The sequence below is a fragment of the Thiothrix subterranea genome, from assembly GCF_016772315.1.
GTDB classification, from domain to species: domain Bacteria; phylum Pseudomonadota; class Gammaproteobacteria; order Thiotrichales; family Thiotrichaceae; genus Thiothrix; species Thiothrix subterranea.
This window is the reverse complement of record NZ_CP053482.1, coordinates 229714-287187: the sequence shown is the minus strand read 5'-3', so window position 1 is coordinate 287187 and position 57474 is coordinate 229714. Positions and strand designations below refer to the sequence as shown.

58 protein-coding genes and 1 tRNA gene (2 of these 59 cut by a window edge) are annotated in these 57474 nt (G+C 51.5%); 32 read left to right on the top strand and 27 right to left on the bottom strand.

The annotated features are described in order from the left end of the window. On the bottom strand, positions 1-1014 hold the 5' portion of the coding sequence (locus HMY34_RS01335; protein WP_202717375.1) for an SEL1-like repeat protein. The gene continues 243 nt to the left of window position 1, outside the view; 1014 of the gene's 1257 nt are visible here — the first part of the coding sequence; its start codon is at positions 1012-1014; the stop codon falls past the left edge of the window. A gap of 232 nt (positions 1015-1246) precedes the next feature. On the opposite strand from HMY34_RS01335, the gene minC reads away from it, so the two are divergent. From minC to minE, 3 genes are all read left to right on the top strand, one after another. Continuing rightward, complete coding sequence (gene minC / locus HMY34_RS01330) at positions 1247-1975, top strand: septum site-determining protein MinC (RefSeq protein ID WP_228287949.1); 729 nt, start codon at positions 1247-1249, stop codon at positions 1973-1975. A 107-nt stretch (positions 1976-2082) separates the two neighbouring features. Next, positions 2083-2889 carry a septum site-determining protein MinD gene (gene minD, locus HMY34_RS01325; protein WP_202717374.1) on the top strand — a complete coding sequence of 269 codons (807 nt, stop codon included), beginning with the start codon at positions 2083-2085 and terminating at the stop codon, positions 2887-2889. Positions 2890-2892: 3 nt separating this feature from the next. Next, positions 2893-3153: a cell division topological specificity factor MinE gene (gene minE, locus HMY34_RS01320; RefSeq protein WP_202717373.1), complete on the top strand. Its 261-nt coding sequence runs from the start codon at positions 2893-2895 to the stop codon at positions 3151-3153. 44 nt (positions 3154-3197) lie between these two features. Here the strand turns inward: minE and HMY34_RS01315 are convergent, their stop codons facing one another. Continuing rightward, positions 3198-3710 (bottom strand): TlpA family protein disulfide reductase, encoded by a 513-nt coding sequence (locus HMY34_RS01315; RefSeq protein ID WP_202717372.1) that lies wholly within the window; start codon positions 3708-3710, stop codon positions 3198-3200. Between the two features lie 40 nt (positions 3711-3750). On the opposite strand from HMY34_RS01315, the gene gph reads away from it, so the two are divergent. Genes gph through HMY34_RS01295 form a run of 4 tightly spaced genes read left to right on the top strand, consistent with a single transcriptional unit; the run spans position 3751 to position 7563 of the window. Then, a complete protein-coding gene (gene gph, locus HMY34_RS01310) occupies positions 3751-4422 on the top strand; it encodes a phosphoglycolate phosphatase (RefSeq protein WP_202717371.1) in 672 nt (223 codons plus the stop codon). Continuing rightward, the gene (locus HMY34_RS01305; RefSeq protein WP_202719093.1) at positions 4422-5732 is read left to right on the top strand and encodes a DNA recombination protein RmuC; all 1311 of its coding nucleotides are present in this window, start codon (positions 4422-4424) and stop codon (positions 5730-5732) included. Before gph ends, HMY34_RS01305 begins: the two co-directional genes overlap by 1 nt. Further along, complete coding sequence (locus HMY34_RS01300; RefSeq protein WP_202717370.1) at positions 5716-6654, top strand: hypothetical protein; 939 nt, start codon at positions 5716-5718, stop codon at positions 6652-6654. Before HMY34_RS01305 ends, HMY34_RS01300 begins: the two co-directional genes overlap by 17 nt. Positions 6655-6657: 3 nt before the next feature. Next, entirely contained in the window at positions 6658-7563 is a 906-nt protein-coding gene (locus HMY34_RS01295; protein WP_202717369.1) for a hypothetical protein, read from the top strand. Position 7564: 1 nt separating this feature from the next. Here the strand turns inward: HMY34_RS01295 and rlmB are convergent, their stop codons facing one another. Together rlmB and rnr are read right to left on the bottom strand one after the other, a co-directional pair. Continuing rightward, positions 7565-8308 carry a 23S rRNA (guanosine(2251)-2'-O)-methyltransferase RlmB gene (rlmB, locus tag HMY34_RS01290; RefSeq protein WP_202717368.1) on the bottom strand — a complete coding sequence of 248 codons (744 nt, stop codon included), beginning with the start codon at positions 8306-8308 and terminating at the stop codon, positions 7565-7567. Beyond that, on the bottom strand, positions 8308-10644 hold the full coding sequence (gene rnr, locus HMY34_RS01285) for a ribonuclease R (protein WP_202717367.1): 2337 nt from the start codon (positions 10642-10644) through the stop codon (positions 8308-8310). Before rnr ends, rlmB begins: the two co-directional genes overlap by 1 nt. Positions 10645-10784: 140 nt before the next feature. Between rnr and HMY34_RS01280 the strand changes: the two genes are divergently transcribed. The 7 genes from HMY34_RS01280 (at position 10785) to HMY34_RS01250 (ending at position 15504) form a co-directional block, all read left to right on the top strand. After that, positions 10785-10871: transfer RNA gene (locus HMY34_RS01280), tRNA-Leu, on the top strand. 58 nt (positions 10872-10929) lie between these two features. After that, positions 10930-11586: a pseudouridine synthase gene (locus tag HMY34_RS01275; protein WP_202717366.1), complete on the top strand. Its 657-nt coding sequence runs from the start codon at positions 10930-10932 to the stop codon at positions 11584-11586. Positions 11587-11702: 116 nt separating this feature from the next. After that, positions 11703-12347 carry a YiaD family glycine zipper/OmpA-like lipoprotein gene (locus HMY34_RS01270; protein ID WP_202717365.1) on the top strand — a complete coding sequence of 215 codons (645 nt, stop codon included), beginning with the start codon at positions 11703-11705 and terminating at the stop codon, positions 12345-12347. A 98-nt stretch (positions 12348-12445) separates the two neighbouring features. After that, positions 12446-12988 (top strand): CDP-alcohol phosphatidyltransferase family protein, encoded by a 543-nt coding sequence (locus HMY34_RS01265; protein ID WP_202717364.1) that lies wholly within the window; start codon positions 12446-12448, stop codon positions 12986-12988. After that, positions 12973-14112: an AI-2E family transporter gene (locus tag HMY34_RS01260; protein ID WP_228287948.1), complete on the top strand. Its 1140-nt coding sequence runs from the start codon at positions 12973-12975 to the stop codon at positions 14110-14112. The genes HMY34_RS01265 and HMY34_RS01260 overlap by 16 nt, the downstream gene beginning before the upstream one ends. Beyond that, positions 14109-14825, top strand: coding sequence for a DnaA regulatory inactivator Hda (hda, locus tag HMY34_RS01255; protein ID WP_202717363.1), 717 nt, complete (start codon positions 14109-14111; stop codon positions 14823-14825). The genes HMY34_RS01260 and hda overlap by 4 nt, the downstream gene beginning before the upstream one ends. Before the next feature lie 10 nt (positions 14826-14835). After that, positions 14836-15504, top strand: a complete 669-nt coding sequence (locus HMY34_RS01250) for a tellurite resistance TerB family protein (protein WP_202717362.1) — start codon at positions 14836-14838, stop codon at positions 15502-15504. Here the strand turns inward: HMY34_RS01250 and HMY34_RS01245 are convergent. The 3 genes from HMY34_RS01245 to HMY34_RS01235 all read right to left on the bottom strand — a co-directional run bounded on the left by HMY34_RS01245 (position 15501) and on the right by HMY34_RS01235 (position 18715). Further along, positions 15501-15677 (bottom strand): PA3496 family putative envelope integrity protein, encoded by a 177-nt coding sequence (locus HMY34_RS01245; RefSeq protein ID WP_202717361.1) that lies wholly within the window; start codon positions 15675-15677, stop codon positions 15501-15503. The genes HMY34_RS01250 and HMY34_RS01245 overlap by 4 nt on opposite strands. Positions 15678-15766: 89 nt before the next feature. Beyond that, positions 15767-18022, bottom strand: a complete 2256-nt coding sequence (locus tag HMY34_RS01240) for a protein-disulfide reductase DsbD (RefSeq protein ID WP_228287947.1) — start codon at positions 18020-18022, stop codon at positions 15767-15769. Positions 18023-18385: 363 nt separating this feature from the next. Continuing rightward, on the bottom strand, positions 18386-18715 hold the full coding sequence (locus HMY34_RS01235; RefSeq protein ID WP_202717359.1) for an H-NS histone family protein: 330 nt from the start codon (positions 18713-18715) through the stop codon (positions 18386-18388). A gap of 361 nt (positions 18716-19076) precedes the next feature. On the opposite strand from HMY34_RS01235, the gene HMY34_RS01230 reads away from it, so the two are divergent. The 4 genes from HMY34_RS01230 to groL all read left to right on the top strand — a co-directional run bounded on the left by HMY34_RS01230 (position 19077) and on the right by groL (position 23565). Next, complete coding sequence (locus HMY34_RS01230; protein ID WP_202717358.1) at positions 19077-20966, top strand: putative bifunctional diguanylate cyclase/phosphodiesterase; 1890 nt, start codon at positions 19077-19079, stop codon at positions 20964-20966. A gap of 77 nt (positions 20967-21043) precedes the next feature. Beyond that, entirely contained in the window at positions 21044-21517 is a 474-nt protein-coding gene (locus HMY34_RS01225) for an FxsA family protein (protein ID WP_202717357.1), read from the top strand. A 98-nt stretch (positions 21518-21615) separates the two neighbouring features. Beyond that, entirely contained in the window at positions 21616-21906 is a 291-nt protein-coding gene (gene groES / locus HMY34_RS01220; protein ID WP_202717356.1) for a co-chaperone GroES, read from the top strand. A gap of 18 nt (positions 21907-21924) precedes the next feature. Next, the gene (gene groL, locus HMY34_RS01215) at positions 21925-23565 is read left to right on the top strand and encodes a chaperonin GroEL (protein WP_202717355.1); all 1641 of its coding nucleotides are present in this window, start codon (positions 21925-21927) and stop codon (positions 23563-23565) included. Positions 23566-23701: 136 nt separating this feature from the next. Here groL and HMY34_RS01210 read toward each other — a convergent pair whose 3' ends face one another. The 6 genes from HMY34_RS01210 to HMY34_RS01185 form a co-directional block, all read right to left on the bottom strand. Then, positions 23702-24187 carry a hypothetical protein gene (locus tag HMY34_RS01210; RefSeq protein WP_202717354.1) on the bottom strand — a complete coding sequence of 162 codons (486 nt, stop codon included), beginning with the start codon at positions 24185-24187 and terminating at the stop codon, positions 23702-23704. A 117-nt stretch (positions 24188-24304) separates the two neighbouring features. Continuing rightward, the gene (locus tag HMY34_RS01205) at positions 24305-25240 is read right to left on the bottom strand and encodes a 2OG-Fe(II) oxygenase (protein ID WP_202717353.1); all 936 of its coding nucleotides are present in this window, start codon (positions 25238-25240) and stop codon (positions 24305-24307) included. A 3-nt stretch (positions 25241-25243) separates the two neighbouring features. Beyond that, positions 25244-25942 (bottom strand): Dph6-related ATP pyrophosphatase, encoded by a 699-nt coding sequence (locus tag HMY34_RS01200; RefSeq protein WP_202717352.1) that lies wholly within the window; start codon positions 25940-25942, stop codon positions 25244-25246. After that, on the bottom strand, positions 25942-27069 hold the full coding sequence (locus tag HMY34_RS01195) for an NAD(P)/FAD-dependent oxidoreductase (RefSeq protein ID WP_202717351.1): 1128 nt from the start codon (positions 27067-27069) through the stop codon (positions 25942-25944). The genes HMY34_RS01200 and HMY34_RS01195 overlap by 1 nt, the downstream gene beginning before the upstream one ends. A 2-nt stretch (positions 27070-27071) precedes the next feature. Then, positions 27072-28457, bottom strand: coding sequence for a cysteine--tRNA ligase (cysS, locus tag HMY34_RS01190; protein ID WP_202717350.1), 1386 nt, complete (start codon positions 28455-28457; stop codon positions 27072-27074). Between the two features lie 17 nt (positions 28458-28474). Next, entirely contained in the window at positions 28475-28894 is a 420-nt protein-coding gene (locus HMY34_RS01185) for an OsmC family protein (RefSeq protein ID WP_202717349.1), read from the bottom strand. Between the two features lie 275 nt (positions 28895-29169). On the opposite strand from HMY34_RS01185, the gene HMY34_RS01180 reads away from it, so the two are divergent. The 6 genes from HMY34_RS01180 to HMY34_RS01155 all read left to right on the top strand — a co-directional run bounded on the left by HMY34_RS01180 (position 29170) and on the right by HMY34_RS01155 (position 35330). Then, on the top strand, positions 29170-29973 hold the full coding sequence (locus tag HMY34_RS01180; RefSeq protein ID WP_202717348.1) for a DUF4424 family protein: 804 nt from the start codon (positions 29170-29172) through the stop codon (positions 29971-29973). Between the two features lie 188 nt (positions 29974-30161). Further along, positions 30162-30434: a hypothetical protein gene (locus HMY34_RS01175; protein ID WP_202717347.1), complete on the top strand. Its 273-nt coding sequence runs from the start codon at positions 30162-30164 to the stop codon at positions 30432-30434. A 13-nt stretch (positions 30435-30447) separates the two neighbouring features. Further along, complete coding sequence (locus HMY34_RS01170; protein ID WP_202717346.1) at positions 30448-30828, top strand: type II toxin-antitoxin system VapC family toxin; 381 nt, start codon at positions 30448-30450, stop codon at positions 30826-30828. 92 nt (positions 30829-30920) lie between these two features. Continuing rightward, positions 30921-33011 (top strand): phosphate acetyltransferase, encoded by a 2091-nt coding sequence (gene pta / locus HMY34_RS01165; RefSeq protein ID WP_202717345.1) that lies wholly within the window; start codon positions 30921-30923, stop codon positions 33009-33011. Further along, the gene (locus HMY34_RS01160) at positions 33008-34150 is read left to right on the top strand and encodes an acetate/propionate family kinase (protein WP_202717344.1); all 1143 of its coding nucleotides are present in this window, start codon (positions 33008-33010) and stop codon (positions 34148-34150) included. Before pta ends, HMY34_RS01160 begins: the two co-directional genes overlap by 4 nt. Next, positions 34107-35330, top strand: a complete 1224-nt coding sequence (locus tag HMY34_RS01155) for an FGGY-family carbohydrate kinase (RefSeq protein WP_228287946.1) — start codon at positions 34107-34109, stop codon at positions 35328-35330. The genes HMY34_RS01160 and HMY34_RS01155 overlap by 44 nt, the downstream gene beginning before the upstream one ends. Here the strand turns inward: HMY34_RS01155 and HMY34_RS01150 are convergent. Together HMY34_RS01150 and HMY34_RS01145 are read right to left on the bottom strand one after the other, a co-directional pair. Continuing rightward, on the bottom strand, positions 35327-36709 hold the full coding sequence (locus HMY34_RS01150; RefSeq protein WP_202717342.1) for a DUF2201 family putative metallopeptidase: 1383 nt from the start codon (positions 36707-36709) through the stop codon (positions 35327-35329). The two genes, HMY34_RS01155 and HMY34_RS01150, sit on opposite strands and share 4 nt — an antisense overlap. 63 nt (positions 36710-36772) lie before the next feature. Beyond that, positions 36773-37975, bottom strand: coding sequence for a S8 family peptidase (locus HMY34_RS01145; protein WP_202717341.1), 1203 nt, complete (start codon positions 37973-37975; stop codon positions 36773-36775). 139 nt (positions 37976-38114) lie between these two features. Between HMY34_RS01145 and uvrC the strand changes: the two genes are divergently transcribed. Then, positions 38115-39947, top strand: a complete 1833-nt coding sequence (gene uvrC, locus HMY34_RS01140; protein WP_202717340.1) for an excinuclease ABC subunit UvrC — start codon at positions 38115-38117, stop codon at positions 39945-39947. Between the two features lies 1 nt (position 39948). Beyond that, on the top strand, positions 39949-40497 hold the full coding sequence (gene pgsA / locus HMY34_RS01135; RefSeq protein ID WP_202717339.1) for a CDP-diacylglycerol--glycerol-3-phosphate 3-phosphatidyltransferase: 549 nt from the start codon (positions 39949-39951) through the stop codon (positions 40495-40497). Here pgsA and HMY34_RS01130 read toward each other — a convergent pair. The 12 genes from HMY34_RS01130 to HMY34_RS01080 form a co-directional block, all read right to left on the bottom strand. Continuing rightward, positions 40492-41751 carry a helix-hairpin-helix domain-containing protein gene (locus HMY34_RS01130; RefSeq protein WP_202717338.1) on the bottom strand — a complete coding sequence of 420 codons (1260 nt, stop codon included), beginning with the start codon at positions 41749-41751 and terminating at the stop codon, positions 40492-40494. The genes pgsA and HMY34_RS01130 overlap by 6 nt on opposite strands. Before the next feature lie 95 nt (positions 41752-41846). Next, on the bottom strand, positions 41847-42470 hold the full coding sequence (locus HMY34_RS01125) for a helix-hairpin-helix domain-containing protein (RefSeq protein WP_202717337.1): 624 nt from the start codon (positions 42468-42470) through the stop codon (positions 41847-41849). Positions 42471-42473: 3 nt separating this feature from the next. Further along, a complete protein-coding gene (locus tag HMY34_RS20315; protein WP_255697746.1) occupies positions 42474-42605 on the bottom strand; it encodes a hypothetical protein in 132 nt (43 codons plus the stop codon). Positions 42606-42623: 18 nt separating this feature from the next. Continuing rightward, positions 42624-43730, bottom strand: coding sequence for an OmpA family protein (locus HMY34_RS01120; RefSeq protein WP_202717336.1), 1107 nt, complete (start codon positions 43728-43730; stop codon positions 42624-42626). Positions 43731-43874: 144 nt separating this feature from the next. Continuing rightward, a complete protein-coding gene (locus HMY34_RS01115) occupies positions 43875-44294 on the bottom strand; it encodes a rhodanese-like domain-containing protein (RefSeq protein ID WP_202717335.1) in 420 nt (139 codons plus the stop codon). A 3-nt stretch (positions 44295-44297) separates the two neighbouring features. Beyond that, positions 44298-44567, bottom strand: coding sequence for an FAD assembly factor SdhE (locus HMY34_RS01110; RefSeq protein ID WP_202717334.1), 270 nt, complete (start codon positions 44565-44567; stop codon positions 44298-44300). Then, on the bottom strand, positions 44560-44796 hold the full coding sequence (locus HMY34_RS01105; protein ID WP_202717333.1) for an FAD assembly factor SdhE: 237 nt from the start codon (positions 44794-44796) through the stop codon (positions 44560-44562). The genes HMY34_RS01110 and HMY34_RS01105 overlap by 8 nt, the downstream gene beginning before the upstream one ends. Positions 44797-44924: 128 nt before the next feature. Further along, a complete protein-coding gene (locus HMY34_RS01100; RefSeq protein ID WP_202717332.1) occupies positions 44925-45704 on the bottom strand; it encodes a succinate dehydrogenase iron-sulfur subunit in 780 nt (259 codons plus the stop codon). Between the two features lie 14 nt (positions 45705-45718). Beyond that, entirely contained in the window at positions 45719-47506 is a 1788-nt protein-coding gene (gene sdhA, locus HMY34_RS01095) for a succinate dehydrogenase flavoprotein subunit (RefSeq protein WP_202717331.1), read from the bottom strand. 22 nt (positions 47507-47528) lie between these two features. Beyond that, a complete protein-coding gene (gene sdhD / locus HMY34_RS01090) occupies positions 47529-47906 on the bottom strand; it encodes a succinate dehydrogenase, hydrophobic membrane anchor protein (RefSeq protein ID WP_202717330.1) in 378 nt (125 codons plus the stop codon). Positions 47907-47929: 23 nt separating this feature from the next. Next, entirely contained in the window at positions 47930-48307 is a 378-nt protein-coding gene (gene sdhC, locus HMY34_RS01085; protein WP_202717329.1) for a succinate dehydrogenase, cytochrome b556 subunit, read from the bottom strand. A 42-nt stretch (positions 48308-48349) separates the two neighbouring features. Further along, a complete protein-coding gene (locus tag HMY34_RS01080; RefSeq protein ID WP_202717328.1) occupies positions 48350-49039 on the bottom strand; it encodes a GntR family transcriptional regulator in 690 nt (229 codons plus the stop codon). A 262-nt stretch (positions 49040-49301) separates the two neighbouring features. Here HMY34_RS01080 and HMY34_RS01075 point away from each other — a divergent pair, with 262 nt between their 5' ends. From HMY34_RS01075 to HMY34_RS01050, 6 genes are all read left to right on the top strand, one after another. Further along, positions 49302-52148, top strand: a complete 2847-nt coding sequence (locus HMY34_RS01075; protein WP_202717327.1) for a 2-oxoglutarate dehydrogenase E1 component — start codon at positions 49302-49304, stop codon at positions 52146-52148. Further along, positions 52145-53275 (top strand): cell division protein ZapE, encoded by a 1131-nt coding sequence (gene zapE, locus HMY34_RS01070; protein WP_228287945.1) that lies wholly within the window; start codon positions 52145-52147, stop codon positions 53273-53275. The genes HMY34_RS01075 and zapE overlap by 4 nt, the downstream gene beginning before the upstream one ends. 58 nt (positions 53276-53333) lie before the next feature. Continuing rightward, positions 53334-53693 carry a hypothetical protein gene (locus HMY34_RS01065; protein WP_202717326.1) on the top strand — a complete coding sequence of 120 codons (360 nt, stop codon included), beginning with the start codon at positions 53334-53336 and terminating at the stop codon, positions 53691-53693. Positions 53694-53822: 129 nt separating this feature from the next. After that, positions 53823-56645: a monovalent cation/H+ antiporter subunit A gene (locus tag HMY34_RS01060; protein ID WP_202717325.1), complete on the top strand. Its 2823-nt coding sequence runs from the start codon at positions 53823-53825 to the stop codon at positions 56643-56645. Then, positions 56645-56980 (top strand): Na+/H+ antiporter subunit C, encoded by a 336-nt coding sequence (locus HMY34_RS01055; RefSeq protein ID WP_202717324.1) that lies wholly within the window; start codon positions 56645-56647, stop codon positions 56978-56980. The genes HMY34_RS01060 and HMY34_RS01055 overlap by 1 nt, the downstream gene beginning before the upstream one ends. Continuing rightward, positions 56977-57474: the beginning of a monovalent cation/H+ antiporter subunit D gene (locus HMY34_RS01050; RefSeq protein WP_202717323.1), read on the top strand. It continues 1038 nt past the right edge of the window; 498 of the gene's 1536 nt are visible here — the first part of the coding sequence; its start codon is at positions 56977-56979; its stop codon lies beyond the right edge, outside the window. Before HMY34_RS01055 ends, HMY34_RS01050 begins: the two co-directional genes overlap by 4 nt.

The following is a 57474-nucleotide window of genomic DNA, read 5'->3' as shown; positions in this document are numbered from 1 at the left end:
ACCGGCTTCGGCGGCTTTATTAAACCATTGGTGTGCTTCGGCTAAGTCGGTTTTGACGCCTTGGCCGTTGGCAAACATAATCGCTAAGCCGAGTTGTGCATCGGTGTAGCCTTGCGCGGCGGCTTGGCGATACCAATGCAGCGCCATATCGGTGTCTTTGGGGAGGTCTGAACCATACATAAACCCTAGGGTGTATTGCGCTGCCGGATTGCCCCCGTGGGCGGCTTTGCGTATCCAATCAATGCCGGTGTCACGATTTTGGGTGATACCTTGTCCGGTCAAGTATTTGATGCCGAGGTTATATTGTGCGCCTGCTTCACCTTGTGTTGCGGCTTTGCGATACCAGTGAATGGCATCGCTGAGGCTCTGGGTTAAGCCTTTGCCTTCTTCGTACATTAGCCCCAGATTAAACGCAGCGGCGGCATCACCTTGTTCGGCGGCTTTGCGAAACCAATGTGCCGCTTGTGTAAAGTTTCGTGGTAACGCCGTGCCTTGCAGGTAACGTACCCCCAAATCGAATTGGGCATTGGTATGTTGATTTTGCGCGGCTTTTTGATACCAGAAAGTTGCCTCTGCTGGGTCAGCGTGTTCGCTTGTGGTGAAATCATGCAGCAAAGCGAGATTGTATTGCGCTTCGGCATCCTGTTGCTGAGCGGCACGTTCCAGCCAATCACGCGCTTTATTGATGTCTTTGAGCGTGCGTAAGTACAACAGCCCTAAATTGTATTGTGCGTCAACATGACCGAGTGTTGCCGCTTGTTCGTAAAAACTAACCGCTTTGGCGGTGTCTTGCTTTACATGGATGCCGTTTTCGTAGAAATTAGCAAGCTCGAAAAGCGCCGGTGAATAGCCCAAAGCCGCCGCGCTTTCAAGTGATTTTAGACCATTAGCAACATCCGGTTGCTGGTTAGTGCTGGGTGCCAACAGCGTTGTAGCCTTGGCAAAGTGTTTCACAGCCTCTGCGGATGTTGATGCGGCAATGGCAGAAATTGGCAACGCCAGTGCGATTAACATCGAGGCAGTAACACCTAGACGTCTAAAAACTGTACCCCTGTACATAATAATGAAGCCCCCACGGTAAGAAATCAGGAAAAATCTTTAATTTTGTTCTACATATACTTTAATTATAGGTTGATAAGTTTTTAGGATAAAACATTTTTATCAAAAACGGTGTGCACAATGTTGTACCTTGTGTCGGTTAAGGTTAGTGTCAGGTTCAAATGTTTTTTAGTCAGGAGTCAGGGTTGTGGCGGAAGAACCGGTTGAAATCAAGGGTGAAATGACGTTGCTGAGTGTGTTGCGGCTGGCATCCGTGGATCTGGCGCTGATTCAAGATGGCGTGAAAAGCAAGCAGAATAGCTTGCCGCAATTGTTTGATAATAGCCCGCTGTTGGTTGATTGCGGTCAATTGGGCGAAACCTGTGCTGAATTAGATTTTGCAGCGTTGCGCCGTTTATTGGTGGAATTAGGCTTCATTCCTGTCGGGATACGCAATATTGCCGAAGAATGCCGCGATTTGGCGATGCAGGCAGGGTGGGCGGTTTTGCGCTCTGGGCGAGCCACAGGAGCGCCGAGTCGTGGTGAACGTCCGGTTGAGGTTGTCACGGAAGAGGTGTTAACAGAGGATACGCCTTGCCATCCGTTAACGAGCGTGAAGGTGGTTAATCGTCCGTTGCGTTCTGGTCAGCAAGTGTATTTTCCTGAAGGCAATCTGGTCATTTTACAGCACACTAGCGCAGGCTCGGAAATTCTTGCCGGTGGGTCGGTGCACGTTTATGGCTCTTTGCGCGGGCGAGTACTAGCCGGTATAGGTGGTGATACCAGTGCACGCATTTTTTGCCAGAAGCTGGAAGCTGAATTGGTGTCGATTGCCGGGCATTACCGCTTGCTGGATGACATTGAGACCAATTTGAAGGGTTCTCCCGCAATGGTTTGGCTGGACGGTGAAAAGTTGAAAATCACCCCAATGTTCTGAGAACTTCTCATTATTTATACTAAATAATAGCGGCTGTATCTGTTAATATCATTAAGGTGTTAGACCGGTGATACCCGTGACACGATGTTAATAAAAAGGAGCATCTTTTGAGCAGAATAGTTGTCGTTACCTCAGGCAAAGGCGGGGTTGGCAAAACCACTACAAGCGCGGCATTTGCGACGGGGCTTGCTATACACGGTTACAAAACCGCTGTGATTGATTTCGATGTTGGGTTGCGCAATCTTGACCTGATCATGGGGTGCGAGCGGCGCGTGGTGTACGATTTCGTGAATGTCATTAATGGCGAAGCGTCACTCAATCAAGCCTTGATTCGCGATAAACATGTACAAAATTTATATGTCTTGCCAGCGTCACAAACCCGCGATAAAGACGCACTGACCCCTGAAGGCGTGGGCAAAGTCATGGACGAGTTGCACGCGCTCGGTTTTGACTTCATTGTGTGTGATTCCCCTGCCGGTATTGAACGCGGTGCGCACATGGCGATGTATTACGCTGATGATGCGGTTGTCGTAACTAACCCTGAAGTTTCCTCGGTGCGCGATTCCGACCGCATTTTAGGTTTGCTGCAAAGTAAAACGCACCGGGCGGAACGCGGTGAAAGTGTGCGTGAACATTTGCTAATCACCCGTTATTCCCCAGCACGGGTGCAGGCGGGTGAAATGTTAGGCATGGAGGATATTCTGGAAATTCTTGCTGTGCCGCTGATCGGGGTGATTCCCGAATCACAAAGCGTGTTGCAAGCTTCCAACAGTGGTACACCCGTTATTCTCGATAAAGCCAGCGATGCTGGTCAGGCATACGACGATTTTGTGCGCCGCTTTTTGGGTGAAATAGTCCCGCACCGCTTCTTGGAAGTGGAGAGAAAGGGTTTCTTTAAAAAGCTGTTTGGGTGATCTATGGGATGGTTTAATTATTTTACGCAAACGAAACCAACCAGCGCCAAGGTTGCCAAAGAGCGTTTGCAAATCGTAATTGCGCATGAGCGTCTTGACCGCAATGGCCCGGAGTATCTGCCACAATTACGCCGCGATATTATGGAAGTAATTCGTAAATACGTATTAATTACCGAGGATCAAGTCACCGTTCAATTTGAGAAAGGTGCTGATTTTGATGTGTTGGAATTAAATATCGCCTTGCCCGAACGCGATCATTCGTGAAATGCCGGTGGGGGGTGCGCCATGCTTCCCCACCGGTAAAATCTTTACGAAGCCGGTTGTGCTGATTTTTCTGCTGCCGATTGCTTTTGAATAAACGCACTTAAGTCCTCAGCAGTGACCATACCCGGTTGTACGGCTAACAATTTACCTTGCGGGTTGTACACGATAAATGTCGGCGTGCCGATGAAACTTTCTTTGGCGGTGGTGTACAAGTATTTGTCGACTTCTGAAGGGTTGCTCAATAAATTGGTAAAGGTAAAGCCTTGTTCGTCAATGAATTTTTCGGCGTTGGCTTTGCCGCTGGTATCGTCTAGTGAAATACCAATCACATCGACTTCGGGGTTCGTCGCCTCAAAATCCACAGTGTGGTGCGCACTCGCACGGCAAGCGCGGCAATCGGATGCCCATACTTCCATCACTGTCCATTTGCCTTTGCCGACGAGTTCTTCAAAGGTGACGGTTTTGCCGTCCAGCATACTTAAGGCGGATGCGGTCGTGGAAAATAGCACCCCGTGTGCCAATAGTGCGATAATCAGCGCCTGTTTGATTCGTGACATAATCATCTCCTAAAAAATACTGATTGTATGGATGCATCTGATGCCGACAAGTTCTTTTTTACCGATAAAGTGTGTGTTATTTGATCTGGATGGCACGTTGCTGGATACCGCACCCGATTTGTTAGCCGCGTTAAACGCCGTGTTAGTTGCCGAAGGGCGCGAACATTTTACCCTCGCTCAAGCGCGTCACACCGTTTCCCACGGCAGCATTGGCATGTTGGAATTAGCGTTTGGCACCGAACAAAGTGCCGCCGATTTGCAGCGCCGCCGTGAGATCTTTCTCGATTATTATCAAGCGAATATCAGCAACCATTCGTGCTTATTTGAGGCGATGCCAGCCGTGTTAGAAACCTTGGAATCGGGTGGAATTCCGTGGGGCATTGTGACCAATAAGCCGGAATACCTGACATTTCCTTTGTTGACCGCTTTGGATTTGCACACGCGCCCGGCGTGCATTATTGGTGGCGATACTTTGCCCGTGGCTAAGCCGCACCCCGAACCCTTGTTGTTGGCGGCGCAACGTTGCGGCATTGCGCCCGCACAATGTTTGTATGTGGGCGATGCGGAACGCGACATTGTGGCGGGGCGCAATGCCGGGATGCAAACGCTGATTGCCGAGTGGGGCTATTTGAATGCCAACAATGAGCATCATGGGTGGCCTGCGGATGGCAGCCTTACGCATCCGGCTGAATTGCTGGCGTGGTTGACTTGATGGAGAGCGCTTCGTTTCAATTGGGCGGCTTCATTGATGACAATATTGTGGTATTCACGGCGCTGATTATGTTTGCGTTAGGGGCGTTGTTAGCTCACTTTGTTTACAGCGCACCGTTGCGGCAGGCACAGCGTGAATTAGAACGCCTGCAACTCTTACGGCAAACGGAAGAGCAAATCAACGAAGAACGCTTGCGGATGTTGGATGATGCGCAAGATCGCTTGCATCATACCTTTGCTTCGTTATCGCAGCGGGCATTGCGCGACAATAACACCCAGTTTCTGCAATTGGCGCATGAAACGCTGGGGCGGTTTCAGGTGGAATCGCGTACCGATTTGGAACAACGTCAGTTGTCGATTCAGCATTTGGTTGATCCGATTCGGGATGCGCTGGCAAAAACTGAGGCGCAAATTCAGCAGATTGAAAAAGATCGGCTGACGAGTTTCGGGGTTTTGAGCCAACAGATTCGCGGCATGATGCATGACCAAACCGCGTTGCGCGATGAAACCGGACGTTTGGCATCGGCATTGCGTACTCCTGGTATTCGTGGGCAATGGGGTGAATTGAGTTTGCGCCGGATTGCCGAACTGTCTGGCATGATTGAACACTGCGATTTCGTTGAGCAAACTCAGCGTAGCAATAGCGAGCGCACCATTCGCCCGGATATGGTTATCCGAATGCCGGATGCACGCGAAATGATCGTGGATGCGAAAGCACCGATGGATGCCTACCTCGATGCCGTCAATGCCGACAATGAAGACAGCCGCAAGCGGCATTTGCAACGCCATGCCCGCCATGTGCGCGATCACGTCAAAGTACTGGCAGGCAAACGTTACTGGGAACAATTTGAGCAGTCGCCGGATTTTGTGGTGCTATTCATCCCCGGTGAGCAATTTCTTGGCGCGGCGTTGGAGCAGGACAAAACCTTATTGCACGACTCCCTCAACGATAAGGTGATTCTCGCGACACCGAGTACGCTGGTGGCGTTATTGCGAGCGGTGGCGTTTGGTTGGAAACAAACGGTATTAGCTGAAAATGCCAGCAAGGTACGCGATTTGGGTGAAGAGTTGCACAAACGCCTTGCGGTTTTCCTTGACCATCTGGAGCGTTTGGGGCGTAATCTCGGCAGCAGCGTGGATACCTACAATAAAGCACTAGGTTCGCTGGAACGCAGTGTGTTGCCGGGGGTGCGCAAACTGTCGGAGTTAGGGATTTCATCGGGGCGGAACATTACCGAACCCGTACCGGTCGAAACCATGCCACGCCATCCGTATGTCAAGGATACTGAAACTAATGCTGAAACCGATTAAAACGCGCTACTACCTGACGTTGCTACAGATGTTGGTCGTCTTATTCTTGTTGGGCGTCGTCGTGTTGTTCAACAAGGAACAAGTCGCACAATTTTTCTACTCGACGCAAGCAGGACAATTGGGGTTGGTGCTGAACGGGATTATTTTATTGATTTTCCTCATCGGCTTGGTGCGCATGATTTTTATGTTCTTGGGTTTCACCCGTGAACAGGACGTATTGCAACGCTTTTTGAAGCGCGTGGATGAAAATGCACCGAACCCCGCTTACGGTTTACCAGAAGCGGCAATGATTGTGGATCGTTACCATGCGGTACAAACCATTGCCCGCCAGCACGCGGCGGTGAATCAAGCGGCACTGGCGTCTACCTTAGCCGCCGGAATGTCAACGCAATTTACCTTGGTAAGATTCGTTCATAACATTCTGATTTTAGCCGGGGTGTTTGGTACAGTGGTGTCGCTCTCGATTGCGTTGATGGGGGCGGCAGGCTTGCTGGATTCGCCGGAAAACATGCAGCAAATGGGTACGATTATTGGCGGCATGTCGAATGCCTTGAGTACCACGATTACGGCGATTGTGTGTTATGTGTTCTTTGCGTATTTTCATTTACGTCTGCAAGATGCGCGGACGCAATTGTTGGTAAATGTTGAAAACGTGACCACGTTATATATTATGCCCCGCTTTAAACACGCCGAAAATAGCTTGATGCACGATGTGGCGGTATTAACGGCGGAATTGCGCAAAGCCGCCGAAGCTATTCACGTGATTCAGGATCGTTTCTTACACGCGGGTGAACGCCTGCAATTGGCAGCCGATGATTTGCAAGTGGCGGTGAGTCAGAGCGGGGACAATCTTCGGGTCATCCGCGATTCGGTGCGCGAAGGCTTCCGCCTTGACGCTAAAACCGATAACACCAAGGGGTAGGGCATGAGTGACGGGCATTTTTCCTTCGCCTCGCTGATCAGCTCGCGGGATGAATACGAGGAAAGTTTCTGGCCATCTTTCACCGATATTATGATGGTCATTACCATGATTTTCCTGATTGTCACGGTGGCGGTGGTATTGACCAATACGCGCTTGCTGGACAATTTGCGCAACAGTGTTTTGGCTGAACAGGCTGCCCAAGTCGACGCGCAAAAATCCGCACTTGAGGCTCAACGTGCCGCCCAAGAAGCGCAACGGGCGGCGTTTGAAGCGCAAAAAGCCACTCAACAAGCCGAATTCCAGCTTCAGGCTAACGCCACGTTGGAAGAGCAGCTCGATTATTTGCAACAACGTTCTGCCAGTTTGGAAATGGAATTATTACGCAGCCGTGCGGAAACTGAAGCGGCGCGTACTAGCAGCACGGACAAAGACGCAGATTTGACGCGCTTGCAAACCCTCAGCCGTGAACAGGCGAATACCTTAGGCTTACGCGACAAAGCGATTGTTGAGTTACAAACCAATTTAGACGAGAAAAGCTCACAAGTTATTGGTTTGCAGACGAAAGTGGATGAAAGTGAAAAGAAGTTGCTAAGCCTGCAAGGTGAATTCACCGAACTTGATCAGAAATACCAGAAACTGCTCAAACCCGCCCGTTCCGCCAAAGGCAAACAGGTGGTGGAAGTGGTGTACAGCAAAAACGGTTACAGCATCCGCAAGCCGGGGGAAACGGCGGCGCGTGGCGTCAACCGTTCCGCATTGGATGGCGAGTTAAGTGCCTTGAAAACTCAGCATGGCACAGATTTGTACGTGAAAGTCATTATTCCCGACAATAGCGGCTTGTCGTACAACGAAGCGTGGCGGTTTACCAGCGAGATGCTGAAAAAGTACGATTATTATTCTGAACCATGAGTTACGATTTTTGCCGCTGACGTAAGGCTTCGTACAAGCATACGCCTGTGGCAACCGACACGTTCAAGCTCGACACTTGCCCCGCCATCGGGATCGAAATCAGGTAATCACACGATTCTTCCGTGAGGCGGCGAATACCCGCACCTTCTGCACCCATCACCAGCGCCATCGGTCCTTTCAAGTCGGCTTGATACAGGGTTTGCTTGGCTTTGTCGCTCGTACCCGTCAGCCAAATGCCGCGACTTTTCAGCGTTTCCAGTGTGCGGGCAAGGTTGGTCACGGGAATGAACGGGATGATTTCCGCCGCACCGGAGGCGACTTTGCGCACGGTCGGCGTAATGCTGGCAGCATTATCTTTGGGCGCAATGACGGCATGTACGCCCGCACCTTCGGCGGTACGCAAACACGCGCCCAGATTGTGCGGGTCTGTCACGCCATCCAATACCAGCAGAAACGGGGGTTCGCTCATGCCGTCGAGCATGTCGTAGAAGTCGTTTTCTGTCCACGATTTGAGCTTGTAATACTCGGCAACAATGCCTTGGTGGCGGTTATTGCCTGCCATTTTGTCGAGTTTATCCTCGTCAATGAGGAAGACGCGCATTCCGTTTTCTTCCGCCATCTTTTCCAATTTTTTCAGGCGGTCGTTGCGGCTGCGTTTGTCCAGCCAGATTTGTCCGAGGTTTTCGGTATCGTTGCGCAAGGCGCTTTCAACGGCATGTACGCCGCAAATAATGGATTTTGACATTAGGTGGTCGGTTTCTTCTTACGGGGTTTTCTGTTTGCCGGTTTTTTAGGACTGGCAGGTTTTTGGCTGGCGGTCGGGTCAGATTTTGGCTCGCGTTCCGTTTTGCCTTTGCTGGTGGGTTTACGGCTGCTGGGCTTTTTGGTGCGCGTTGCGTCGGCTTCGCCCTCGACTTTGGCGAGTACGAAGTCGATTTTGCGTTCGTCCAAATCCACGCGTGCCACGGTGACGTTGATGGCATCGCCAAGGCGGTAAATGCGCCCGGAGTTTTCACCCGTCAATTGGTGATGCGCGGCATCGAAGTGGTAATAATCGCTGGTCAGGGCGGTGATGTGAATCAAGCCTTCCACGAAAATGTCTTTGAGTTCGACGAATAAGCCAAAGCCCATGACGCTGGTAATGACTCCGCCGAAGGTTTCGCCAATGTGTTCCTGCATGTATTCGCATTTGAGCCATGCGGTTACGTCGCGGGTGGCATCGTCGGCACGACGTTCGGTCATGGAACAGTGTTCGCCGAGGGCTACCATGTCTTTGTGGGAATATTGATAGTCTTTGACTTTGCCGCCACGCACTAAATGGCGAATCGCCCGGTGTACCAGTAAGTCGGGGTAGCGCCGGATCGGTGAGGTGAAATGCGCGTAAAACGGTTGTGCCAAGCCAAAATGCCCGTTGGAGTCGGGGCTGTACACGGCTTGCGACATGGAGCGCAGCAACACGGTTTGAATCATATTGCGGTCAGGGCGGTCGCCCAGACTGGTCAAGAGCGCGGTGTAATCGTTCGGCGTAGGTTCGTCGCCACCGCCTAAACTTAGGGCGAGGCTGGCGAGGAATTGACGCAAATCCGCGAGTTTTTCCGGCGTGGGGCCTTTGTGGGCGCGGTGTAACGCGGGGATTTTGTACTTGCTGAGGTAGGTTGCGGCACAGACGTTGGCGAGAATCATGCACTCTTCGATCAGTTTGTGCGCGTCATTGCGTTCGGTCGGGACAATCGCTTCGATTTTGCGCTCGGCATCGAAGACGATGCGGGTTTCGGCGGTTTCAAAGTCGATTGCGCCACGGCGGTCACGCGCTTTGCGCAGGACGTGGTAGAGCGAATACAGGTCGTCGAGGTGTTCGCAGAGTTCTTGCGGGTGTTTGCGACGGGCATCCATATTGCGCTCGACCACGATTTTCGCCATATCGGTGTAAGTGAGGCGGGCGGCGGAGTGCATAATGCCTTCGACGAATTGGTAGCTGATTAGTTTGCCGCGTGCGCCGATTTGGATGTCGCAAATCATGCACAGCCGGTCAACGTGCGGGTTGAGGGAGCACAAGCCGTTGGACAAAATTTCGGGCAACATTGGGATGACTTTGCCGGGGAAATACACCGAGGTGCCGCGTTCGGTGGCTTCGCGCCCAATCGCGGAATCGGTTTGCACGTAGTGGGATACGTCGGCAATCGCGACCAGTAAGCGCCAGCCGTTACCGTCGCGTTCGCAGTACACTGCGTCGTCGAAATCTTTGGCATCTTCGCCGTCGATGGTGACGAAGGGCGTGTCGCGCAGGTCTTCACGGCGTGGGTCGGCTTTGTCTGCTTCGGGGACTTCGTAGCCGAAACGATCGGCTTCTTCGGTGATGTCGCTTGACCAGCCGTGCGGCAGTTGGTGGCTGCGGATGGCTACGTCGATTTCCATGCCGGGGGCCATGTGGTCGCCGAGTACTTCGACGATTTTGCCAGTGGGCTGGGCGCGTTTAGACGGTTGTTCAACAATCGCGGCGACGACGATTTGACCGGGTTTGGCGTTGCCTGCGGCATCCGGCGGAATCATGATGTCTTGGCTAATGCGCGAATTGTCAGGGGTGACAAAGCCGATATTGCCTTCCATGAAATAGCGCCCGACGACTTGGGTTGTGCCGCGTTCCAAGACTTCGACGACTGCACCTTCGCGGCGACCTTTGGGGTCTAGGCCACGCACGCTGCACAGGGCGCGGTCGCCGTGCATCAGGAGTTGCATTTGCTTGGCATGGAGGAAGAGGTCGGGTGTGCCGTCATCGGGTTTCAGAAAGCCGAAGCCGTCAGGATGCCCGATGACGCGCCCGGCAATTAGATCGGTGCGTTCGATGGGGACGTATTGGCGGCGACGGTTGTAAAGTAATTGCCCGTCACGTTCCATCGCCCGCAGGCGTTTTTTCAGGGCATCGACATCTCGTTCGTCGTGCAGGTGCAACGCTTCGGTGAGGGTGGCAAAGTCTAGCGGCTGTCCGTTTTCCTCCAACAGTTGCAAGATGACCTCGCGGCTGGGGATGGGGTTTTCGTACTTTTCGGCTTCGCGCTGACTATGGGGGTCGTTAAACTTCAAATTGTGTCCTTGTGTGGTTTGTCTTTTCGTATGGGTGCAGTGTACCAAAAAAATGTAATAAAAACGCGGTTTGGTGTTTGACAAGATGCCGCAAGCTCTATATATTTCGCCTCTCACAAGGCATTGCAGCTTTATGAATTGCCGAGATGGCGGAATTGGTAGACGCGCTAGTTTCAGGTATTAGTGGGGGCAACCCCGTGGAGGTTCGAGTCCTCTTCCCGGCACCAGGTTTAAAGGCTAGTTAGCAATAACTGGCCTTTTTTGCGTCTAGCATATAGGCTTTCTGTGATTGATTATACTCCTCCCACCCATACCGGCTTGCGAATCCTCTATCTCGACAAATCTCTCATTGTGGTTGATAAACCCGCTGGTTTACTTTCAGTTCCCGGTCGTGGTGATGATAAGCAGGATTGCATGATTGCTCGTGTGCAAGCCGAATTTCCTGATGCACTCATCGTTCATCGCCTCGATATGGGAACATCCGGCATTATGGTAATGGCGCGTGGCAAGGTGATGGAACGTGCCTTAAGCATCCTGTTTCAAACCCGCCAAGTGCATAAACGTTATGAAGCCGTGGTTGCGCGGCAAGTTTCGCCTACCCGTGGTGAAATCAACTTGCCGCTGTTGACGGACTGGCCTAACCGTCCACGCCAGATGGTCAGCTTTGTGTTAGGCAAACTGTCGTGTACCCGTTATCAAGTGCTTGCTTATGATACCGCAAGTGATACCAGCCGCGTTGCGCTTGAGCCGCTGACTGGGCGTACACACCAGTTGCGGGTACATTTGCAGGCGTTGGGGCATCCAATATTGGGCGACGAGTTATACGCGAGTCCAACCGTGTGCATACAGGCGCAGCGTTTGTTATTACACGCGGTATGGATCAGTTTCCCTCACCCACTCACCGGGGAGGTTTTGAGCATTAACAGCCCAATTCCTTTCTAAACGCTGGTATCTGTCATGGGATTGCGTCAAAATCTAATCAATCGTCATTGGGAACTCTGTGGGCTAACCGTGTTCTAACCCGTGACGGTATATTATAAATTATTGAGGTGTTTATTATGAAAATTTCCATGCGTACCCTGTTGATTGGTGGTATTTCGGCGGCATTGATGGCGGGTTGTAGCCCTACTGGTGAAATAACCCGTGCGCAACAGGGCGCTTTGATTGGGGCTATCGGTGGCGCAGTTGTTGGTAAAAATACCGGCGATAAAGACAGAGGCCATACCATTGCTGGCGCGGTTGTTGGTGGCTTAGCAGGTGCGGCTATCGGTAACTACATGGATCAGCAAGAAGCAGCGTTGCGTCAACAAATGCAAGGCACGGGTGTAGAAGTGACTCGTCAGGACAATAATATCGTCCTCACCATGCCAGATGCGATTACGTTTGACTTCGGTCAAGCAGCCGTTAAGCCACAGTTTTACGGTGTGCTAAATAGTTTGGCGAATACCCTGAATCAATTCCCAGAAACCCGCGTGCAGATTGCTGGGCATACCGATAATATTGGCAGTGACGCATCTAACCTGCAATTGTCACAGCAACGCGCTAACAGCGTGCGTACTTATATGGCGAGTACCGGCGTCAATGCGCAACGTATGCAGGCGGTCGGTTACGGCGAAAGCCGCCCTATCGCGGATAACAGCAGTGATTATGGACGTGCGCAAAACCGCCGTGTTGAAATTACTTTGATCCCTGTCCAGCAGTAATACAAACACAATAGTCGGAAAACCGGCACGTAGACTATAATTCGTTATATCATGAAGGCTCCACAAGGAGCCTTCTTTGTATAAAAAATGGATTTAACGTGCGGGAACAAATTCCAAATATTATTACAGTGATTCGTATCCTCTCTATTGCACCGATTTGTTGGTTGCTATGGAAGGGTTTTTACGGCTACGCCTTAGCATTGTTGGTGCTGGCGGGCTTGTCCGATGCGTTAGATGGATTTTTGGCGCGGCGCTACGGCTGGTTCACGCGCTTAGGGGCAATCCTTGACCCGGTGGCTGATAAGTTATTTGTGGTGTCTGTGTTTATCGTGTTTGGCTTGAAAGGCAGTTTGCCTTGGTGGTTAATCGTTTTGGTTATCGGGCGTGACGTGGTGATTGTGTTAGGTGCTATTGTGTATCGCCTAGTAATGGGTGAATTGGAGATGCGCCCGTTGATAATCAGCAAGCTTAACACCGGATTGCAGATTTTTTTGTTAGCAACCACGCTGTTGCACGTGGCAATCTACGCATTGCCGGGTTGGTTTAATCTGGGCTTGCAGTGGGCAGTAGCCGTAACAACGGTTATGAGTGGGCTGGCCTACGTATTGCTGTGGAGCCGCTATGCATGGAGGAAACAGTAAAGATGATACTCGATAGTGGACGCTGGTTTTGGTTGGCGACAGGCAGTATTGCGGTGGCTTTGCTGTACGTGCTTGCACCGATTTTAACCCCTTTTTTGGCGGCGGCATTTCTGGCTTATTTGGGGGATCCGCTGGTTGATCGCCTTGAGTCGTGGAAATTGTCACGCACATTGTCAGTAGTGGTGGTTTTTGTGACCATCTTTCTATTGTTATTGCTGTTTTTCCTCTTTTTGGTACCGGTGCTGGAAACGCAAACCAAATTATTTATCAATAAAGTCCCTAATTACTTGGATTGGGTAGTGAATGTTTTGGGGCCTTATCTGAACCAAAAATTCGGGGTTGATACCAGTGTTTTGGAAATCGAACAGATTAAAAACGTGATTGCGACGCATTGGAAAGAGACAGGCGGGTTTATTCGGAATGCGATTCAAACCATTTCTAAATCAGGTTTTGTGGTGCTGGGTTGGGTGGCAAATCTGGCGTTGATTCCGATTATTACGTTTTATTTGTTACGCGATTGGGATCGCATGGTGGCGTATATCGACGATTTATTGCCGCGTGCTATCGAGCCATTAATGGCTAAATTGGCGAGTGAATCCGATGAGGTTTTGGGCGCATTTTTGCGTGGGCAATTGTTGGTGATGCTGGCATTGGCGGTGATTTATTCGATTGGTTTGTCACTGGTGGGGTTGGAATTTGCCTTGCTGATTGGTTTGATCGCGGGCGTGGTGAGTTTTGTTCCCTACCTTGGTTTGATTGTAGGGGTGGCGATTGCGGGTATTGCTATTTTATTCCAGACACAGGATGTATTTGATCTGTTTTGGGTATTTGCCGTTTTTGGGGTTGCCCAGATGATTGAAGGCACTATCCTAACGCCGTTATTGGTGGGGGAGCGGATTGGTTTGCATCCCGTGACGGTGATTTTTGCGGTGCTGGCTGGTGGGCAAGTGTTTGGCTTTTTTGGTGTATTATTAGCTTTGCCGGTGGCGGCGGTATTGGCGGTAATCATGCGGCACATTCATGATACTTACAAACAGAGTGACATTTATAGCATTGATAACCCTGAGCCATTGGGCGAGATTGACTTGGATGATGGCAGTAATGAGGTGAAAGAACAGGCATGACGCAACAACTGACGTTGAACGTGGGAATGCGCGAAGGTCATCGTTTCAGTTCGTTTTTTGTAACACCTGAAAATGCTGAATTACTGGGTATTTTGAAAAACGGTTTTGAGCGCGAATTCCCGCAAATATTTTTGTGGGGCGATACCGAGGCTGGCAAATCACATTTACTGCAAGCCTATTGTGAGCGCTATTATCAGCGCGGTTTGATGGCGGCTTATTTACCGCTAGGCAGTTGCGCCCAATACGGCACTCGTGTGCTAGCCGGTGTCGAAGGCAAGCATTTGGTCGCGGTGGATGAACTCGATGCCGTGATTGGGCAGCGTGATTGGGAAGTGGCGTTGATGAATTTGATCAATATGTGCCGGACGAATCATCAGCCGCTGATTATGGCATCCCGACTTAATCCGCGTGAAATGGTTTGCGTGTTACCCGATTTTTCGTCACGTTTGTTGTGGAGCGCGGATTATCGGGTGCATCCAGTGCAAGGCGGGCAATGCTTGCAAGCCATGGCATGGCGTGCACACCAGCGGGGTTTTGAATTATCTGAACACGTCATGAAATATATTGAGCGGCATTATCCACAAAATATGACTACCCTTATGGCACTCTTGGATCAGTTGGACAGCGCCAGCTTGACCAGAGGGCGTAAAATTACGCGCGAATTTATCCGTGAAGTCATGCAAAAGAATGCCAATACATCATTGTTAAAATAAGGAGATTGAGATGGATACCAAAAATTTCTTAGATCAAATGCTGCAATCCGGCAAAGAATTGGCGCAAAAAGGCCAAAGTATCGCCGAACAAAAACTCGGTGTTCCGGCGGAGGGTGAGCAGCGTGAGCAAATGTTATCCGGCATGAAAACGGGAGCCGCCGCTGCCGGTGTGCTTGCTTTATTGCTGGGAACTAGCGCCGGGCGACGGGTAACGGGAGCCGCCGTTAAAGTCGGTAGCTTGGCAGCATTGGGCGGTTTGGCTTATCAAATGTATCGCCAATGGGAAGTTAATGCGGGTAGCACTGGCAGTGCTCCGGCAAATGACCCCGCGTTATTGGAAGCGCCTGCGCCTAAAGCAACGGCTGAAATTCTGTTGAAAGCCATGATTGCGGCGGCTAAAGCCGATGGGCATGTCGATTCTGCTGAATTAGCCAGTATTCGTCAGCAATTAGCGGGTCTCAAAGCCGAGGATGATCTCAATGACATGATTCTGCATGAATTGGCACAGCCTTTGGATGCTAAGCAAATTGCAGCACTGGCCAATAATGATTTAGCCGTGGCAACAGAGATTTATCTGGTCTCGGCAGCGATTATTGACGGTGCGAACGAAGCAGAACAAGTGTATTTGGAAGATTTGCGCAGTGCCTTGCAATTGCCTGAGGCGGTTTCTGCACCTTAATCTTCAAATACATCTTTTAGACGGCGTTCGAGTGCTTTGCGCTCTAGGTAGTCTTCGAGATTGCGCCGTACCACGTGTGGTTTAGTTTTTTTACCATCTGTGTGTACGGCTGTTTTTTCTAACTGGAAGATTTCGTCTTCTTGTTCCGTGTAATAGTCTTTGTTATCACGCATGAAATAACTCCTGTTGTCGTTATTTGTTTGATTTTCATCAGTTTTATATGTGTGACGATTGTATGCAGTATTAACTTAACTCATGCTGATTACTTTGCCGCTTGTTGCATGAAGGACGTCGCTTGTAAGCGTAGTTGCTCCGGTGTGACATCACCAACCAGACGTAATGCCCGTAATTCTTCCCCGGCATTACTGAAAAACACCAGAGCAGGCGGCGCTATGACATCGAAGCGCTTTTGCAATGCTAAGTCATTTTCAGTCTGGTCAGTAACATCCACTTGTAAGAAGAGTGTATTTCCCAACGTTTTAATAGACGCTGGGTCTTTGAACGTGGTTTTTTCCATGGTGTGACAATAACTGCACCAATCCGCATAGAAGTCTAGCATGACGGGGCGTTGTTGTGATTTGGCTTGTTTTAGCGCGGTTTCTAGCGCGTCAATACTTTGAATCCGTTGAAAAGTGATAGCTGCTTCAGTGGTTTGACCAGGGGCGGTGCTGACAGAAAAAATACCTTTCAGCGGTTGCAACAAATTGGTGCTGCCAGCAGATAAACCGAGCAGGATCAATGCCCCATAGAATAATTGCAGCATACCGGTACTTTTCCAGAAGCGACCCCAGCCCCCGGCATCTTCTTCAATTTTCTCCAATGCGCCCATGTAAACACCGGATGAAACCAACAGAATACCGGTAAGCGCCATGGTAATTTCAATGGAAACAATGCGACTGAGCATGTAAATCGCCACACCCAGCATAATAATGCCGAAGAGTGCTTTGACGGTATCCATCCAAATACCCGCGCGTGGTAACAGATGACCGGCGGATGCACCGATGAGAATTAACGGTACGCCAATGCCCATACCGAGTGAGAATAAAGCCGCTGCCCCTAACCACGCATTATTGCTTTGGGTAATAAACGTTAAAATACCGGCAATAGCAGGGCCAGCACAGGGGCCAACAATCAAGGTCGACAAAAAGCCCATAATGGCAGCGCCAACAAAGCTACCGCTTTCTTGTTTATTGCTGATTTCATTTAAACGGCTTTGCAGGCTATTGGGTAACTGTAAATCGTAAAAGCCAAACATGGAGAAGGCAAGCGCCACAAAGAGGGCGCTCATTAAGCCGATGGCTATCGGATGTTGCAGTACCGCTTGGAGGTTTTGCCCAAAATAACCAAAGACAAACCCAATAATCGCATAAGCAATAGCGCCCGAAATAACGTAAGTAACGGAAAGCCATAGTGCTTTACGCGAAGAAGTGTTGCCATACCCAGCAATTATCCCTGAAAGAATGGGAACCATCGGGAAAATACACGGGGTGAAAGCCAGTAATAAGCCTAAACCAAAAGTAATTGCAATGATCTGTAATAATGAGCTGTCTTCAAGGCGTTGTGTCAAAGCATCTTGTTGATTTAGAGGGGCTTTGACCACAGCATTGGTTTCACCCTCAGCAAGTGGTTTGGCATCGGGCAAACCCGTTAAAATTAGCTCCTGACTTTGTTTGACGGGGGGGTAGCAAACACCGGTGCTATCAGCGCAACCTTGATATTCGGTTTCTACGACCAGCTTTTTCAGCCCAGTTGATTGCAGTATGGGAATTTTGACATCAATATCTTCACCGTATACTTCGATCTTACCAAAGTATTCGTCATCAACTATTTTACCCGTTGGAAAAATAGGTGCGCCGAGCGTGACACCTTGTGGTTCTTTAACGGTAAATTGGATTTTAGGGCGGTATAAATGATGTTCTGGCTGGATAATCCAATGCGCATTTAACATGCCTTTATCGATGGCGCTTAGCTCGAATACAAAGGCTTGATCGACAGGCATTGCGCCGCCTGCACCGGGTTTTTGCGCCTGCTTAATAATGTTGGTCAGTGTGGCGTCGTCAGCAGGCGGTGCTGTTTTGGCGGCAGGTGGTGCCGTTTTATCGGTAGTGTTATCCAGTGCCGCTAATTGTAATTTAGCTGTTTTTTTCTGAGGGGCATAACACAAACCGGCATCGGCACACCCCTGATATTTGACTTTGAGTGCCAATTCCAGTGCTTGTGAACGGGTTTGACCGCGTTCAATCGGAATCTCAATCACGACCTGATTATGGTAAACCTCAGTTTGACCAAAAGTAGGGTCGTTTTTGCTTTCGCCGGTTGGGAACGTAGCGGGAGCAAAGCTTAAATTTGGGGTTTCTGGTTCAAATGTAAAGCGTTGACGATAAAGGTAATAACCTTCGGCAATGTCCCAAGTGGCTTTGATTTTATCGGGTGCAATGACTTCAGCCTTGAATTTGAAGGCTTGGTCTGGTGGCAGCATGTCTTCTTGCTTGAGTGCATGAGCTTGTATGGAAGCCATAAGCAACAGCAGGAAGCAGAGTAATTTTCTCATTGTTGGGCGCTCTCTAACCTGCACACGGGGGAGGGGCCAGTAGCCTGCTCCGGCAGGAGTGTCATTACAAGTAGACAATCCGTCATCTTTATAGCGTGGTGTAATTGAATTCGGGTAATAGTAGAGTAAATGTCTGGGATCGGCAAAATATCTTCGCACCATTTTGCATCATATCGCGTGTTTTTGTTTGTTGGGATGGAGCAGGTCAGGCACGCAACATGAAGTTGTGCTTTGTGCAACAAACTGTGGTTTGAATACAACATATTCTTTGTGGATAAAAACAAAAGCCTGAGATTCTCAGGCTTTTGTTAAGGTATGCTGTAACAGCAATTATTCAGGAATCAAGCAATCATTTAAGTCATGACCGGTAGAAATCCATTCTTCAACCCAACCTGGCTTTCTACCGCGACCGCTCCACGTTTGTTCAGGATTATTAGGGTTGCTGTATTTTGCTTTAACAATACGTTTTTTCACAGGACGCGCTTGCATGATTTCTATGACTTCTTCAAGGGTAAAGCCTGAACGCTCAACCATGTCTTCAATCGCTTCGCGTAAACTTAACAATTCACCGTCACGGCGATTGGCAATCGCACTATCAATACTGCCTTTGAGTTTTTCAAGTTCCGCAACACTGAGATTGGAAATATCAACATTAGACATGAATAACACCTTTCCTTTTGCATTATGTTTAAAAAATAATGTTATATATTCTCGTTATTCAATGAGTTTGTCAAGCATGGTTTTTATAAAAACAGGTGTTAGTTATTTAAAATAACCTTACTCGGTTTGTGGCGCTGTTGAAATTGAGGGTGATTAGCATGGTTATTTTTTATCAGACAGGCGGCGTGGCAATTGTCAAGTAAATTGGCTATAATTAAGTCCATTATTTAATCATAACTATTATAGAAAGACCTGTTGTTAGGGGGATTTGATGCGATTTGTCGTTCCAATCCTGTCATTGGTTTCGTTGGCAGTTGTTTTTGTCTGGGTAGTGTCCAGCGGCCAGCTAAACAAGACTTCGATGGCAGATAAGTTGACTGTTTTACCCAATCTTGTGCCTTATTTATTGTTGGGCATGTTTGTTGCGCAAGTAGCTGCCGTTTATCTGTTAGTGCGTTTTGGTAAACGCTCGCCTGTTGTCATGGCGCGAGTAGCAAATGATGGGGAAGAGACTGCTAAATTCTCACCAGAGCAGGTGAATACCGAATGGGTATTGGATGCTTTGGCAGGGGGAGTGATTGTTGCTAATCAACAAGGCATCATTACTTATATGAACACCAGTGCCGAGAAATTGACACTCTGGCAGCGTGATAAAGTGTTGGGTGAACACGTTAGTAGCGTATTGAAGTTAGAAGATTTACAAGGCAATGCCTTGGGCGAAAAAGCATTTGAAACCAATATATTTCACCCTAATTATCCGCTGCAATTTGGGCAAGTGAAGCTGTATCCGCGTGTTGGTGAAGAGCGTTTCGTCGAATTAAACACGACTTGCATACTCGACAATTGTAAAGCGATTGTGTTTATTTTTCGTGATGTTACCGCTGACCGCAAAGTCATTAACCGTTTGTACCGCCAAGCATCGCGTGATGCATTAACCGATTTGATGAATCGCACCAGTTTTGAACAGTATGTGGAACAACTGGCGCACGATACTTCCGCACTGACTCGTAGCCATGTATTAGCCAGTGTGGATTTGGACAATTTCAAAATTATCAATGATACCTGCGGGCATTTAGCCGGGGATGAATTGCTTAAGCAAGTTGCACAAATCTTCCGGCGTTCGGTACGCATTTCCGATAAAGTAGCTCGTATTGGTGGGGATGAATTCGCTGTATTTTTAGAGGGTTGCGGCTTGGAAAAAGGCCGTAGCATTATGGAATCTATCTTAACGGAGTTGCGCAATTTCCGCTTTAGTTGGGAGGGCAAGGTCTTTTCCATTGGTGCAAGTGTGGGCTTAATCGAATTTATGCCATCTTCCAATTTGCAAATTAAGCAGTTGTTTTCTGATGCTGATAAGGCGTGTTACACCGCTAAAGCCTTGGGGCGTAACCAAGTATTTGTTCACGAAGAAGAGAAGCGTGAACAAATGTCTAACCAACGGGTACATGATTGGAGCAAACTGTTAAAAGATGCGTTGCGCGAAGACCGCTTCATTCTGTTTGCGCAACCGGTGGTGCCGTTACATTCCGAACGTAATCAAGGTTTCCGCCAATACGAGATCTTGTTGCGTCTGCCATTTCGCCAAGCCTTATTGAATCCGGGTAGCTTTTTGCCGGTTGCTGACCGTTTGGATTTAATGACCAGTATTGACCGTTGGATTATCCGTAAATCATTGGAAATGTTGGCAGGTTGCCGCAGTGATAACGCTCACGGTTCCCCCTGCATGGAAACGCGCTTGATGATCAATTTATCCGGTCAGTCGGTGCAAGATGCGCGTTTATTTCCGTATGTGGAACAGCAGATCAAACAGTTTGGAATTGACCCCGGTATGATTTGCTTTGAAATTTCCGAATCCGTCGCCATCAGTAACTTTGTCCACGCCAAACGGGTGATGAATGCTTTGCACAGTTTGGGTTGCCATTTGGTGCTCGATGATTTTGGCAGCGGTTTCTCGTCACTCAGTTATTTACGCGAATTGCCACTCAGTTACCTGAAAATCTACGGTAATTTTGTCCACAATTTGGTATCCAGCCCCGTCGATGCGGCGATGGTGAAAGCCGTGCACGAAGTGGGGCAGGTGATGAACTTATTAACGATTGCGGAACTGGTGGAAGATGGCGAAACCTTGGTGCGTTTGCGTCAAATCGGCGTCGACTTTGCGCAAGGCTATTACTGTGGACGTCCGATTCCCTTGGTGCAATTGCGTGAACGTATCCACAGTGAGCAAGCGCTCAACGCGAAAGCTGCCTGATTTGGTGGGGTTGCCTTGAAAATACCCTGTTCAGACCGATATAGTTGAAATTATTAGTTTGAATGGAATCTTTTGTCATGCGTCGCTTCCCCGTGTTTTCTGTGCTGTTTTTGGTGATTCCATTCATTGAGCTGTGGTTACTCATCAAAGTCGGCAGTGCCATTGGCGCACTGGCGACGATTCTGTTGTTAATCCTTTCTGGCTTCTTGGGGATGTATTTATTGCGTCACCAAGGGTTAGCTACGCTGGCAAAATTCCAACGCGATATGCAGGCAGGGCAACGCCCAGCAAAGTCCTTGCTGGAAGGCACGATGATGTTGCTGGGCGGTTTGCTGTTCATTATCCCCGGCTTTTTCACCGATTTAGTCGGGTTAATCTTATTGTTGCCACCCACGCGCTATTTACTGGTGAAATTCATGCTAAAGAACGGTGTGGTGTCAGTTGGTGGTGGCTATCAACACACGTCCGCACCCCGTTCTTCCGGCACTGACATTGAAGGCGAAGTCATTCGCCGCGTTGACGATACAAAAAATTCACTCGACCGCCCTTGACTTTGCCTTAGCCATCCCTATTATTAGCACTCACTAGCCTTGAGTGCTAACAACAACCCTAATGTCCTAATCCTATTGGTTTGAGGAGAATACTGACCATGAATATCCGTCCATTGCATGACCGCGTTGTAGTACGCCGTATGGAAGAAGAGCGCAAAACTGCCAGCGGCATCATCATCCCTGACAATGCTACAGAAAAGCCTGATCGCGGCGAAGTCCTCGCGGTAGGTCCTGGCAAAGTTGGCGATGACAATGAGCGCGTTGCGCTGCAAGTTAAAGTCGGTGACAAAGTTCTGTTCGGTAAATACGCCGGTACAGCAGTAAAAATGGATGGTCAAGAAGTCTTGATCATGCGCGAAGAAGACCTGCTGGCGATTATCGAAGGCTAATTTTAAGAGGATTATGAAATGAGTGCTAAAGAAGTACGTTTTGGTGATGACGCTCGCGTTCGCATGGTTCGCGGCATTAATGTTCTGGCAAACGCTGTAAAAGTTACATTGGGCCCTAAGGGTCGTAACGTAGTGCTGGAAAAATCGTTCGGCGCACCGACTGTGACCAAAGACGGCGTTTCCGTTGCCAAAGAAATCGAACTGGAAGACAAGTTCGAGAACATGGGCGCACAGTTGGTTAAGGAAGTTTCTTCCAAGACTTCTGATGCAGCAGGCGATGGTACTACCACTGCAACCGTTCTGGCACAAGCGATCGTGCGTGAAGGCATGAAGTCTGTTACCGCTGGCATGAACCCAATGGATCTGAAGCGCGGTATCGACAAAGCAGTCATCGCTGCGGTTGCTGAACTGCACAAAATGTCTAAGCCTTGCGCAGACACCAATGCCATTGCACAGGTTGGTAGCATTTCTGCTAACTCTGACGATGCTATCGGCAACATCATTGCTACAGCAATGGACAAAGTTGGCAAAGAAGGCGTCATCACCGTTGAAGAAGGCTCAGGTCTGGACAACGAATTGGACGTGGTTGAAGGGATGCAGTTCGACCGTGGCTACCTGTCCCCATACTTTGTGAACAACCAACAAAGCATGTCGGCTGAACTGGAAAGCCCTTACGTACTGCTGTACGACAAGAAAATTTCCAACATCCGTGAATTGCTGCCAGCCCTCGAAGGCGCTGCTAAAGCAGGCAAGCCACTGATGATCATCGCGGAAGACATCGAAGGCGAAGCACTGGCGACGCTGGTTGTTAACAACATCCGTGGTATCGTGAAAGTCGCAGCGGTTAAAGCACCGGGCTTTGGCGACCGTCGTAAAGCCATGTTGCAAGATATTGCTATCCTGACTGGCGGTACTGTGATTTCTGAAGAAGTCGGTTTGGCTTTGGATAAAGTCACGCTGGACGATCTGGGTCAAGCGAAACGCATCAATATCACCAAAGATAACACCACCATCATTGATGGCGCGGGTTCTCCTGATGACATCAAAGCGCGTGTTGACCAAGTGCGTTCACAAATCGAAACCACTTCATCCGATTATGACCGTGAAAAACTGCAAGAGCGCGTTGCCAAATTGGCAGGCGGCGTTGCGGTCATCAAAGTCGGTGCTGCTACCGAAATCGAGATGAAAGAGAAGAAAGCTCGCGTTGAAGATGCCCTGCACGCTACCCGTGCTGCGGTTGAAGAAGGTGTTGTTCCTGGCGGTGGTGTTGCACTGGTACGTGCGCTGCAAGCGATTGCGAACATCAAAGGCGACAACCACGAGCAAGACGTTGGTATCCAAATCGCGATGCGTGCAATGGAAGAGCCACTGCGCCAAATCTGCGCTAATGCTGGCGATGAGCCATCCGTTATCCTGAACGCAGTGAAAGCGGGCGAAGGTAACTACGGTTACAACGCACGCACTTCCGAGTACGGCGATATGATCGCAATGGGTATCCTTGACCCAACTAAAGTTACCCGTACTGCTTTGCAGAACGCGGCATCTGTTTCTGGCCTGATCATCACTACCGAAGCAATGGTAGCTGAACTGCCGAAGAAAGATGGCGGCGGTGCAATGCCTGATATGGGCGGTATGGGTGGTATGGGCGGCATGATGTAATCCTGCGGGAATACATTACCCCCCATTCCCGACCCTTCCCCCGCAAGGGGTGAAGGGAGAAAGATAAGAAGAAAGCCCCGCTGGTCGGGGTTTTCTTTTGTCTGTTGAAACTGCTATTGAGACGTTAGACTTGGAATTAAACTTCCGTATTCTTTGTGCATAGCCATTTTACAAGCAGTTCTATGATTTTAGCTTCTAGTGCTGTGAACTGTACTTCTTCCCCTGTTTTTGCCCTGCGCAGCTTACGATTCAGCTTTAAAATAATGCACCAAATATAAATGCTGCCGATTACGGTCGCGAATATTCCTATGGGTAGTGCAATCGGTGTTGCAGAAAGGATGCCTGCGGACATCAGTAGTCCGGTAAGACCGGATGCACCGATCGTTGTACCAAAGATGCCTGCGCTGCCTATAATACTACCAAATACACCTGTTAGTGCGGCGACACCTACCCCAAGAGTTGTCGTAGTAGCAGTCATGATTGATGCAACTGCTGTGGTGCTTATGTACGTACCTGTAACGTAACCACTGGCAGCCGTCACAATCATTCCACCAGCAGCGTGTGGTACCAATGTGCCACCTGAGGCGAGGGCGGCAACTATAGGAATCAGGGGGAGTGGCATGGTGAAGGTTTCCTTGATGATGTCTACGAATTGTAGCGAATCCTTCCGTATAATACGATACGCTTGGCTAATGAGGAATCGAAGTTACGAATTAGCCATGATTGAATGTTGTGGTGACTATTCCCATTCCGGCAAACAAAGCTGCCAAGTTGGTAGTAAGCGCGTAAACCTCTCCATCCCCTCCAGTTCGCCTTGTAAGACTCCCCAGCGAGCCAAATCAAACGAATCCCGATACAAATACGCCACCCAATCCGCGAGTCGCACGGCTGCATAAGTTTCTGCATCGTGCGTATCGCCACCATTCAGCCCAGCACAGTACTGGTATCCGCTTACGACAGTTGCCGCGTCATAGCCCCAACGATGCAGCGCAATCGCCGCCGTACCCGCCCGATATGTCACCTCTTCCGGCAAACTTGCTTCAGCATCGGCGGCAATAGGGTCGAGTGCTGCGGGTAATTCCGAGAAATGCAGGTTGGCAAACAAGGCTTTAATGTGCGCCTCAAGTTCGGGCGTATTCGCGACATGCCAGAAATTGAAGACCACGGTTTGGCGCGGCTGGGTCACTTCGGTGACACCATGATAAGACTTCGGGTGCAGCAAAAAGCCAAAGGCTTTGTTGTGTTCAGGGTTAACCGTGAAGACGGCTTCGCCTTCTGGTGAGGCAAATAATTCCAGCACCCCGCCATGTTTAGCTTGCCAGTGCTTATTGAGTTGCACGACCAATCGCGCAATCTCATAGCCCAAGAACGGGCGGTCGCTGTGGATACCAATGATGTGTCCGGGCAGCATTCGTTGCGCCGTGACCATAAAACGTTCCACAAGCGGCAATCCTGTAATCTCTCGCATTCGAGCAAGTATGTCGGCATGAAACGTTGCCGGAATCTCGTCAGTAACATCGCGCAGTGAACAACGGTAAAACGCGCCATCGCGATGTTGCCACCCACTGTCTTGCAAAAAAAGCTGCTCAAGCGCCGCACATTGTTCTTCAGAAAATGCGGCATCCACAGCAAAAAAAGGGAAGGGGTTTTGATGGTGGGTGGGGTGCAAGAGCAATGGCTAAACTCCTAAACCTTGCGGAATAATATCGGCGTAGGCAAACCCATCCCGCTCAATAACCGCACCAACACTCACCGGAATGGGTTTATTGAACATCGGGCCAGCTACAACTACGGTGTGAATTTCACCGTTTTCGCCGCAAGGGTGGCAGCCATCCGGGAAGCCTGCAATCACGTCTTTAGACCAGCGTTTGCCTGCCAAGTGTGCGGGAAGTTTATTCAGGTCAACGCTGCTAATGTGGGCGTGTAACCCCGCAGCCAGCATGGTTTCAACCAAATATCGGGTGCACATACCCCACAGTGGGAACAGCGGGCTAATGCCGCTGCCTTGTAATTGCCGTTCGCGGTATTGACGAATTTCACTCACAAACAAATCGCCAAACGCCATGCATTCCACACGGTTACGCGCAGCGGCGGCGATGTACGCCTGCATCACGGCATCGTATTGCTCATTGCTGCATTCGTCTGGGAGTACCACCATTTCAATCGGCAAACCGGCTGCATCCGCTTGGCGATGTAACATTTCGATGCGGGTGTCATGCATAGAGGCACGGTTGTGTTTCTGCTCAATCAAGGTGAACAGCCCAACCAACTCAACAGTGGGGTCTTGTTGCAGCAAGTGTAATGCCCAAGCACTATCTTTACCGCTGCTCCAACTGAGCACGGTTTTTCGTTTGATAAGCCGTCTGCGTTTGAGCATTAACGATACTGCCGCAAATACCACCATTCAAACCCGCGCTTCATCCAGTGGAACACGCGGGATGATGGCAGCACCAGTGAACGCTTTTCTGTCCGCGCCACCAGCGTGCCTTTGTTCACCGAATCGACGATGCAAATCAGCTCAACCTTAAAGGTTGCATCCGTCGCGCCGCCGTTCAATTCGCCGAGCAGGTTTTTCGCCGCCGCTGCCGCTTGCAAATCCGCCATGTGCGCCTGCTTCGGCATCCAGTCGGGGCCAGGAAAACTGCCAGAATCGCCCGCGACGTAAACCTTGTCCCAGCCTTCGACCTTGCAATGCTTGTCGGCTTTGAGCAAACCGCCCGCAGAACGGGGCAGGGTGGTGTTATCGAACCACAAATTGCCCGTCATTCCCGGCATGAACAGGATCAGGTCAGCGTTGAATTCGCCGCCTTCGGTCGTCACCTTCTCGGCGCTGAAACTTTTCATCTTGTGGCCAAGGTGCGTTTCAATTTCACGCTTGCCCATTTCGGATAGCAAACCGGACATGGCTTTGGGGCCAAGGCGATTGCCCGGTTGTGGGGCAGGGCTGAAAAACACCAGATGGAATTTATCGCGGCGGTTTTGCTGGCGTAGCAAGGTATCAATGCCGAACAGGAACTCGAACATCGGCCCGCCACGCATCGCGCTAGGCTCATTCGGATTGCCTGCAAACCCGATAGCGATCGTGCCGCCTTGCATGGCTTTTAAACGATCGCGGATTTTTTCCGCCGCGCTAATGCCTTCACACGGGGTGATGGAATGTTCAATCCCCGGTAATTTTTTGAGGAAACGCCCGCCAGAGCCAATAATTAAACCATCGTTAGCAATGTCGCCAGTGTCGGTTTCGACAATGCGCCCGCCATCGCGCAGCCCCGTGACATTGCCTTGGTGGAACTTAACCTTCATGCGCTGGAAAAAATTGCCCAGGGGTATGGTTAAATCGTCACGGGTGCGTAAGCCATTCGGAATCCAGATAATTCCCGGCAGGTAATGCAATTCTGCCAGTGGTGCAACCAGCGTAATTTCAGCATTGCTGTCGTGTTTGCGTAATTCACGCACAGCACTCAGAGCGGCAAAACCCGCCCCGATAATCGTAATTTTTTTCATGTTTAAGTTCGTTTCCAAGTAGTGCCGCCCGCGTTATCTTCCAGAATCACGCCTTGGGCTTTGAGTTCGTCACGGATGCGGTCAGATTCTGCCCATTGTTTGGCTTTGCGGGCATCTAAGCGTTGTTGAATGAGGGCTTCGATGCTGGCTGCATCCAAACCATCAGCAGTGCTATTGCCTTTGAACCAGCTTTCGGGGTCATCCTGCAATAAGCCGAGCGTATTACCCAGACGTTGCAATAATGCTCCCAAACTTGCCGCAGTCGCGTCACTTTGGGTTTTACGAATGCGGTTAATGTCGCTGGCTAGTTCAAACAGCACCGCAAGCGCTTCTGGGGTGTTGAAATCATCATCCATTGCCGCGATGAAGCGTTTTTCGTAGTCGGTATACGCCGCAGGCAATGATTCCGGTAAGCCGCGCATCGCAGTATACAAGCGTGACAGCGAGGCGTGTGCCGCATCCAACTGATCCGTGCCGTAATTCAATTGGCTGCGGTAATGGCTGTTGAGGATGAAAAAGCGAATATCCGCCGCTTTGTATTCACGCAACACTTCGCGGATGGTGAAGAAGTTATTCAATGATTTGGACATTTTCTCATCATTGACGCGGATAAAGCCGTTATGCATCCAGTAATTGACGTGTTTGTGACCGATACAGCCTTCGCTTTGCGCAATCTCATTTTCATGGTGCGGGAATTGCAAATCGCTGCCGCCGCCGTGAATGTCGAAATGATCACCCAGCAATTTTTGCGACATGGCGGAACATTCGATATGCCAGCCGGGGCGACCTTGCCCCCACGGTGCATCCCATGCCGGTTCGCCCGGTTTCACGGCTTTCCACAGCACGAAATCGAGCGGGTCGTCTTTGACTTCATCGACCGCGACGCGTTCACCTGCGCGTAATTCGTCCAGCTTGCGCCCAGACAGTTTGCCGTAGCCGTTGAATTTGGAGACATCGTAATACACGTCGCCGTTCTTGCCTTGATAGGCCATGCCTTTGTCTAGCAAGGTTTGAATCATTGCCAGCATTTCGGGGACGTTATCCGTGGCACGCGGTTCAGCGTCAGGGCGCATCACATTGAGGGAATCTTCATCTTCGTGCATCGCGTCGATGAAACGTTGGGTCAATGCCTCAATCGGCTCATTATTGTCGGCGGCGCGTTTGATGATCTTGTCATCAATGTCGGTAATATTGCGCACATAATCAACCGCGTAACCACTGGCTTTGAGGTAACGGTATACCGTGTCGAACACCACCATGACCCGTGCATGACCGAGGTGACAATAGTCATACACCGTCATGCCGCATACGTACATACGTACTTGCTGTGGTTCGATGGGTTTGAAGACTTCTTTCTGGCGGGTCAGGCTATTGTAAATGTGCAACATGATGGCTCTTCAGCAGGTTAATCAATCAATTTAGTCAGGATACTAGCACCATTGCTCAAGGTTTTGTGTACCGGACAGCGATCCGCAATATCCAGCAAACGTTCGCGCTGGTCGTCGGTTAAGTCCCCCACCAATTTAATATCGCGCTCGAACACGCTTTGTTTGTGTGCATCGCGGCTGTGACGCAAGGTGACGATAACGTTTTCAACCGGCCATTTTTTGCGTTCGGCATACATGCGAATCGTCATCGACGTGCAGGAGCCAAGCGCGGCTTTGAGGTATTGATAGGGCGCGGCACCAAGGTCATCACCGCCGAGAGGCACGGGTTCATCGGCAACCATTTGATGCTTGCCTGCATTAATGTCACAGGTGTAAGTGCCTTCGGTGTCACGCAAACTAACGATGACGGTATGAGGGTCTTTGGGTTGTGCGTCCATGTGTTTCCTTGTTGCAGGTCGGTACGTGTCGAAGGCGTCGGCTGGATAAGGTACAGGCGTTTCTGTGAACCGTAGCAAAAGGTTGCCGCCTGCCACATCCAGCCGACTCATGCATCTTCGGATTTTATCCCCATGAGGGGAAATTGCCATGCCTCGAATAGGGCATATTCCAGCATGATATTCATCTGCTCGGAATGGTAGCGGAAAGGTCGGCGAGCTGCCAGCCTGTCGCGTTATACTTTGAGCATCAAAAACAGCGATAGGGGATTTATACCATGAATAAAACAATGCGTGGAGCGGTGGGTTTGCTGCTGTGTTTGGGCGGTACGCCATTAGTGTCTGCCAATGATTCGACGGCAGCGCTGGGTGCAGGTGGTTTGGTTTTCACCAAAACGGATGCGATTGCGATGGAACAGGAAGATCTATTCATCAGCGAAGACAAAATCCGCGTGGCTTATGTGTTTCGCAACACGACGAAGCAAGACATCAACACACGGGTAGCGTTCCCTGTGCCAGCATTCCCTGAAGAGCCGGATATGGATATTGGTTTGGACGTGAAATCCAGTAACCCGATGGGCTTTTCCGTGCGGGTGGAGGGCAAGAAAAAGGCGTTTGACACTGAGATCAAAAAGAACGATGGCACGGTGAACATGACTCACCATTGGATGCAAACGTTTCCGGCGGGTAAGTCCCTGAAGGTGGTGCATGAATACCAGCCAGCAATTGGGGGCGAGGCGATGCTGTGGTTTCAGGATGAGGAACGCACCGCAAAAATTAGCAAATATTGCATCGAACCGGATTTTGAGAAGTGGCTGGATAAAACCAATCAGCCGGATAAGGGCATGGTTTTGTCGCCACGTTATGTCGATTACATCCTCACTACCGGGGCAAATTGGAAGGGGGCGATTGGCAAGTTTCGTTTGACGGTGCAAAAGGCAAAAGCAGAAGACAAAATTAGCTTTTGCGGCACGGGTGTGAAGAAAGTCGATGCGCGAACATTTGTGCTGGAAAAGACAGATTTTACACCGGAAGAGGATTTGGCGGTGATGTTTGTGCATCAGTACAAGCTGGACAATTGATTGTATTTATTGGGATGGTTAGGTGTTATTGGCTGATTTTTATCCCTACAATCAGTAAAACTTTCGACAAGGCTTGTTGCAGTTTGTGTGGTGCTGTGATTTTCTCCGCGAGACGGGGCGGGAGTTACTGGGGTGCTAAACTTTGGGGTAGAATGTGCGGTTGGATGACCAGAACTAGGAGACTCAAAATGGGATATGCTTATGTTAATGCTCAGATGTTACATCGTGAAATCGACTCGCTTGATCCTGTTGACATGGCGCAGGTATTCGATTTCATCGGTTATCTGAAAAGCCGGGCGGTCAAGTTGCCCAAGAGTCAGAAAACGGAAGCGGAACGGCTGGCTATCATCGAAAAGGCATTGACAGCTTTACAACAGTCGGCGGCATTTTCAGATATTGGCGATCCGGCGGAATGGCAGCGGGAGATACGCAAAGACCGTCCATTGCCGGGGCGGGAATAAACAGGAGACAAGGATGCTGCTGGATAGCAATGTTTTGATTTATGCCTCCAAGGCCAAAGATTTGGAAGACAAGGCGGCGAAGTTAGTAAAGCAGACTAATGCTTGTGTGTCCGCCATTACCTGCGTGGAGGTGTTGGGGTATCACAGTTTCAAGGGTACAGAAAAGACCGATCTGGAAACCATGCTCGAATATATGACTATTTTTCTGGTTTCTGAACAGGTGATCGAGAGTGCCATTTACTTACGCCAGCAAAAAAGTATGTCATTGGGGGATTCGATTATCGCCGCGACGGCACTGGTGCATGGTAAGGTTCTGTATACCCGAAATACCGATGATTTCAAATGGATTGCGGGGTTGCAATTGGTGAATCCGTTCGTGGACTACACCGCTTAACCAATTCAACATAAAACCCCATTGGCACTTACCCCCGAATTGCTTTACTATGATTGCTGCAATGCACAAAATTAGCGGAAGGGGTAACACTCGTGTTTCACAGCATCTACATAGCCGGGGCAGAACCTCGCAGCGGTAAATCCATCATCGTCTTAGGCATGATGGAAATGCTTCGCGCCATGACGCCGAAAGTGGGTTTCTTTCGCCCCGTGATTCCCGAAAACAACGGGCGTGACCCGCTGATTCACCTGATTTCCAAGCGTTACGGGCTGAATATGGTCGGCAGCGAACTCTACGGTTGCACCGAAGACGTGGCTCGCAAAATGGTGGCGGAAGGCAATCACGACGAACTGCTCAAGCTAATCCTCGCCAAATACCGCGCTGTACAAGAAAAAATGGACATTGTAGTGTGCGCCGGAACAGACTTTTCCGGGGCAAACACGGCGCTGGAGCTGGATTTCAACGCCAGTCTCGCCAATCACTTCGGCTGCTTGTTTATGCCGATTGTCAAAGGTCAAGGGCGCACGGCGAGTGAAATTGCCGATGCGGTACGCATGTTGGAAGAGCATCTGGAGGCCGGGCAGCATTGCGAATTGTTGGCAGCCTTCGCCAACCGCGTGCCACCGGCTGAAGTGGATGAATTATCGGCGTTGTTGAAAAATTCACGTTTCCCATTCTACGTTCTGCCAGAAAAAAGTTCGCTGGAACGCCCGACGGTGGGTGAAATTGCGCGTGCGCTGCATTTCGATTGCCTCTATGGCACGCCACAGTCGATGAACCACGAAGTTTCGCGCTACAAAGTGGCGGCGATGCAGGTGCAAGATTTCCTCGGACATCTGGAAAATTGCACGCTGATTATCACTCCCGGCGACCGTTCTGACATTATTCTCGGCAGCTTGGCGGCGGATGCGTCCAGCAATTATCCGCTGATTGCGGGGCTGGTATTGACGGGTGGGCAACAACCCGCGCCACAAGTTAGCAAGCTGCTGGAAGGCATGAATCCGTTGCGCTTGCCGATTTTGTCTTCACCGCTGGATACTTTTGAGACAGCCCTCAAAGTGAACGAAGTGGAGGGCAGCATTCTACCCTCTGACGAGCGCAAGATTGCGGTGGCGTTGGGCTTGATGGAATCGTGCGTGGATATGCACCAGTTGCGCCAATTGATTATCCAGAATGCGGGTCATCGCATGACTCCGCTGATGTTTGAATACGAATTGATCCAGCGTGCTAAATCGCAGCGCAAGCACATTGTGTTGCCGGAAAGTAACGACGAGCGCGTGTTGCGGGCGGCGGAAATCCTGTCATTGCGTGACGTGGTGAAAGTGAGCTTGCTGGGGATTGAAGCCGATGTCCGCGCTAAAGCCTCGCATCTGGGGCTGAAATTGCGTGATGTGGCGATTATTGATCCGCGTCAATCGCCGTTACGCCGCGAGTTTGCCGATGCGTATTTCGAGTTACGCAAACACAAGTGTCTTGCCCCGGAATTTGCGTGGGATACGATGGCGGATGTGAGTTATTTCGGCACGATGATGGTGCAGTTGGGCTATGCCGACGGCATGGTGTCTGGCGCGGCGCATACGACTCAACACACCATCCGCCCTGCGTTTGAAATCATTAAAACCAAACCGGGTTGTTCCTTGGTTTCCAGCGTGTTTTTCATGTGTCTGGAAGATCGGGTATTGGTGTATGGCGATTGCGCGGTTAACCCTAATCCGAACGCGGAACAATTGGCGGATATTGCGGTTACGTCTGCTGACACTGCCCGTATGTTTGGGATTGAGCCACGTACCGCGTTGCTGTCGTATTCGTCTGGTGAATCCGGTAAGGGCGATGATGTGGAAATGGTGCGCACGGCGGTGCAGCTTGCTCATGCGCGTCGCCCTGAGCTGAAACTCGATGGCCCGATGCAATACGACGCGGCAGTGGATGCTGACGTAGGCAGTTCCAAAATGCCTAATAGCGACGTGGCAGGCAAAGCGACTGTGTTTATTTTTCCCGATCTGAATACCGGCAATAACACGTATAAAGCGGTGCAACGTTCGGCGAATGCTGTTGCCATCGGCCCGGTCTTACAAGGTTTGAACAAGCCCGTGAACGACCTTAGCCGTGGCTGCACGGTGACGGATATTGTGAATACGGTGGTGATTACCGCGATTCAGGCGCAACAGGAGAGTGCTGCATGAAAACAATATTGGTGCTGAATGCGGGCAGTTCGTCGCTTAAATACCAAGTGTTTGACATGGAAAACCAGCAGGTGCTGGTCGGCGGTTTGCTGGATCGCATTGGTGAGGCAGGCGCTGAAATGGCCTCGCATCAAGAAGCATTGGCGCGGATTATGCTGCATTTACAGGCAGCAGGCATTACTGAGATTGATGCGATTGGGCATCGCGTGGTGCACGGTGGCGAACACTTTAAGCAGCCTGCGCTGATTGATTCGGCGGTGGTGGAGGCTATCCGCGCCATGATTCCGTTAGCACCGTTGCACAATCCGGCGAATTTGGCGGGGATTGAAGTGGCGCAATGCTTGTTTCCGGCTGTGCCGCAGGTGGCGGTATTTGATACCGCGTTTCACCAAACCATGCCGCCGGTGGCGTTCCGTTATGCCGTGCCGGTTGAGCTGTATCGGGAACATAAGGTGCGGCGTTATGGCTTTCATGGCACGTCGCATCATTACGTGGCGCAACAAGCGGCAGCGTATTTGCAACGTGAGTTAACCGCCCTCAATTTGATTACGTTGCATCTGGGGAATGGGTGTAGCGCGACGGCGATTGCTAAGGGCAAAAGCGTCGATACCTCAATGGGCATGACCCCGATGGAAGGCTTGGTGATGGGGACGCGCTGTGGCGATATTGACCCTGCCTTGCACTTTTATTTGCAACGCGAAACGGGTTTGTCGCCGGATGCTGTGGAAAGCTTATTCAATAAGAAAAGTGGTCTGAAAGGGCTGTGTGGTGTCGGTGATATGCGCGAAGTGCAGGCACTAGCGGATACCGGCGATACCGATGCGCAATTGGCTGAAGCGATGTTTGCGTATCGGGTGAAAAAATACATCGGCGCGTACAGTGCGGTGTTGGGGCAGGTCGATGCGGTGATTTTCACCGGCGGGATTGGCGAACATTCGGCGCGTATTCGGGCGCAAGTGTGTGCCAATTTGCAGGTATTCGGCGTATACCCTGATCTTGTTAAAAATGCGGCGCATACAGCGGGGATTCTGGAGTTTCAGCAGGAAACTGCTACCCTCAAACTTTTGGTTATCCCGACCAATGAGGAGCTTGAAATTGCCCGCAGTACCGCTCAACAGTTGTTTTTACGCCGGTCTTGATTTAGGCACATCCGGTTGTCGTTTGATCGCTATTGATGGCAATCAGGCGGTGCCAGCGGAGGCACGGGTGGTTTATCCTGCTGATACCGAGCAATCACCGGCGTTGTGGTGGGGTGCTGTGCAGCAAGTCATGGCTGAAACTCCTGAAACTATCCGCGCTAATCTGCAAGGGATAGCGGTGGATGGTACGTCTGGCACGATTTTATTGGCGGATGCTGACGGCAATCCGACTACGGCTGCGTTGCTGTATAACGATGCGCGTGCGCTGGAACAATCGCGCCGGATTGCCACTATTGCGCCGCGAGAGAGTGGGGCGCATGGCGCAACCAGTAGCCTCGCCAAACTGCTATGGTTGCTGGAACATTACCCTGATCGACCGCACGCTTACGCTTTGCACCAAGCCGATTGGATTACGGGCAAGTTGGCGGGGCAGTTCGGTTTCAGCGACGAGAATAATTGCCTGAAGTTGGGTTATGACCCGGTAAAGCGCGAATGGCCTGCATGGATGAAAAATCTAGTACCCGCCCATTTGCTACCGATGGTGTATGCGCCGGGACAGAGGGTGGGGGAGAGCATTATTCACGCCGGAACCACAGACAGCATCGCCGCTTTTATCGCGACGGGTGCAAGTGAGTTAGGCGATGCCGTTACCTCGCTGGGTAGCACGATTGCCCTGAAAATCATCAGCGACAAGCCTATCTTTGCACCCGAATTTGGCATTTATAGCCACCGTTTAGGCGATAAGTGGTTAGCCGGGGGCGCATCTAACAGCGGCGGAGCGGTATTGTTACAGCACTTTTCCCGCGATGATTTGCAGCGTTTGACGCCGCAACTTCAGCCAGATAAGCCGACGGGATTGGATTACTACCCGTTGAGCAAACCGGGGGAACGTTTTCCTCATGCCGATCCGCAATGGCTACCGCGATTAATCCCGCGTCCGGCGGATGATGTGCAGTTTCTGCAAGCGATGCTTGAAGGGATGAGCCGCATCGAACACGCTGGTTGGCAACGTTTGCATGAGCTGGGTGCGCCTTATCCGCGCACCTTGCGCACGGTCGGTGGTGGCAGTCGTAATCTGGCATGGATGCAGATGCGGGAAACGTTGATCGGTGCGCCGTTCCTGCCTTCCACACACGATGAAGCAGCATTTGGTGCGGCATTATTGGCGCGTGGCGTTTAATTCAACTGCACCCGCGTCCCCCACGGCACTGGCGACTTGCCTTTCACCAACCAAATCACCGGATAATTCGGTTGCACTTTGGGGAAATACCCCTGTGCATCCGTGAAATACACCAAAATATCCGGCTGTCGGTCTTGGGTTTGCACCCATTCAAACACGGGGCGGAAGTCGGTCGAGCCACCACCGGGCATGGCTTGCGGCAACGTCGCTTCTTCCCACGGTTCAAAGCGGCGCGGGAAACCATCCACCACTTCGGAATCACACGCGAGTAAGGTGACGGCGGCGCGAACTTGCCCTTTGATGGCGTTGATTTCGGTGAGGCAATCCAGCAATTCTTTGTCATTCACCGAGCCGCTTACATCCAGCGCCACTACCGCATTGATTTGGTAGCTTTTGAGTGTCGGGAAAATCGCAGGATCGCCACGGCGTGAGGAAGGGCGGGCATAGCTGTAATCGTCGCGTGCCACGGCGGTCATGTAGTGCGCCAGCAAGGTGCGCCAGGGCAAGCGCGGTTGCAGCAATTCTTCCACCAAGCGTTTCATGATGCCGCTGAGTTTTCCGGCTTGTTGTGCTTGTTGGGCGGCTCCGGCGAGGCGTTGTTGCCATTGCACGCTGAGGTCTTCGGCTTCTTGCTGGTTCAGCGGGGGCGGTGGGGGTTCGCCATCTTCGCTGGGTTCATCGGGGGATTGTTGTTGGGTGTTGCCGTCGCCTTCGTTGGCATCTTGCGGTTGGGATTCGGCTTCGCCGGATTCGCCCGCGTCTTGTTCATCAGGTTGCTGCGGTGGAGTGTCAGTGTCTGGTTCGGTATCCGTATCGGATTCTTCGGGAGTGTCATCCGCGTCGGTCGGGTTGTCTTGTTTGTCGCGGTTATCCAGCGGGTTTTCGCTTTTGTCGCTGCTGCCTTCCGACGGGTTGGTTTCTTTGTCGTAAAGGTGCTGATCCATCGTTTCGGTCATGTCGTTATCGTCGAGGAGCGGGTAAATCTCCTCGGCACTCATGCCGACGTATTCCTTCATCATGATCATGCCGGGTGGCGGTTTCAATCCGTCGGCAATCAGAATGGGGTTGATGGCGTAATCGCACGCTAAATCCCAACGGTGTTTGACGCGGTGGGCGCGGCGGGCGAAATGTGACAAGGCGCAGTGCAGGGCTTCGTGTGCTAACACAAATTGTGCCTCGTCGGTGCGCAATTCCTGCACGTATTCGGGGTTGTAATAAAATTTACGCGCATCCGTGCCGGTGGTGGGACACCATGCGGGGTTGGCAACCTGTAACGGCAGGCGCAGCACTAATGCGCCCAGAAACGGTTTATCCAAAATCAGTTTGGTGCGGGCGGCAACCAGTTTGTTTTCGACGGCTTTGAGATCAATATCAGGCATGGGTGGCAGCTTATTGACGAAAACTCTGATGGTAGAACGCCCCGCGCACGGGTGCAAATGGGCTTAGTTCAGCGGGGCTTGCACAATGCCCGTGCCTACGTCGTCTTCCTCGTTATTGGGGGCAAGCGATGCGTAAGTGCCGCTGGCAACCAATTGCGCCATTAAACTTTGGTTTTCGACGCGCCCGTTCACTTCCAGTTGGCGTTGCGCCCAGAGTACGGCGACACCTGCCGCGTGTGGGGTTGCCATGCTGGTGCCATCCATGCGGGTGAGTTTGTCGCTACCGGCTTCAGCAGAGAGAATATCGACGCCAGGAGCAGCAATATCGGTTTGATTGTTAGAGAATTCGGCAACGGTAAAACCTTTGTCGGATTCGCCGAGAGCGCCGACCGCAATAATGCCCGTGCCTGCGGCGGGCGGCGCGACTGCAATTTCGTACTGGGGACGGTTGCTTTCATTGCCTGACGCCGCAACGATGACTGCCCCTTGCCCAAAGCTGCTAAATGCCTGCACAAAGCTGGCAAGTTCGGTGAAAAGATTGACGTTAGCGCGGTATTCTTCCAACGCCATCGAAGTCGCAGGATTTACGTGCATCCCTTCGGTTTTGACCAGCCAATCGACGTAGCCGGGAAAGTCGATCCCAACCGACATGGAAATGACATGTGCGCCTTCGTGTAACGCCCATTGAATCGCTTTGGCAAGCGTGGCGGAAGTGCCACCGCCTTCGCCCAATACTTTGCCGATGAGGGCGCGTTCGATATGGCGAGCGATACCGATGCGCGTGCCATTCACATCCTGACCGAAAATCGTTCCAGCACAATGCGTGCCGTGACCGTCAAGATCGTTGGGGTCTTCCGTGGTGAAGTTTTGTTGGATCAAGTTCACGCTTGCAAACGCAGGGTGGTTGGGGTCGATGCCGCTATCCAGCACCGCGACGGTCACGCCCGTGCCATCAAAACGCGATTCGTGGGCGCGTACTGCTTTTACACCCCAAGTAATCGTCTGATCGGCGGTAGGCGGTATTACGGCGTCGGTCATTTGCCGCCTGACCGGTGCGATGAGTTTCAGTGGCATGGGCAGGGCAATCGCACGGGTGCGCGGGTCACGGCGTAAATCATTGCGTTCGCGTTTGGTCAGGTCGGCCTCTTCCAATTTAACGCTTGTATCGCCAGTGCTACGCATTCCCGCGCCGCGCATTCCGGTGCTGCCGCGAGTGGGTGAAAAAACGTCTTGGCTACGCAAAACAATGTATTTTTCAGTTTTCATCTCGATCTCCCCGCTTGCTTTAACTGTGATGCAGAATGCCTGTAACTATAGTCGGCTTTGCGTTTGCCAAGCGGTAATTTTTGGATGGCGTGAGTAACTTCAACAGCAACTTCTTGCCTGCTGTGGCAAAATAGCCACTATGCAAACCGACCTCCCGAATTTTGACCCCCAAGATTTCCTCAGAACCGCCCCGCATAAGCCGGGCGTGTACCGTATGCTGGGCAAAGATGGCACAGTGCTCTACGTCGGCAAAGCCAAAGACTTGAAAAACCGTCTCTCCAGCTACTTTCGCGGCACACTGACCAATTCGCGCATTTTTGCGATGGTCAAGCAAATTTGCAACGTGGAAATTGCCATTACCAACACCGAAGCCGAAGCGTTATTGTTGGAAAGCAACCTGATTAAACAGCATTCGCCGCGCTACAATATTTTGCTCAAGGACGGCAAAGGCTACCCCTACATTCACATTACGGCGGGCGAATATCCGCGCATTGAATTTTATCGCGGTTCACGCAAGCAACCTGGACAATATTTTGGGCCTTACCCCAGTGTGGGGGCGGTGCGTCAAACCATGCATTTAATGAAAAAATTGTTCAAAGCGCGGCAATGTGAAGACAGTTATTTCGCCAACCGTTCGCGCCCGTGTTTGGAATACCAAATCAAGCGTTGCAGCGGGCCTTGTGTTGGTATGATTGACAAGCACGACTACGACCAAAGTATTCGTCACGCGGTGCAATTTCTGCAAGGGCGCACTCAGGACGTCATTGATGAACTGGTGCAAAAGATGGAAAGCGCCGCGCAGATGTTGAATTTCGAGAAAGCCGCTGAACACCGCGATTTAATCGAAAGTTTGCGGCATATTTCCCAACAACAATACGTCAGCGGCAGCAATGGTAATGTGGATGTGGTGTCGATTTGCTTGGGGTCGGGGGTTGCCAGTGTGCAGGTATTCACGGTGCGCAATGGCAATAATCTTGGCAACCGCAACTTCTTCCCTAAATTGCCCGATGGTGACGTGGCTAGTGCGGAAATTCTCAGCTCATTCTTGGCGCAGTATTACCTGAATCATGATGTGCCGGGTGAAATTTTGGTCTCGGAATTGCCCGATGATGCGGATGTTTTAGCCGATATGCTGACCCTCAAGCAAGGGCGCAAAGTGGTAATTCGCCAACCGCAGCGCGGCGAACGCAGCAAATGGGTAGAATTGGCGCAACGCAATGCCGAACAAGCCCTGCAAATGCAAGTACTCTCAAAAGCAGGGATGCAGCAACGCCTGTTCGCCCTACAAGAAGCGCTTGGCATGAGTGGATTGCCCGCCCGTATGGAATGTTTCGACATTAGCCACACAATGGGGGAAGCGACTGTTGCCTCCTGCGTGGTGTTTGACTTGAATGGCCCACTCAAATCGGAATATCGGCGGTATAATATCGAAGGTATTCAGCCCGGTGATGATTACGCAGCGATGCATCAAGCGCTTACTCGCCGATTTCGTCGCGCTGTTGAGCAAGCCGGTAAACTACCTGATATTCTGTTTATTGACGGCGGCAAAGGTCAGGTGTCACAAGCTTTGGCGGTATTGCATGAATTAAATGTCACGGGTGTGGATGTTGTTGGGGTGGCGAAAGGCGAAGGTCGCAAACCGGGGTTAGAAACCTTGATTATCGAGCAAGGCAGCGAGCGTTTGGCATTGCCTGAACATTCGGCAGCCTTGCACTTAATTCAACAAATTCGCGATGAAGCCCACCGTTTTGCGATTACCGGGCATCGGGCGCGGCGTCAAAAAGCACGAACCCAATCGCCTTTGGAGCAAATTGAAGGGTTGGGCGCAAAGCGGCGGCAAGTATTGCTGCAACAATTTGGTGGCTTGAAAGCGATTGAGCGTGCCAGTGCGGAAGAATTGGCAAAAGTATCCGGGATTAGCCCGGCGTTGGCGCGTAAAATTTATGATTTCTTTAACGGAGAAGAGAGTTGATATGGTGTTCAACCTGCCGGTGTTGCTGACGTGGCTGCGGATTGCGTTTATTCCGCTGCTGGTATTCCTGTTTTATCTGGAAGCGCCTTGGGCACCCTTGGCGGCGGCTATCTTGTTTGGGATTGCCGGTTTGACCGATTGGGCAGATGGTTATTTGGCGCGTTTGTGGCAACAGGAATCCAGTTTTGGTGCATTTCTTGACCCAGTGGCGGATAAGCTGATTGTGGCAGTCGCCCTGATTTTGCTCGTGGAACGCGAAGTGAATGTTTGGATCACGTTGGCAACGGTAGTAATTATCGGGCGCGAAATCGTGATTTCAGCGTTGCGTGAGTGGATGGCGGAATCCGGTAATCGTTCCAAAGTGGCGGTGGCTTTCATTGGCAAACTGAAAACCACCGCGCAAATCATTGCGCTGATTTGCTTATTGTATAACCAAGATTTGTTCGGAATATTGCCCTTGCGCGAAATCGGTTTGGTGGCTTTGGCAATTGCGACGGTACTGACCGTCTGGTCGATGGTGCAGTACCTGCGCAGTGCGTTTCGCTCATAAGCTGTCTTGGTAAGTTTTGAGCTGTTCCCATTCCCCTCGTGCAGCGAGTGCCGCTTGTTGCGGCCAGCTTGACGTGTCGTGCTGGCTGAATTGTTCGTCTTCCACGATCAGCAGGGCTTGCAGTTTTTGGTGGGAAGTTTCCGCCAATTGCTGATAAGTGTGGATACCTGCGCGGTGCAGAATAGACGCGAAGGTGGGGCCAATGCCTACCAGTTTTTGCAGATCGTCGTGTTTGATCGACAAATTGCTGGCGAGTTTTTCGGTGAGTTCTTTGGCGCTGGCAGCGAGGTTGGCGAGTGTCGAGCTGCCTTTTGTCAGGGTTTCAGCGCTGAGAGAACTGCCTTTTGAGCCAAGATCGTTGCCGATTTCTTTCGCTTTGTGCAGCCATTCATTGGCGGTGGGAGTGGCTTTTTCGGTGAGGTGTTCCACGCTGTCTTTGGCCTTGTGCAGCCATTCGTTGGCGGTAGGCGTGGCTTTTTCGGTGAGGTGTTCCACACTGTCTTTGGCTTTATGCAACCAATCGTTCAAGATATTGAGTGGCGTGTCTGTGCTGCCTTGGTTGCTGTTGGTTTCTGGCATATCCGGTGGATCAATAATCGGTTTGTGTGGGTCGATAGCATCGAGTAATGGATCAGTTTTCATGGTTGTTTCTGGCATATCGGGTGGATCAATAATCGGTTTATGGGGGTCAATTTCAACCAACAGTGGGTCAAGCGTCCATGATGCGGTTGGCATTGGTTCGTTGGGCATGGTGATGATCTCCAGTGTGATTTCTGGTTCTGGTGCGTCGTCTACGTCAACTAAGTCAAGGATGGGTTTGTGCGGGTCGATGGCAGCCAGCAGCGGATCAATTTCTGGCAACGGTGGCAATTCGCCATGCATCACAGGCACGTCTACCACGGTTTTAGGAGTTACTTCCGGCAAGGCAATCGTGGGCTTGGCGGGGACTTTGGGAATATAAACATCCGTGACAGGTTGCGGTCGCGAAAATTGTGGCAGTTCAAGCTCTGGTGCTGGCGTGACAGGTTTAGCGCGTAGGTTTGGGGTGTGAATGTCGAAGTCACGGGTGTGATATTTGCCCGCTGGAACGGGGGTAATGCCAAGCGGAACCGTTTTTTTCTTGGGTAAGCAGCAAATGCCCATTTGACGCAATAAGCGGCAGAGTAAGATGCCGACGACAAAACTCAGTAGCAGTAATGAGATGATTTCCCCTGTTGCCATGCCGAATGTATAAGGGGTATTAGCGGTATTCATGATTGGCATTCCTTATTCAATGCATGAGAAATGGTAGCGGTAGCGTCCTGCTAAGCAAAAACCGGCGTTTTGCCGGTTTTTGTGGGGCTTGTTATTTAAACTCGTCCGCTGATTAGCAGGTTTTGGTATTCCTTGAGGCGTTCCCATTCACCTTTGTTTGCCAATTCTGCTTGGTAAGGCCAGCTTTTAGGGTCGTGCATTTTGAATTGATTACCCGCAGCTTCCAGTATCGGTTTGATTTCTTCCGGTGTCATGGATGCAAGTTGTGCGAAATTACGCACGCCCGACGCATTGAGCACTTGTTCCAATTTGGGGCCGATACCTTCCAATTTTTTCAGGTCATCTTTGTGACCTAGCGTGACGCTGGTCAGGTTAGGTGGGATGCTGCTGACCTCATGGCGGGAGGGGGCGCTGGGTGCTGGCGGCTCAGGGTTACGCAATAAGCTGTTAATGTCAGCCGTATAGCCACCGCCTTTCAGATCATTGCCCGGAAATTCGCGTGGGGTACGCTGACCTTCGCGTGTGGTGCTGGAATGAGTGGTGTGACTGGTATCACTCAAGGAAGGCTCTCTGGTGTTAAGCGCATGGCTGGCACAGCAAATACCCCATTTACGCAATAACCAGCACAGCAGCATCCCCAGTAAAAATGCGCCTAGCAGCAGTAAGACGATTTCCAGACTGGCGAGACCAAAGGTGTAGTCGGCACTTGTTTGCTTCATGAATTACTCCTCATGGCCTGAGCGGTTGCGGAAATAGCAGAACAGGAAACCCAAGAGGAATGCACCTGCGAGCATGAGAATGACATCCAGACTGGCGCTGGTCATGTCGTAACGGCTTGTAATGTCTTTAAACATGGTAACAACTCCAATCGTTTATTTTACAGGGGTGATTTCAACACGGCGGTTTTTCTTGCGCCCGTCTTCCGTATTGTTATCAGCAATCGGTTTGTCAGCACCTTCAGAAGACGCAGATACACGGTCTTTAGGAGCGCCAAGATCAACCAAGGTTTTTTGGAGCATTTCAGCACGTTTTAAACCGAGAGCTTTGTTTTTCGCGGGATCACCCTTGTTATCGGTGTGACCGACGATGGTGATTTTCGCACTGCTATTGTCTTTCAGGAACTGCGCTACTTTCTCAAAATATTCCTTGGTGCTGTCAGCTAATTGTGGGTTAGCAGAACCGGTCGGGAAAGTGAGGATAGCCGGGCCAATATCGCCGTTTTGAGTGGGACTAGTGGTTTCCATGGTGACTTTATCGGCATCAGCTTTGGTTTGTGCTGCATCCGCAGCGGCTTTATCAGCGTCGATTTTAGCTTGTGCTTCAGCAGCGGCTTTATCTGCATCGGCTTTGGCTTGTGCATCCGCAGCGGCTTTGTCGGCAGCAGCTTTGTCAGCGTCAGCTTTGGCCTGTGCATCCGCAGCGGTTTTGTCGGCAACGGCTTTATCAGCGTCAGTTTTGTCAGCATCGGCTGTTTGGGTGGCATCACCACCGTTGGCAGCGGGATCAAGATAATCAGCGAGTTGGTTATTGTTGGTGTCGGTGGCATCATCAACATTGCCATCACCATTGGGGTCAGCTTTTTCAGCCGCTGTTAATACGCCGTCCCCGTCATCGTCGTCATCCAGCGCGTCTATTTTGCCATCCCCATCGGTGTCTTGTGGGTCGCGTGCCAGTTCGATGAAGTCAGAAATACCGTCGCCGTCGCTGTCTTCTTTATCAGGGTCAAGTCCCAAGGTTTTTTCTTTGGCATCGGGAATACCGTCACCGTCGGTATCGGTCGTATCAGCACTTGATTTGTTGTCAGCATCTGATGCTGCGCCAGCCAGTGCCGCCGCACCCGTTGCGGCTGTACCCGTTGCGACTTGTGCGGACGTTGCATCAGCACCGCAGAAACCTTTCACTTTGCAGGTATACCACCACCAGCTACCTACCCCCCAGATACCGGCTAACAGTAGCACGATTAATGATTTTGTTTTCATGCAGGTGAAACTCCTTTTCTTGGAACATTCTTGAATAACGTTATGAGACACACTTTTTATAGTATGCAATACCGTGAATTACAACCGGGTTATTGTTCGCATGAAAATAGCATGAACGGCGGCAACTTGCCGATTATTGATGCGTTAGCACTGTTCCCAAGGCAAACCGTGAAAACGCCAGCCACCCAATGTTCCCCGGTGATGTTGGTTATCCCGTTCACCTTCAAAGCCTTCGTCAATGTGCATGACGTGTTGGAAACCGGCTTCAAGTAACGCGCTGGCAGCTTCACGTGAACGTTTACCACTGCGGCAAATTAACACCACTTGCGCGGCTTTGGGCGGCAATTCTTGAAAACGGCTGGTTAGCAATTGTTCGACTTCGCTGGCGAAATGCGGATTAATGTCCCAATCGGGTTCGTCGATCCACGCAATGTGCACTGACCCAACCGGATGACCAACAAACAAATATTCCATAGCGGAACGGATGTCGACCAAAATGCTGTGCGGGGTGGTTTGCAATAAGTCGTAGGCGGCAGTAGGGGAAAGGTCGTGTAATTCAGGCATGGACTATTCTCCGGCGGTGTTGTCATGGTGTTGGCGTACTTTTTCAATAATAGCGCACATACCCGTATCGCGGGGCTGGCGATTGCCAATTAACCAATCAAGAATTTCCTGATCTTTGGATTTTAATAAACGCTCGAACGCAAATTGCTCGCCCATATCGAGTGTTTGGAAACAATCCTGTAAAAAACGTCCCAAGGGTTGATCCAGTACCTGCAAAGTACGTCGACATGCCCAGCGCAAGCGTACCAGTCGTTCGGCTTGTTGTTCAGTCATTGACGACACGCAGCTTAGCAATCAGGTCGGTGTATTGGTCAGGGAAGGGGATTGCGTCTAACAGCATATCCCAGATGAGCGGGTCTTGCATTGCCAGTAATTCGTCTAAGCGTTGCAATTCCGTGGTGCTGGCACTGTTGTAATGGCGTTCTAAATAGTGCTGGAAAATCACATCCAGCTCTTTCAAACCACGCCGACAGCGCATTTTTACGCGGGAAAGTTCACTCATGGTGTATATCCTTGTACCCCTCACCCCAACCCCTCTCCCTCAAGGGGAGAGGGGCTAAGAAAAGGGAAAATATTATTTCTTGTTCCCCCTCGCCCCTTGAGGGAGAGGGGGTAGGGGGTGAGGGGTTCTTAACGCCGTTCGATCATTTTTTTCTTCAGTTCTGCAATTGATTTCGCCGGGTTCAATCCCTTAGGGCAAGTGTTGGTACAGTTCATAATGGTGTGGCAACGGTAAAGTTTGAACGGGTCTTCCAGATTGTCCAAACGTTCGCCCGTGGCTTCATCACGGCTATCCACTACCCAACGATTGGCTTGCAGCAAGACCGCAGGCCCCAAATAACGGTCACTGTTCCACCAGTAGCTAGGGCAAGATGTTGAGCAGCACGCGCATAAAATGCATTCGTAGTGATTGTCGAGCTTCTTGCGGTCTTCCGGCGATTGCAGGCGTTCGCGATCCGGTGGCGCAGGCGTTTGGGTCTGCATCCACGGCTTGATCGAGGCGTATTGCGCGTAGAAATGCGTCAAATCAGGGATCAAATCCTTCACCACTTCCATGTGTGGCAAGGGGCTGATTTGTACATCGCCCTCGCAAGCCTCAATCGCTTTAATACACGCCAGCGTATTCGTGCCGTCGATATTCATCGAACACGAGCCGCAAATCCCTTCACGGCAAGAGCGGCGGAAGGTCAAGGTCGGATCAATCTCGTTCTTGATCTTCAGCAAAGCATCCAACACCATCGGTCCGCATTGGTCGAGGTCGATTTCGTAGGTATCCCAACGCGGATTTTCGCCGCTATCCGGGTCATAACGGTAAACGCGGAAATTTTTCACGCGGGTCGCACCGGTAGGGGCAGCCCAAGTTTTGCCACTCTTGATGATCGAGTTGGCAGGTAAGTTAAATTCAGCCATGACAATGCTCCCTGTTAGTAAACCCGTTTCTTCGGTGCGATGTATTCAATGTCATCCGTCAACGTGTAGGTGTGGACGGGGCGGTAGTCGATGGATACTTTGCCAGCGTCATCGACCCACGCGATCGAATGTTTCATCCACTCATCATCGTTACGATCCGGGAAGTCCTCGCGGGCATGAGCGCCCCGGCTTTCTTCACGGTTCATGGCGCATTGAATCGAGGTTTGGGCGCAATCCAGCAAATTGGCTAACTCGAAGGTTTCCATCAAGTCAGAGTTCCACACCAAGCTGCGGTCTTTCACCGCAACATCATTGAAGCTGGCGTAAATCTCATTCATTTTATCGACACCTTCTTGCAAAGTTTCAGCAGTACGGAAGACCGCCGCGTGCTTTTGCATGGTGTGCTGCATGGCTTCACGGATTTGCGCGGTGCTGGTATTGCCATTGCCGTAATGGATGCGCTTGAAACGTGCCAATACTTTTTCCACACCTGCCGCAGGCAATTCAGGTTGCGTCGCGCCGGGGGTAACGGTTTCCGCACAACGGTTGGCAGCAGCGCGTCCGAATACCACGATGTCGAGCAAAGAGTTCGAGCCTAGGCGGTTAGCACCGTGCACCGATACACAAGCGCACTCACCAATCGCCATCAAGCCGGGAACCACGCTATCGGGTTCGCCGTCTTTCAGCGTGACCACTTCGCCGTGGTAGTTGGTGGGAATGCCGCCCATGTTGTAATGCACGGTTGGCAGTACCGGAATCGGTTCTTTGGTGACATCTACACCGGCAAAGATACGCGCACTTTCAGCGATCCCCGGCAGACGTTCGTGAATCACTTCAGGGCCTAAGTGTTCCAAATGCAGATGAATATGGTCTTGTTTCGCGCCAACGCCACGCCCTTCATTGATTTCAATGGTCATGGAACGGCTCACCACGTCACGCGACGCCAAGTCTTTGGCATTCGGGGCGTAACGTTCCATAAAACGTTCACCCTTGGCATTGGTCAGGTAGCCGCCTTCGCCGCGCACCCCTTCGGTAATCAAACAGCCCGCGCCGTAAATGCCGGTCGGGTGGAACTGGGTGAATTCCATGTCTTGCAATGGTAAACCTGCCCGCGTCACCATGCCGTTACCGTCACCCGTACAGGTATGCGCTGAAGTCGCCGAGAAATACGCACGCCCGTAACCGCCGGTTGCCAGCACCACTTTCTGCGCCCGGAAAATACGCAGAATACCGTTGGCTAAATCCCACGCCAGTACCCCACGGCACACGCCTTCCTCATCCATAATCAGGTCGGTAGCGAAATGCTCAATGAAAAATACCGCATCGTGACGCAAGGATTGCTGATACAGCGTGTGTAAAATCGCGTGACCGGTGCGGTCAGCCGCTGCACAGGTGCGGTGCGCAATGCCTTTACCAAATTCGGTGGTCATCCCGCCGAAGGGACGCTGATAAATACGGCCTTCTTCCGTGCGCGAAAACGGCACACCTTGGTGTTCCAGTTCGATCACCGCCGGAATCGCTTCGCGGCACATGTATTCAATCGCGTCTTGGTCGCCCAGCCAGTCCGAGCCTTTTACGGTGTCGTACATGTGCCATTGCCACTTGTCAGGCCCCATATTGCCGAGTGCGGCGGACATGCCACCTTGTGCGGCCACGGTATGGCTACGGGTTGGGAATACTTTGGTAATACATGCCGTGGACAAGCCTTTTACCGCCATCCCGAACGTGGCACGCAAACCCGCGCCGCCAGCACCCACGACGACGACATCGTAGGTATGATGTTCAATTTTGTATTCAGTCATTGTGTAATCAACCTCTGTGTCATTAGCCCGCGAATGCGACCCGTAAGATGCTCAAAATGCTGCTCGTTCCCAGCAATACCAGTACCAATTTCATGCCTATCAATGCGGCAAGTTTGATGCCTTCGTGATGCACATAATCTTCAATCACCACGGTTAACCCCAGACTGGCATGAAAGAACGCGGTGAACACAAACAAGGTCAACATGGTAGTGGTGAACGGTTGCGCAAACCAGGCTGCAACGCTGGCATAATCATCACCCGTGTGGGCTGCCACCGAAAATACCATCCACAAAACCAGTGGAATCAGGGCAACGGCAGTGACGCGCTGTATCCACCAATGGCTAACCCCGCTGGTCGTTCCCAGACCGCTGGCACGTTTGAAAGGTGTCAATAAACTCATGTGTAGCAATTCCTCAACAGGGTTCAGGCAACAAGCCAAAGCAGGATAGTGAGAGCCAACGATGCGCCCACTGCGATTTTGCCGCCCAGGTAAACGCTAGGCAGATCGAAGCCATGCCCGCTATCCCATACCAAATGGCGGATACCGTTGGATAAGTGATAAAACAGCGCCCAAGACCAACCAAACAACACCAGTTTGCCAAACCATGAGCCAAGGATCGCGCTGGCATTCGCAAAAGATTCCGCACCCCCGGCAATGGCTGCCAGCCAATACGTCACCAGCAATGTGCCGATAGCCAACACCACCCCCGTGCCTCGGTGCATGATCGACAGCACCGACGTGAGTTGCGGCTTATACACCTGCAAGTGGGGTGAAAGCGGTCGTTTGTTCGCGGTCTTCATAGAGTATCCCCGTTAATAAAAAGCTAGAAAGCGTGTACGCGGCTAGGTGTCTGAGATCGGCATCTGTTCCAACAACTTGCAGGCATAATCCCGCGAAGCCCGGATATGATGGCGCATCAGCGTTTCCGCCATTTCCCCGTCGCGCCGCTCAATGGCTGACACGATCAGGTTGTGTTCCTGAAATGCCTGTTCGCTGCGACTAAACCCGGACTTGAGGCGGAAACGGTAGAAGCGTACCAAGTCATACAAGTCCTGACATAACATGCGAATCAGGCGTTTATTTTTGCTGCCTTGAATAATCGAAAAGTGAAAATCCAAGTCAACGTCGTGTTGTGAATAGCTTTGGTGCTGGGCAATTTCGGCTTGGTGACGTTCCAGAATCTTGCGCAAATGTACCAATTCCTCTGCCGTCATGTGTTCGGCGGCGAGTCGGGCTGCCATACCTTCGGTGGCTTCGCGTATTTGGTAAATTTCCAACAGTTGTTCTGTGGAAAATCCGATGATGCGTGCACCAATATTGGGCTTGCGCGTCACCAAGTTGCAGTTTTCCAGTTTGCCGATCGCTTCACGCAACGAACCTCTGCTCACGCCATAAGCTGCTGCCAGCTCTGGCTCACTAATTTTTTTCCCAGCGGGGATTTCACCCTCCAAAATGGCACGCCGCAAATCAAGAAATAACTTGTCTGCAATCGTTACCGGATCCTGCAATTTGCAGGCAGTCAGAAAGGCCATGGTGCTACCTCAGTTTGTCGACATCTTGTCTGTTGTGTTGACAATAATACCGCGAAACAGCGTTTTTTCAAGAAAAACATCCTGACATTGTTGACACTTTGAAGCTATAATGTCGACACTATAATCAAGAAATGCCAGTGTTTACCCCGAATACGTGGGTAGCAACGCACCTTAAGACACCAAGATGTCGACAATGCACTAGTTTGCTGCACTGCGTCAAGTCGGAAATGTTTGATATTTACCATCAATGTGAGTTGGAAACATGAACAAAGGAGAAGCGCAGGCTACGGCCTGGAGTGCGGATACACAATTAGACGGTAACAGCCTGCTGTACCTAGAAGAGATGTATGAGCGTTATTTGCAAGAACCAGCATCCATACCCGCGAGTTGGCAGCACTATTTTGATGCATTGCCGTCAGTTAACGGGCAGGAGCGTGACACGCGCCATTCGCTGGTAAAAGACTATTTCCGCGCTTATGCGGCAAAGCCTCAAGCCGTTATCGCCCCTGCTGCGAGTAATGTCGACATGGAACACGAGCGTAAACAGGTTAAAGTGTTACAGCTTATCAATGCTTACCGCTTCCTCGGTCACTTCCACGCTAAAACTAATCCGCTGGATGAGAATACCCCGGCGTTTGTGAAGGAATTAACGCTGGCGTATCACTCGCTGAGTGAGGCGGATCTGAATACCACCTTTAACACCGGTTCATTGGTTGCCCCTGATCAACTGACCTTGCGTGAAATCATTGCGCAATTAGAGGCCACGTATTGTGGGTCAATTGGGGTGCAATACATGCACACCACCAGCACCGAGCAAAAGCGCTGGGTGCAACAACGTTTAGAAAGTGTGCGTTCTACCCCCACGTTTAGCCCGGCTGAGAAGTTGGAGATCCTCGACCGTCTTACCGCCGCAGAAGGTTTAGAGCGTTACCTGCACACCAACTACGTCGGGCAAAAGCGTTTCTCATTGGAAGGCGGCGAAAGCTTGATTCCGATGCTCAATACCCTGATTCAGCACGGCGGCAGCTTGGGTGCGCAGGAAATGGTCATCGGCATGGCACACCGGGGGCGTCTCAATGTGCTGGTCAATGTATTGGGTAAAGCACCCGCGCTACTGTTCGGCGAGTTTGAAGGCAAATACGCCAATAACGGCGACCGTACCGGCGATGTGAAATACCACATGGGTTTTGCTTCCGACATGATGACCCCCGGCGGTCCCTTGCACGTGGCAATGGCATTCAACCCCTCGCATTTGGAAATCGTCGGTCCGGTGGTGCAAGGTGCGGTTCGTGCCCGCCAAGACCGTTGGGATGATGCCGGTGGCGACAAAATTATTCCGGTGGTATTGCACGGGGATGCGGCGTTTGCGGGGCAGGGCGTGAACATGGAAATGCTGCAAATGGCGGATACCCGTGGCTACCGCACTTACGGCACGATTCATATTGTGATTAACAATCAGGTGGGTTTTACCACCAGTACTGCCGCCGATGCGCGTTCCACCTATTACTGCACCGACATTGCCAAGATGGTCGATTCGCCTGTCTTCCACGTCAACGGCGATGACCCGGAAGCGGTGGTGTTGGTGACACAAATCGCTTTCGATTTCCGCGCGAAATTCGATAAGGATGTGGTGATTGATTTGGTGTGCTACCGCCGCCACGGTCACAATGAAGCCGATGAGCCATCCGCTACGCAACCGGTGATGTACCGCAAAATTCGCGCATTACCGACCACCCGCGAATTGTACGCACGCCGTTTGAGCAGCGAAGGGGTTATTACGGCAGAAGAGGCGCAGGAACGGGTGCAACGTTGCCGCCAGCAATTGACCAACGGTGCGCCGACCGTACCGCATTTGCTGGAAAAGGGTGAAGTGCAGAATCCACACCCGGTTAAGTGGGGACGTTTTACCGCCGGTGCATGGGATATGCCCGTGGATACCACGATCAGTGTGGAAGCTGTCAAAAACCTCGGTGCCAAGCTCACTGTGCACCCGGAAGATTTCAAGCTGAATTCCCGCGTTGCCCGTATCGTCGCTGATCGCAAGAAAATGGCAGCAGGCGAACAATTGATGGATTGGGGTTTCTGTGAAAACTTGGCTTACGCCTCGCTGATTGACGAAGGCTACCCGATTCGCTTGTCAGGTGAAGACTGTGGTCGCGGTACGTTTTTCCATCGCCATGCGGTATTCCATGAGCAGGAAAGCGGCGCAACGTTTGTACCCTTGCAACACCTTTCCGAAGCGCAAATGCCGTTTGTGGTCATCGACTCCTTGCTTTCGGAAGAAGCAGTGCTGGCATTTGAATACGGTTATGCCACTACCGAAGCCAATACCCTCGTCATTTGGGAGGCGCAATTCGGTGACTTCGCCAATTGTGCGCAAGTGGTGATTGACCAGTTTATCAGCTCCGGTGAACAGAAATGGGGGCGCTTGTGCGGGCTGGTGATGTTATTGCCACACGGCTTTGAAGGGCAGGGGCCGGAACACTCTTCAGCGCGGTTGGAACGATACTTGCAGTTGTGCGCTCAAAACAATATGCAGGTGTGTGTGCCAAGTACGCCTGCGCAAGCGTTCCACATGTTGCGCCGCCAGATGGTGCGTGATTACCGCACCCCGCTGATTGTGATGACCCCGAAAAGCTTGTTGCGCCATCCCTTGGCGGTGAACAGCATGGAAGACTTGACTGAACGTGGTTTCCAGAATGTCATCGACGAAATCGACGTGCTGGATCCGCTGAAGGTAACGCGCTTGGTCATGTGCAGCGGCAAGGTGTATTACGACCTGCTGGAACAGCGCCGTAAAGCGGGGCTGGATGACGTGGCCTTGGTGCGTATTGAACAGATCTACCCGTTCCCAGAAGCGGATATGAATGTGATATTGGATCGTTACCCGAACATCGCCGTGAACGTCTGGTGTCAGGAAGAGCCGTTGAATCAGGGCGCATGGTTGAGCATTCAGCCCGCGTTGCGTCTCGTATTGGGTGGTATGGCGCGTTTGGATGTGGTGAGCCGCCCCGCTTCAGCGTCGCCTGCGGTGGGTAGCGCCAAAGTTCATGCTGCACAGCAGCAAGAATTGGTGAATAATGCCTTAGGAATTAGGGTTGAGTCATGAAAGAAGGAAACGTTATGCCGCTATTGAAGCATTACCACGACGCCATCAAGGAGGGCGCGATCCAACACGATCCCGCCCAACTCGAAGGTATCAAGGTCTTGCAAGAGGTGTGGAATGGCTTGCTTAAACCGCGTGAAACGGCTCGCGTGGCACGTTCGCGAGGTTTGTTGGCGGTATTTTCCAAGCGGCATAATGCGGTGATCGAGCCAGTGCGCGGCGCTTACCTGTGGGGGGGCGTCGGGCGTGGCAAGACCTGGTTGATGGATATGTTCTATTCGCGCCTGCCGCTGACCGAAAAGCGGCGGATGCATTACCACCATTTCATGTTCTTCATTCATGAGGAACTGAAACGGCTGGCGCACCATCGTAGCCCATTGGAGGCATTGGCGGCGCAATTGGCACAAGAAGTGCGCCTATTGTGCATCGACGAATTCCATGTCATGGACATTGTGGATGCGATGTTGTTGCACGGTTTGCTGGATGCGATGTGCAAACACGGCATTACTTTGGTAACGACGTCTAACCGTCCGCCGGATGATTTGTATTTGAACGGTTTGCAGCGCGAACGGTTCTTGCCTGCGATTGCATTACTCAAAAAGCACACGCACGTGGTGGAACTGGATAACCAGATTGACTACCGCATGTTAAAGCACGTCAGCCAAGACAGCTTTTTGGAAGACGACGACGCGGTATTGGTGGAACACGAGCTGGAAAAGTGTTTCGCGGAACTTGCCACGGGTGCGATTGAGGTCGGGCAGGATATTGATGTGCAAGGACGTTGCTTGCCGACGCATCGCTTGTCTGAAAATATTGTGTGGTTTGATTTCAAGACCTTGTGTGAAACGGCGCGTTCTACCCGCGATTACATCGAGTTGGCAGAACGCTTTGATTACATTGTGTTATCGGGTCTGCATGTGTTGACTGAGGAACATGAATCGGCAGCACGGCGTTTCCTTAACCTGATTGACGAGTTGTATGACCGGCAGGTGCAATTCATTTTTTCCACGACGATTGCGCTGGATAATTTGTATCAGGGTGAGAAGTTGCGTTTTGAATTCCAGCGGGCGTTGAGTCGCTTGAATGAGATGCAAGGTGACGACTATCAATCGGTGCGTTTTGCTGAATAAAAAATAGCCATTTTGGTTGGTCACGGGTAAAATACCTCAAAACGCGAGGTGTTTATTAATGAAGACTACGACGAAAACGGCATCAGTAAAGGGCTTGCTGATGTTGGGGATGCTGTTGAACGTAACAGCTTGTGGCACGGTATCTACGCCGCTGTCTTATCATTCTATCCATTCGATTACCAAACCGTTTGCGTTGCGCACCCATGATATGCAGTTGCAGCAACGCCAGTGCACCAATAGCTATTTGCTGATGCAGGATTGTGATGCGGTGGTGCGGCGTGATTTCCGCCTCAGGGATAACGTGCGCGAGAATGTGTTCGATAACTTGTCTGATCGCTTGTTTGCGAATGGGCGTTCCAACGGTAAAGCACGCTGGCGGCTGAAGCGCGATCGGGTGGAGTGGCAATACCGCTTTTAAGCGCGTTAAGTGAGCGGGATCAGTATCACATTAACCCCGCCAGCGTGACGAAATCAGCACTTCATGGTTTTGTTCGGGTAGAATCGGGACACCGCCGGAAGCGACCCGGCTTTGTTGCAATGGTGCTGAATGGATGTTTCAACGATTAATCTGCCATTAGCGGTGTTGTTGCCCTTTGTGGGGGCGGCAGCGGTGGCGTGGGCTGCGCATTTTCATCGGGTGGCAGCGGCATGGCTGGCGGGAATCACGACCTTGTTGGCGTTGGGGTTGCTGTACCCTGCATTGAGCGCGGTGTTTGCGAGCGAGACGGTGATTCAATCTTGGGCGTGGATGCCCGCTATCGGGCTGGATTTCGCTTTCCGCCTAGATGGTCTGAGCGCATTGTTTGCCCTGATGATCCTTATTATTGGCCTGTTGGTCATCCTCTACGCCCGTTATTACCTCTCAGCCAAAGATTCCATGGGGCGGTTTTTTACCTACATGCTGACCTTTATGGGGTCGATGCTGGGCGTGGTGTTGTCGGAAAACTTGCTGCAATTGATGGTGTTCTGGGAGCTGACCTCGCTGAGTTCCTTTATGTTGATCAGTTACTGGCAACATCGCAAAGAGGCACGGCAAGGGGCGCGGATGGCGTTGGCAATCACTGGCGGCGGTGGATTGACATTGCTGGCGGGGATTTTGCTGCTGGGGCAAATGGCGGGCAGTTACAACCTGTCGGATGTGTTGCTGGCAGGCGAGCAAATTCGTGCCCATGCGCTGTATTTGCCGACTTTGGTGTTGATTGCGATTGGGGTATTTACCAAATCGGCGCAATTTCCGTTTCATTTCTGGCTGCCGAATGCGATGTCAGCACCGACTCCTGTTTCCGCGTATTTGCACTCCGCCACGATGGTGAAAGCGGGGATTTTCCTGTTGGCGCGATTTTTTCCGGTGCTGGCGGGTACGCCGGAATGGTCGTGGCTGATCGGCACGGTAGGGATGATTACCTTGTTGGTAGGCGCATTCGTGGCTTTGTTCCAGCACGATCTGAAAGGCTTGCTGGCGTATTCGACCATTAGCCATCTGGGGCTGATCACGTTGCTGTTTGGGCTGGGTACGGAACTGGCGGCGGTGGCGGCATTGTTCCACATTATTAATCACGCCACCTTCAAGGCTTCGCTGTTCATGGTGGCGGGGATTATTGACCATGAAACCGGCACGCGGGATATGCGCCGCATTAATGGCTTGCTGAAATACATGCCGCACACGGCGGTGTTGGCGATGATTGCGGCAGCGGCGATGGCGGGTGTGCCGTTGCTGAATGGCTTTTTGAGCAAGGAAATGTTCTTTGATCAGGCGGTGGTGGCTTCCAGCACTTCGCTGTGGGCGTTGACTATTCCAATATTGGCGACTTTGGCTGGGGTGTTTTCGGTGGCGTATTCCTTGCGCTTTATCCATGACGTGTTTTTCAACGGTGAGCCGGTGAGTTTGCCGAAAACACCGCATGAACCGCCGCCGTTTATGCGGATTCCGGTGGATGTGCTGGTGGTGTTGTGCATTGCGGTGGGGGTGTTGCCGATGTTTACAGTAGCGCCGTTGCTGGCAGTGGCGGTGCAAGGCACATTGCAGGCTGCCCCACCCGAATACAGTCTGGCGATTTGGCACGGGTTCAATGAGCCGTTGCTGATGAGTTTTATCGCGCTGGTGGGCGGGATTACGGTGTATGCGGTGCGTAAGCCCTTGTTTGCTTGGTATGAAGCGCGGGTGCGTGGGCAGCAATTGCGGCGCTTGTACGACTGGAAAATCGACAAGCTGTTGCAGGTAGCGCGTGGCGTGACCCGTGGGTTTGACCGGGGTTCGTTGCAGGATATGTTGTTCTGGGTGTTGGGTTTTACCTTATTGGTCGGGGTAGCAGGTTTCTTGTTGAGTGCGGCACCTTTGTTGGGTGAGCGGGCATTGTTGCCACTGGATGCGGTGAGTTTGGCGGTGGGGGCAACCTTGATTCTTGCCAGTTTGTTGAGCGTGGTATTGCATCGGGAACGTCTGATTGCGCTGGTGGTATTGGGTGCAGTAGGGCTGGTGGTGTCGCTGGCATTTGTGAAATTTTCCGCACCGGATTTAGCTTTGACGCAATTGTCGGTGGAAATCGTCACGATTGTGTTGCTGATGCTGGCTTTGTATTTCTTGCCGCAATATACCCCGCGTGTCAGTGCGGTGTGGCGTAAGTGGCGTGACGGTATTTTGGCGGGATTGTTGGGGTTGGGATCAGCGGCGTTGGCGTTGGCGGTGATGACTCGTGAGACGGCAACACTAGCGGATTATTTTGTGACGCAAAGTGTGCCGGGGGGTGGTGGCACGAATGTGGTGAATGTGATTCTGGTGGATTTCCGGGGTTTTGACACCATGGGAGAAATCGCGGTGCTGGCGTTGGCGGGCTTGGGGATTTTTGCGTTGTTGCAGCAGATTAAGTTGTATGCGCCTGCGGAAGATAGCAGTGGACGCGCTTGGGCGTTGGAGGCGAATCCGTTCATTTTGCAAACCTTTAGCCGGGTATTGTTCCCGATGATGTTGATGGTGGCGGTGTTTGTGTTCCTGCGTGGGCATAACTTGCCGGGTGGTGGTTTTATTGCCGGGCTGATTGCGGCGTTGGCGATTGTGTTGCAGAACTTGGCGAATGGGATTGGCTGGACGGCGCAACGGCTGCGTACTGACATGCATTCTTGGCTGGCGGCAGGTTTGCTGTTGGCAGCAGGCACGGGGATGGTGGCGATGGCGTTGGGGTATCCGTTCCTCACCTCGGCACATACGCATGTGCATTGGCCGGTGGTCGGTGGCTTTGAGCTGGCGAGTGCGATGTTCTTTGACACGGGCGTGTTTCTGGTGGTGGTTGGCGCAACGGTGATGATTCTGGTGGAACTGGGCAAGCTGAATCGGCTGGATACGCCCGCACCTGTGCTGCAAGGAGACGTGTAATGGAATTGCTGATTGCCTTGAGTATCGGGGTGCTGGTGGCTTGCGGGGTCTATCTGGTGTTGCGTGCCAGTACCTTTCCGGTGGTGATGGGGCTGACCTTGTTGTCGTATGCCACCAATTTGTTCCTGTTTGCGATGGGGCGGCTGGCAATTGGTGTGCCTGCAATTGTGCGCCCGGATGCAGCGGGGTATGCCGACCCATTGCCACAGGCACTGGTGTTGACGGCGATTGTGATTGCTTTCGGCATGACGGCGTTTGCCATCGTACTGGCGTTGAAAGCGCGGGGCGAAACGGGCAGTGATCATGTGGATGGGAAAGGGGGGGAATCGTCATGATGCACTTGCCGATTCTTCCGATCCTGTTGCCGCTACTGGCGGGAATCCTCTTGCTGTTACTGCGTCCGCTGGGTTTACAGGTACAGCGCATGGTGGGTTTTGCCGCCGCGTTTGCTTTGCTGATGTTGGCGGTGTGGTTGTTTGATAGTGCACTGGTGGGGCAGCGGCAGGTGTATGCGCTGGGTGACTGGCCTGCACCCTTCGGCATTACCCTAGTGTTTGACCAGCTTGCGGCGTTGATGCTGTTGGTGACGGCAATACTGGCAGTCGGGGCGTTGTGGTATGCGATTGTCACCGAGATTGATGCGCAAGGTAGCCATTTCCATGTGTTGTTCCAGATGCAGTTGTTTGGCTTAAACGGGGCGTTTTTGACCGGGGATGCGTTTAACCTGTTCGTGTTCTTTGAAGTGTTGTTGCTGGCTTCTTACAGCTTGTTGCTGCATGGCGGTGGCAAGGAACGTACCGTGGCTGGGCTGCATTATGTGGTGGTAAAT

Coding starts and splice junctions, on each gene's coding strand:
- HMY34_RS01230 (WP_202717358.1), top strand. CDS start 19,077: ATGGCAGATAAGTTGACTGTTTTACCCAATCTTGTGCCTTATTTATTG.
- HMY34_RS01195 (WP_202717351.1), bottom strand. CDS start 27,069: ATGAAAAAAATTACGATTATCGGGGCGGGTTTTGCCGCTCTGAGTGCT.
- HMY34_RS01305 (WP_202719093.1), top strand. CDS start 4,422: ATGGAGAGCGCTTCGTTTCAATTGGGCGGCTTCATTGATGACAATATT.
- gph (WP_202717371.1), top strand. CDS start 3,751: ATGCCGACAAGTTCTTTTTTACCGATAAAGTGTGTGTTATTTGATCTG.
- HMY34_RS01225 (WP_202717357.1), top strand. CDS start 21,044: ATGCGTCGCTTCCCCGTGTTTTCTGTGCTGTTTTTGGTGATTCCATTC.
- rlmB (WP_202717368.1), bottom strand. CDS start 8,308: ATGTCAAAATCCATTATTTGCGGCGTACATGCCGTTGAAAGCGCCTTG.
- HMY34_RS01250 (WP_202717362.1), top strand. CDS start 14,836: ATGGATACCAAAAATTTCTTAGATCAAATGCTGCAATCCGGCAAAGAA.
- HMY34_RS01075 (WP_202717327.1), top strand. CDS start 49,302: ATGAACAAAGGAGAAGCGCAGGCTACGGCCTGGAGTGCGGATACACAA.
- hda (WP_202717363.1), top strand. CDS start 14,109: ATGACGCAACAACTGACGTTGAACGTGGGAATGCGCGAAGGTCATCGT.
- HMY34_RS01125 (WP_202717337.1), bottom strand. CDS start 42,470: ATGAAGCAAACAAGTGCCGACTACACCTTTGGTCTCGCCAGTCTGGAA.
- HMY34_RS01315 (WP_202717372.1), bottom strand. CDS start 3,710: ATGTCACGAATCAAACAGGCGCTGATTATCGCACTATTGGCACACGGG.
- HMY34_RS01065 (WP_202717326.1), top strand. CDS start 53,334: ATGAAGACTACGACGAAAACGGCATCAGTAAAGGGCTTGCTGATGTTG.
- HMY34_RS01145 (WP_202717341.1), bottom strand. CDS start 37,975: ATGAAAACTGAAAAATACATTGTTTTGCGTAGCCAAGACGTTTTTTCA.
- groES (WP_202717356.1), top strand. CDS start 21,616: ATGAATATCCGTCCATTGCATGACCGCGTTGTAGTACGCCGTATGGAA.
- HMY34_RS01235 (WP_202717359.1), bottom strand. CDS start 18,715: ATGTCTAATGTTGATATTTCCAATCTCAGTGTTGCGGAACTTGAAAAA.
- HMY34_RS01115 (WP_202717335.1), bottom strand. CDS start 44,294: ATGCCTGAATTACACGACCTTTCCCCTACTGCCGCCTACGACTTATTG.
- HMY34_RS01185 (WP_202717349.1), bottom strand. CDS start 28,894: ATGGACGCACAACCCAAAGACCCTCATACCGTCATCGTTAGTTTGCGT.
- HMY34_RS01210 (WP_202717354.1), bottom strand. CDS start 24,187: ATGCCACTCCCCCTGATTCCTATAGTTGCCGCCCTCGCCTCAGGTGGC.
- HMY34_RS01240 (WP_228287947.1), bottom strand. CDS start 18,022: ATGGCTTCCATACAAGCTCATGCACTCAAGCAAGAAGACATGCTGCCA.
- HMY34_RS01200 (WP_202717352.1), bottom strand. CDS start 25,942: ATGCTCAAACGCAGACGGCTTATCAAACGAAAAACCGTGCTCAGTTGG.
- HMY34_RS01245 (WP_202717361.1), bottom strand. CDS start 15,677: ATGCGTGATAACAAAGACTATTACACGGAACAAGAAGACGAAATCTTC.
- HMY34_RS01180 (WP_202717348.1), top strand. CDS start 29,170: ATGAATAAAACAATGCGTGGAGCGGTGGGTTTGCTGCTGTGTTTGGGC.
- minE (WP_202717373.1), top strand. CDS start 2,893: ATGGGATGGTTTAATTATTTTACGCAAACGAAACCAACCAGCGCCAAG.
- sdhA (WP_202717331.1), bottom strand. CDS start 47,506: ATGACTGAATACAAAATTGAACATCATACCTACGATGTCGTCGTCGTG.
- pgsA (WP_202717339.1), top strand. CDS start 39,949: ATGGTGTTCAACCTGCCGGTGTTGCTGACGTGGCTGCGGATTGCGTTT.
- sdhC (WP_202717329.1), bottom strand. CDS start 48,307: ATGAAGACCGCGAACAAACGACCGCTTTCACCCCACTTGCAGGTGTAT.
- cysS (WP_202717350.1), bottom strand. CDS start 28,457: ATGTTGCACATTTACAATAGCCTGACCCGCCAGAAAGAAGTCTTCAAA.
- HMY34_RS01260 (WP_228287948.1), top strand. CDS start 12,973: ATGGAGGAAACAGTAAAGATGATACTCGATAGTGGACGCTGGTTTTGG.
- HMY34_RS01175 (WP_202717347.1), top strand. CDS start 30,162: ATGGGATATGCTTATGTTAATGCTCAGATGTTACATCGTGAAATCGAC.
- HMY34_RS01130 (WP_202717338.1), bottom strand. CDS start 41,751: ATGAATACCGCTAATACCCCTTATACATTCGGCATGGCAACAGGGGAA.
- HMY34_RS01060 (WP_202717325.1), top strand. CDS start 53,823: ATGGATGTTTCAACGATTAATCTGCCATTAGCGGTGTTGTTGCCCTTT.
- HMY34_RS01120 (WP_202717336.1), bottom strand. CDS start 43,730: ATGAAAACAAAATCATTAATCGTGCTACTGTTAGCCGGTATCTGGGGG.
- HMY34_RS01110 (WP_202717334.1), bottom strand. CDS start 44,567: ATGACTGAACAACAAGCCGAACGACTGGTACGCTTGCGCTGGGCATGT.
- uvrC (WP_202717340.1), top strand. CDS start 38,115: ATGCAAACCGACCTCCCGAATTTTGACCCCCAAGATTTCCTCAGAACC.
- zapE (WP_228287945.1), top strand. CDS start 52,145: ATGAAAGAAGGAAACGTTATGCCGCTATTGAAGCATTACCACGACGCC.
- HMY34_RS01295 (WP_202717369.1), top strand. CDS start 6,658: ATGAGTGACGGGCATTTTTCCTTCGCCTCGCTGATCAGCTCGCGGGAT.
- HMY34_RS01105 (WP_202717333.1), bottom strand. CDS start 44,796: ATGAGTGAACTTTCCCGCGTAAAAATGCGCTGTCGGCGTGGTTTGAAA.
- HMY34_RS01150 (WP_202717342.1), bottom strand. CDS start 36,709: ATGCCTGATATTGATCTCAAAGCCGTCGAAAACAAACTGGTTGCCGCC.
- HMY34_RS01270 (WP_202717365.1), top strand. CDS start 11,703: ATGAAAATTTCCATGCGTACCCTGTTGATTGGTGGTATTTCGGCGGCA.
- HMY34_RS01160 (WP_202717344.1), top strand. CDS start 33,008: ATGAAAACAATATTGGTGCTGAATGCGGGCAGTTCGTCGCTTAAATAC.
- groL (WP_202717355.1), top strand. CDS start 21,925: ATGAGTGCTAAAGAAGTACGTTTTGGTGATGACGCTCGCGTTCGCATG.
- HMY34_RS01055 (WP_202717324.1), top strand. CDS start 56,645: ATGGAATTGCTGATTGCCTTGAGTATCGGGGTGCTGGTGGCTTGCGGG.
- HMY34_RS01080 (WP_202717328.1), bottom strand. CDS start 49,039: ATGGCCTTTCTGACTGCCTGCAAATTGCAGGATCCGGTAACGATTGCA.
- sdhD (WP_202717330.1), bottom strand. CDS start 47,906: ATGAGTTTATTGACACCTTTCAAACGTGCCAGCGGTCTGGGAACGACC.
- HMY34_RS20315 (WP_255697746.1), bottom strand. CDS start 42,605: ATGTTTAAAGACATTACAAGCCGTTACGACATGACCAGCGCCAGTCTG.
- HMY34_RS01300 (WP_202717370.1), top strand. CDS start 5,716: ATGCTGAAACCGATTAAAACGCGCTACTACCTGACGTTGCTACAGATG.
- HMY34_RS01170 (WP_202717346.1), top strand. CDS start 30,448: ATGCTGCTGGATAGCAATGTTTTGATTTATGCCTCCAAGGCCAAAGAT.
- HMY34_RS01100 (WP_202717332.1), bottom strand. CDS start 45,704: ATGGCTGAATTTAACTTACCTGCCAACTCGATCATCAAGAGTGGCAAA.